Here is a 54949-nt window from a genome sequence, read left to right as displayed (position 1 = left end):
GGTGAGACCGTCACCGTCGAAGACTTCGAGAAGGCTACCGATGAGGTCGAGCGCAAGCTCGGCCTCGAAGGCCAGCCGCGCGCGATTGTGTTTCACGAGAAAGACGGACGGCGGCACGCCCATGTCGTCTGGTCGCGCATCGATGCCGAACACATGCGGGCGATTAATCTGCCGCATTACAAGATGCGCTTGCGGGACGTCTCACGCGAACTGTTCCAGTCGCATGGCTGGGAAATGCCGAAGGGGCTGCGCGATTGGCGGGAGCGCGATCCGCTCGGTTACACGCGCGAGGAATGGAAGCAAGCGCGGCGCGTCGGCCTCGATCCGAAGCAGCTCAAAGCGCTGTTTCAGGAATGCTGGAACCGCTCGGATACTGGCACAGCCCTCGCCCAAGCGCTCAAGGAACGCGGCTTCATGCTCGCGCGTGGAGACCGGCGCGGTTTTGTCGCCGTCGATTATCGCGGTGAAGTCTATGCGGTCGCGCGGCAAGCGGGCGTGAAGACCAAAGAGATTACCGCACGCCTCGGCGATCCCGAAGCCTATCCCTCGGTTGACAAAGTCCGCACCTATATCGCCGCCTGCATGTCCGAGCGGATCGAGGGTTTCATCCGGCAAGCGGAGCGCGAAGCCGGATCGGGCCGTAAGGCGCTGGACGCCGAGCGCGCCGAACTTGCCGCGCGCCACCGGCAGGAACGGCAGGCGCTCAAAACCGGACAAGAAAAGCGCTGGATCGCCGAAACCAAGGCGCGGGCCGCAAGGCTACCGCACGGGTTCGCCGGTATCTGGCACCGCCTGACCGGCAAATACAGCAAGATCAAGCAACGAAACGAGCGCGAAGCGTGGGATGCGCTCAAGCGTGACCGCGCCGAACGCGATGGCCTGATCGCCAGCCAGCTCGACCAGCGCCGCGCGCTGCAAGAACGGATTCGGGAACAGCGCGAGCGGCAGCAAGCCGATCTGCTCCTGCTGCGGGAGGATATCGCCCGCTATCAGGACATGGCTTCGCCGGAGCGACAGAACGAGCGGCGCAACTCCGACACAGAACGCGAAACCCGCAAGCGGCAGCACCGCCGCGACCGTGAGCAGGATCGCGGATTTGAACGATAGAGAAAGGAGGCTCCTGATGAGCAACCCCGACTGGATCACCTATGTCCCGCGCCGCGTCTATGATGCGGCGCGGCGGCTCGAAGCCGCGTGTGAGCGTACCGGATATCCGTCACCGATAGGCGTGGCCGAATATCGTTGGGACGTCCGGCAAACACAGGACGCGAGAATACTATGGCATCAGGTCTGGCGCTTTCTGATGGAAGAGCACAACGTTTCGGACCTTTATGACATCGTGTTCGTTGTCGTCGATGATCCGGCCTTCGACCGCATCTACTCCACCACGCCGAAGCAGTTGCATTGATGGTGCTGCGTGCGCGGTTTGATCCGTCGCGCGCGCAGTTCGCCAATGCTGATTAAATTTTATCACGCGATCCTCTTCCTCCTGCACCCGCCCATCGGTGCTTCCGAAAATCATGAATGGCAGAAAGGGCTGCGCATGCGGCCAAGGCGGTGTGCCTGCTTCACTGCCTTGCGCCCGAAGGTGTCCGATAGCAGCCGCGTCCTGCGCCTCCTGATCCCGAGAAGGCCCGAATTGGTCGGGTCGCAAACGGAAAAGGAGGATCACATGATCACGCTTCTCACCATGCATGAACTGCGCGGCCTGATGGTTCAGGAACTCGGCGAACTGCATCAGCTCTTTTCGATGCTGCTGATCGCAACCGAACCCGATACGCCGGATCGCCGCAACATTCTGGCGAGCCTCGAAAACATCGAACGCGCCATGGGCTATCATGCCAGACTTGCGGTTCAACCTACCCATAGCCGCTGAAAATTATGTCGGGCGCAACGAAAGATGCGCCCGAGCTAACTTCGAAGTTCTAAAACTCTTTTTACACATCTGAACGATGCACAGCATCAAGGCCGGTTTCGCGTAACTTGAAGAAATGATACGTTATTTTCCGAATTTCCAGACACGGGGTTGCTGTATGACAGAGAGATATTATTCAGAAATTGAGGCATTTGGAGTCGCGCGAATACTGGGAACGTCCGCGCTAAAAATGCTTGCCGAATCTCATTGTGTGGAAAAGCAACGATGTGATCTAGTCGCGCACCTTGAGCAAGAAAGCTCAGAGGAAACCTTTGCCAATGCAGGTGCCAACATATCACGGGTTAAAATGACCGAGGAGGAGCTTCGCCGAAAGCTCTTTCCTGCCGCAATGCTTTTTCAGTCAAGTATGGAAGCAAAGTTAAAACTTGCCGCAGACACTGATCCTGATTTGCACTTGGCGATAATGGGAGAGCGGTATTTTTCGCCACGTTGGCTAGCGGCCCTTGTGCACGTCAACCAGACCGCTGATGAATTCGAAAAGTATGCAGACGTTCTTTATCGAGAAATTCGAAATCCTGTAGTTCATTTATATGACGACCGGAGGGCCGACCAGAACCTTGAAAAGATCAACAAGGTCAGTTTCGAAGCCGTATATACCGGAGTTCGATACGGATGGTGGGCTTACATGCGCTTGCTGTTTGGGCTAGGCATGAGCAACGCTGATCTGGCCGGAAGTTGGGTGGCTATTTGCAGGGGAGCTGGATTGCCTTGTGATCTTTTCCCAGAGAGTGAACCCCCAGCAAGAGCGTGATTATTTCAGCCTCTACAGGCACGGTACGAATAACAGAGATCACAATTGTTTTGGTATAGATGCGGCTGGCCGAGAGGTCAGCCGAAAATTTTGAGGCTGAAGCCGCCGCTTACGCGGCGACTCCTTCCTGCTGTTGGGGTGCCTCGGCCACGGGCTGCAAGCCGTGCAGGTAATCTGCTGCCCGCTGCGCGTGGGCGGCGGCGCTGAATATCGTGCGCTTGTCGTCGCGCAGCACCTTAAGCCAGCTCTGGATATAGGCGGCATGATCGGTGCCAGGCTCCGGCGTCAGGGTTAGATCGGCGCAAAGGAACGCCGCGCCCAGCTCGGCGACCAGCTCTTCGCGGGCATAGCCTTCATCGCCCCACCGCTTGCGCCCGAATTCACGGTCAAGGCGGCTCTTGTGCTTCGTCCAGTGGGTCAGTTCGTGCGCCAAGGTCGCATAGTAGGCTTCGGGGCTGCGGAAACTCTCGAAGTGCGGCATTTGCACATGATCGCTGCCGCCGCTGTAATAAGCCCTGTTCCCGCCGCTGCGGATATCTGCGCCCGTGGCGGCGAAGAATTCCTCCGCATGGTCGATCCGCAGCGCGGGGTCGATGACGGGCTCGGGCTTGCTGTAGAAATGTTCGGGCAGCCCTTCGATCTGCTCGACATTGAACACGCTATAGCCCTTCATGAACGGGATTTTGCGCTCTTCCTCGCTCCCGTCGTCTTGCTCTTCAGTCTTGGTGATGGTGTTTGCATAGACAACAAGGTTGCCGCGCTCGCCCTTTCGGACGTGTGCGCCGTAATCCTTGGCTTGGCGGTAGGTCATCCAGAACGGCGAGAGATAGCCGCCTTCCAACGCCGCGCCCCACAGCATCAGCACGTTGATCCCGCTGTAGGCCATGCCGTTATGGCGCAGCGGCTTGATGATCCGCCCGTCCATGTTTCCGGCTGACCATGGCTTGTGCCATGTCAGTTCGCCTTGCTCCAGATCGGCAATGATCTTGTCGGTAACTTTCTGGTAAATGTCCTGTTTCATTGGCCCTTTCTCCTCTTAAAGCCGGTTGCACATGCAACCGGACTAGGCCCGCGCCAATGAGCGGGGGGAGACCGTCAGGACCGCAGACAGCGGAGGGGGATCACCCGTCCTGCACAAGCCGCAGGCGCGGAAGGACGGGGAGACCGCTGGCTGCGCCCGCAGCACATACGGAGGGCTTGGTCTTGACGGAGGACGGGGCCCGCAGGCCCCAAATAGGAAAAAAGCGTCAGCCCGTCAGGGATGGCCAAAGCTGCGCAAGGGATGGAAGCCGAATGGCCGAGACAAGCCAGCGGCGCAGGCTCGGTTCACGACAGCCCGGTTCTGCCGCGCAGAACGCGCCAGACCGCAAATAATCCGGATTTGATTGCGAAAGGTATCGAAAAATGATACTTTTTGCGGATGAAACAGGAATTCAGCCATGCTCGGGACTATGTAGACAGCCTCGCCTCAAGCGGGCGCTACCACTTCACGAGTGCTGACGCCAAGGCAGCGCTCAGCGCTTCGCCCGATGCTGTCAAGCTGGCGCTGAACAGGCTCGGTAAGCAAGACCTGATCGCTACACCCTCACGTGGATTCTACGTCATCGTCGCGCCGGAGTACAAATCGCTCGGCTGCCTACCGGCAGACCAGTTCATCCCGCAGTTGATGGCGCATCTAGGCCTGCCTTACTACGCAGGGCTGCTGACCGCAGCACAGTACTATGGAGCCGCCCATCAACGCCCGCAAGAATTCCAGGTCTTCACAGAAAAGTCCCGTCGCCCGATCAAGTGCGGCAAGGTCAGGGTCAACTTCATCGCCCGCAAACAGACCAAAGCGGTCGCAACCAAACCTTTTAATACGCCACGTGGCGCGCTGATGGTCTCGACACCCGAGGCCACGGCGATTGATCTTGCAGGCTATCCTGACCACACGGGCGGACTTGAGCAGAGTGCGACTGTGATCTCGGAACTGGCCGACCAGCTTGATCCCGACAAGCTGGTCTTGGCCGCAAAAACAGCACCGGTCCCGTGGGCACAGCGGCTTGGCTATTTGCTGTCGCTCGGCGAGGGCCGCGAAATCACCGGCCCGCTGGAAGAGTATGTCAGAGAGAACGCCCGCGAGTATGTGCCACTCGCACTCTATGGAGAAAAGGACGGCCCCCGCGTCAAGGCGTGGAAGCTGACCATCAACGAAGAGGTGGAACCCGAGTTTTGATCCCACGCGACTACATTACAGAATGGCGGGAGGAAGCGCCCTGGATCGAGGACGCGCAGGTCGAGCAGGACCTCGTGATCAGCAAGGCGCTCGTCGATATTTTCTCACATGGCGTCCTGAGAGACGCGCTTGCCTTTCGCGGCGGCACGGCACTCTACAAGCTTTTCCTCAAACCACCGGCCCGCTATTCCGAAGACATCGATCTTGTCCAGATCAACGCGGAACCAGCAGGCGACGTGATGACTGCGCTGCGCGATGTGCTGACACCGTGGCTGGATGACACACCGCGCTACAAGCAGAGCGAAGGCCGTGTAACCTTCAAGTTCCGGTTTCGCTCGGAAGACAACCCACCTTTGCCGCTGACCCTTAAGGTCGAGATCAATACGCGCGAACACTTCGCGGTCCACGGCCTGCAAAACGTTCCGTTCGAGGTCCGGTCACGCTGGTTCGAAGGCGAATGCGCCATCCCGAGCTACGGGCTGAACGAGCTACTCGGGACCAAATTGCGCGCCCTCTACCAACGCCGCAAAGGCCGTGACCTTTTCGATCTCGCCGTGGCCCTCGACCACGAAGACAGCGACGGCAAACAGATCATCGAAACCTTCGCCGCCTACATGGAGGATGGCGGGCACCATGTGACCAAAACCCAGTTCGAAGAAAACCTCGCCGCCAAGCTGGGGAACCGGCTATTCACAGCAGATATCGGCCCGCTACTGCGCGACGGCTTCGAATGGGACCTAAAAACTATGGCAGAAAAGGTCAGTGATGAATTGATCGCCCGCCTGCCAGAGGCTGAGTGATGCTTGGTTTCCTCGCGAACAATATCGACCAGCTCGACCTCGCTCTTGAACACATTTCCAAGGGCAATGTGAACGATGCGCGCTTCGGCCTGATGCTGACCGACAATGTGGTTGAGATCACGCTTCATCAGATCGCGACGGACAAACTGAACGACCTCAAGAGCTTCGGTTATATGCGAAAAGACTACTCGCATGAGGCCGCGCTTCGGCAAGCTCTCGGAAGGCGATTCGACCGAAAGCTGAAATTTGCGAAACTGGAGGGCAAGCTATCCGACGAGGAAGCCGAGACCATCTCGGCGCTCCATGCCTTTCGCAACGAAGTCTACCACGTTGGCATTCAGCACGAGCCAATTCTGCCCGCGCTTTCAGCGCACTACTTCAAGCTGTCCTGTGACTTTCTAGCACGGTATGAACCGCGCTTCCTCGGCTGGAGCTCAGGCCAGAGGCTGCCGGACCGGGCGGTAAAATACTTCGAAGCCGATGCTTTCATGCCCGGCAGCATCGAAGCGTACCAATCAGCATGCCGCACGCTCGGCGATGAAGCCGAATTCGATGCGGCTACCGTGATCGAGATGCTGTCGAACCACATGGACGAGATCATCGAAAACCAGGATGGGTACATCGATCTGATCGCAACCGGCGGAGTAAGACCGACGAGCCGCGACAACGTCATCCTCGAAGGACAGGCTTGGTCACTTGCCTTCTCCGAAGAAGGCAAGCGGTTCGCGAGAGAGAACGGCTGTCCGGAGATGACGGTCTTCCAGTTCGTCGAGTGGATCAAAGACAACTATCCACTACAGTATCGCAGTGATCCGATCCCCAGGTGGCAAGAGCGCGCAAGTAGTCTCAGAAGAGAAGCAAACCCCAACCAGGCGCTCAAGAAGTACCGCTCCTTCATCGATCAGACCGCGGCGATGCGAGAAAACATTGAGGAAGGGGCAGCGCAAGTCGATGCCCACATCGATGAACAAATCGATCGGATGCGCATGGAAGCAAGCAGTACGCCGTCAATTTCAACAGGGACGACGGAGCATGATTCATGACATTGCCAATCTGTTACGCTCCTTCGCGGAGAAGGAAGTCACCGCACTTGAAGAAGCCGGAATCCGGCATGCCCCCACTATTGGAGAGATGTATGAGGGACTGACTGCCGATATCCTTGAACGCACAATCCCGCCTGGCCTCGACCTGAAAGTTGTGTCGGGCTTCGCGCATGATCACGAGGGCAAACTCAGCAACCAGATTGACTGCATGCTGGTGCGCGGCGAGGGTACGCCGGTGCCATACACCGGCAAATTCATGTGGCACATCAAAGACGTGATTGCTGTCATAGAAGTCAAGAAAGACCTCTTCTCGAAGGGCCTGGATGAGGCCTACCACCAGCTTCGAGAAGTGCTGGAGACGCATTCAAGTTGGATTCAGAATGACAAAGGAGGCGGCAAGTATGACGTCACCCCTTCGCGGCGAGCGTTCAGTGAGGTCACAGGCATTGTCGCGCCGTCCTATGCAAAGCTCTCCAGCCTATCGCCAGATATTGAGCACATCTTTCATGCGATTGTAGGCGACCAGTTCGCACCGATCCGAATTGCCTTTGGATATGGTGGCTTCAATAGCGAATACGGCCTCCGAAAGGGCTTTGTGAAATTCCTTGAAGATAAGACTTTTCAGCTTGGCTATGGCCCGCAAGCCTTCCCGCAACAGATCGTGGCTGGCGGCGCGAGCCTCGTCAAGTTCAGCGGGCACCCCTATAGAGCCGCGATGAACGATGATAAGATGTTGTTACTAGCCAGTTCCGCTGCGAACCCCCTGCTAATTATGCTAGAACTTATTTGGACGCGGCTTTCATACATCCAAGTAATGCCCGAACTGTTCGGTGATGACCTGCAGATGGAAGGATTTTCACCGCTGCTTTGGGCGAAGCTTGCCGAACACCCCCAAAATCCCTGTCAATATGGCTGGATGCTTACGGCCGAAAACTACAGTAAAAAGGCGCTCGAAGAGGTGCCAACTTTCACGGATTGGGAGCCAAACGTTCTAACGCAAGAGCAATTCACAATCATGAACAAGCTCTGCAGAAATGAAACCATCGACCTTGCAGAGCCAGAGTTGCGAAAATTCATCACTGATGCAGGCCTGGAATTTGACGCATTCGTCGACTCCCTCATAGAAACCCGCCTCGTCGCGCGCAACGGCGGCACGCTGGAGCTTACGACAGTTGAATGCGCTTGCGTGACGCTGCCCGATGGCCGGCACGTTGCTGCAGACAACAATACTGGACGCCTATCACGGTGGATAGACCGCTTCATGCGGCGACGAGAAGACCATACCACGCAGCCAGAATGATCATGAACTGCCTGCTCGCTGACACGACGATCATCACAATAACATGGACCAACCGTAAAAAGAGTCGCGAAGTCGATACCTCCCTGCCCTAAAAGGCGGCAGGCACGAGTTGTGAATCTTCCGTCTTTCAAGGGCGACCCCCGAAGCTCCCTAGGCATGAAATCCCAATCCCCGAAAAAATTTCTTAAAAAAACTCTAAGCCTTTCAATTCATGGATGTTATTCTCTCCAATAGAGCAACTTGAGAGAGCAAGATTGCGGTTGATTTTATGAGGAGATGAGCACTGTCACAGCTCTTGTCAGATGACCTTTACAACATCGTTTCGGGCGATCCCGAGGAGCTAGACGTACACCTTGAACTGGTTGAACGGGACGTCCCGCTAGAGGATTGCTCCGCAACCTTGCATTGCCACTGCCTGACAGTCGACGGCAACGGACGTGTTCGGCCTGAGCGCTTGGCCGAGTTCATGCGAAACGCTCTCGTTGATTATGCCATCCCGAAATCTCGCCTCGATGCCGCTCGAGCTCGGGACTTCAAGTACAAATCAGGAAGCGCCGTCGCAGCCCTCCACCACGAGGCGCTCGGAACGTTCACCGACCTCAGCAATACCGGCGAAGGTGGAGAGATGCTGCTTTACCTGTTAGCGGAGCGCTTTCTTCAAATTCCACAGGTTCTATGCAAGATGGACCTGAAGACGGATTCACACATGCACTATCACGGGGCGGATGGTGTGTATGCGTCAGTCAATGATGATGGAATAATAAAGCTATTTTGGGGTGAGTCTAAGGTCTACAGTGATCCTACGTCTGCGATCCGCGACTGCTTGTCCTCCTTGGCACCTTTCCTGGTCGAAACCGATCACGAAGGTGCAGATCGAGAACGCGACCTCGTTCTCTTGAGCGATAAGGCTGATCTTAGTGACCCCGATTTGACAGCGGCCTTCAGAAAGTATTTTGACCGAACGTCACCTTTGTCGAATAGAGTCCAATACTGCGGAATCGCCCTGATTGCCTTCGATGCCGAGTTCTACCCTCAGGATCAAGCGAAGGCTGTCGCCGCAGACATCGCGGCTGCGGCTAAGGCGGAGATGAAAAACTGGGGTAAAAATGTAAAGAACAGGATAGGTATTGAAAAGTTAGACAGTTTCGACATTCAGTTTTTTTGCGTACCTGTCCCATCCGCCGATGGGTTCCGTAGCGCGTTTTTAAAGGCGTTGGGGCTCGACAAATGAAGGACACTGAACTCTTCGACTGGTTGACCAACGAAGCCCTGCAAGACGACATAACAAGGCTGACCCAGCTTACTGTAGCAGCAGAATTAACGAACCTTGAGCAAAGCTACACATGCGAAGATCCGAACAAGGCGTTTGAGTGGCAAGAATTGCTATTGGCAGGAAGTTTACTGGCCAGATCGTCCCTTCGCGAGCATCAAGAAGCTGCGCTGAGGATCGCCACAGCGGCAGTAACCCTGGAGACCGAGCAAAAGCTGCGCGACGCCGGAGCAATCTTGATGGAGCAGCTCTCAAATCATCGGTCGGTTGAGTTAGCCTATGAAAGAAAACGCGTAGCCCCGGAACTCGATGCCCGCCTCGGCGTATCGATGAGGCTTGAAGCTAACCGGAGGCGGTTTGAAGATTCGGTTCTTCTCAAATCAAGCGGGAAGTGGATCAGCGTGAATGATTTTCAGAGAGAGCTCTGGGAGGGAGCGACATCAGACGCATCTTGGCTTTCTGCATCCGCCCCGACAGCATCCGGAAAAACTTTTCTCGTTCTCCAATGGCTACTGGACCACTTGCGAACCAGCGACACAGTTGTGGCTGTTTATCTAGCACCCACCCGCGCTCTGGTCAGTGAAATAGAACAAAACCTGAAAGCGTTGTGTGGCGCGGATTCAGAAATTCAGGTAAGCTCCTTACCTTTGATCGACACCTACTTCGCCGCGAGATCAGGGAAAGACAAAGCTGTTTTTGTGTTTACGCAAGAACGCCTTCATCTCTTGGCTAACCTTCTTTCGGATGACCTCAAGATCGATCTCCTGATCGTTGATGAAGCGCACAAGATTGGCGATCATCAACGCGGTGTTATTCTGCAAGATGCCATCGAGCGTACAGTCAGGGCCAACCCGACGATTAAGGCCGTCTTCGTGAGCCCATCAACGCAGAACCCAGGTGAATTGTTAGAAGATGCCCCTGAGAACGCAAAGAGATCAGCCGTTGATAGCGACATGCCAACGGTTCTACAGAATGTCGTTGTCGCCCAACAAGTGCCGCGAAAGCCGAAAGAATGGCAGCTAGACCTTATTAAGGGTGACTCACATGTATCTATCGGCATATTGCAGCTCGACAATAAGCCTGCCGGACTCAGGAAAAGGCTGGCCTTCATAGCTGCCGCTGCAGGCGGGCGCGGCGGCACTCTCGTGTATTGCAATGGAGCGGCTGAGGCGGAAGAGGTCGCGCTGCTGATCAGTCAACTAGGCGACACGGCAAAGACGGATGACGATGAGCTTCTAGCCCTTGCAGATTTAGCACGGAAAGGCGTTCACCGAAAATATCAACTTGCTCCCCTAGTTGAGCGCGGCGTCGCTTTTCATTACGGCAATATGCCCTCTTTGATTCGGACAGAGATTGAACGCCTGTTCCGTAAAGGAAAGATCAAATTCTTAGCCTGCACCTCCACACTAATTGAGGGCGTTAATCTCTCATGCAGGACAATTGTCGTTCGCGGCCCACGCAAGGGTAAGGGAAATCCGATGGAGCCTCACGACTTCTGGAATCTGGCTGGGCGTGCTGGACGATGGGGTAACGAATTCCAAGGCAATATCATCTGTATCGACCCTCACGATTCGAAGGCTTGGCCAGTGGGCGTGCCAAAGCGGGCCCGTTACCCAATTAAGCGCGAAACCGACGCCGTCTTAACCTCGGGAGAGGAGCTCGCTACTTATCTAGAGGCGCGAGACATTGAAAGCCTGAAAGAACTGCAAAAAAGTGAAGAGTTTGAGCAAGTCGGCGCATATCTTCTCAACACTTACATTCGTTTAGGGAGTCTGAAAGAAGCACCGTTCGCGAAACGTCATTCGAGGGAAACACTTCAGCGGTTAGACGACAGCCTTAAAGGTATTTCGGGTCTGGTCAGCATCGGTGAGGAGCTGCTTGTCAGACATCCAGGAGTGAGCGCGGTTGGCCTTCAGCGATTGCTTGATGACTTTCGCAATTACGAGCGTGACTTAGAAAACCTTCTCTTGGCACCTTCTGAAAGTGTCGATGCCTACGACAGGTATGTAACCGTTATGCGTCGGATCAACGAAAATATCTTTCCCGTGTTCCTTCCAGACGGGCTGATCCCGTTGCATGCGCTTGTTGTGGTCGAATGGATGAAAGGCCTTTCACTTTCGGCGATAATTCGGAAGCGAATTGAATACCATCAAAGACATGACAAGCCCTACCAGCTGCCGAAGCTAATCCGCGACACGATGAGCCTTGTAGAAGAGACTGCGAGGTTCAAAGCTCCAAAGTATATTTCGGCTTATGTAGATATCTTGAAATACTTTCTAGTCGAAGCAGGTCGCGAAGACCTGATCGACGAAGACTTTGATGTTGGCGTTGCCTTGGAGTTCGGCGTGTCCAGTACTACGCTTCTTTCGTTGATGGAGCTTGGCCTTTCACGAATGACAGCTGTAGCATTATATGAAAAGATCGCGCGAGATGATTTGGACCGCGATGGCTGCATATCCTGGATTTCAGAGTACGGACCAAATTTTGCGGGGATGGACCTGCCCGCACTGATCGTACGAGAAACATTGCAAATTACCGGCGTCTTTAGCGCAGGTGATAGTGAGTAGTATTTTAGATCAAGAAAAAGCATGGTGAGTTATGGTTGCCAAACCGGTTCAGATAGGCGATTTGCACTTTTCAAAAAAGGGCGATGCAGATGCATTTTTCAAAAGGATGCTCTACAAGTATGATCTCGGCGACAAGGTTTCGGTCGAGGATGCCGCAATTCTAACAGAACTTATTGCGAAGCACCCAGAAGCTAACGAGAAGATCGGCGGCGGAATTGAAAGTTTTAGTGTAAGGTCGGCTGATTACGACACGCGGTGTTTCTGGGTGAACCGCACGGATGGCACCACTGTCAAGTTCTCCTCAAAGGCGTGCTATTAGTCCGGTGGCGTTACAAGCCACGGCTCGATGGGATGGGTCCAGGGCAAGGGAGCGCGAAAGCTTCCTTCCATGGTCTCGATGAAGTCGTCTCCATGAAATGGTCAGGGGTCTTGGGGGCAGGAACGCCCGCCAAGTCGATGGGGTGCAGGGGAGCGCCGAAGGCTCCCTTGCGAGTGGGTTTCAAGGGGCGGCGATACGCCCTTTGATCCATGGTTCGGTGCAGGTGGAGAGGGATGTCTCCAAGGCCTGCGAGTGGTTGACCGGCGATACGGTCTGCTGGCTCAGGAACGGGTTCAATGCCTTGACGGAGCCACGGCCTGGGGGATGCAACGGGGGCGCGCAGCGGCCCCCTTGCCAAGATGTGTTGTAGTACAACACACATCTTGCGGTCAGTCTTAACGGCAAAATGTAGTACATTCAGACACTTGTATTACACCGGCAGTAGCGGGCCGGATTTTTTCGTGATGCAGCGCAGCAACTTCGATAGCGCCAGCGTCGAGTGTTTCCTCGGTCATAGAGGACAGCACTCCCATGAAGAAACACAACGACCCGAACCCTGTCGGCAAGATGCTGGCCGGTGGCATAATAGCCGCCGTCACATGGAAGCTTGTCGTCCCGCTGAACTCGCACAGCGATCCGGTGAGCGCGCTCGCGCTTGGCGCTCTGTTTCTGGCGGGCGTCTGGGTGATCGGGGTTGGCGTGCTCGATCTGTTCGGCGTGATCCTGCTGCGGATCGCCCGCTGGAGGGCAGAAACCCCCACCGGAATCTTCGGCGAGGCGAAGTTCGCTGATCTGCGCGACTGCGCCGATTTCGGCCTCACCGATCCCGCTGGCCTGTTCCTCGGTGCGCTGAAAGGCGTCCCGCTCTTCTTCAAGGGCAAGGCTCACCTGTTGACCGTTGCGCCCGCCCGTCAGGGCAAGGGCATCGCGGTCGTCATCGCGAACCTGCTGCATTTCTGGGGCTCGATCTTTGTCACCGATCCCAAGGGGGAGCTGGCAGCGATCACGGCGCGCGTCCGGCAGGTGATCTTCCGTCAAACGACGATATTCCTGAACCCTGGCCGTCTGCACGATCTTCCGTCGCACAGGTATAATCCGCTCCAGCCGCTTATCGACATCTTCGCCGATCCGCGCCGTCATCATGAGCTCGGCGATGCAGTGCGCGGCATTGTTCTGCAACTAATCCCCGAGCCCGCTGGTGGGGACAAGAACCAGTACTTCCGCGATGGCGCGCGCAATCTGCTCGAAGGGTTGATCCTTTTTCTGGTCACGCGCGATAGGCCGGAAAAATGCACGCTGCCAGAACTATGGCGCATCGTCAAAAACACCCGCCGTCTCGAACTGACATTCGAGGTAATGGCGGACTCTGACGCGCTGGACGGCATGGTCGCGGATTACGGCGAAGAGTTTCTCTTCCAGATGGAGGATGGCGCAAAACAGTTCGCAGACTTCCGCACGGGCGTCTCAAACGCCCTCCAGATTTTCCGCCCAGGCGGCCCGCTCGCCAAATCTGTTTCCGCGTCTGACTTTCGCTTTGAGGACCTCAAGGCCAAAGGCACGACCATCTACGTCATGATCCCCGCCGAGCACATTGCCACTTACGCGCCATGGCTGGGGCTGATCACGCAACAGGCCATCAAGGCCGTCGCCAGGAACAAAGGCGACCAGCAGGTGCTCTGCCTGCTCGACGAGTTCGCCAATCTCGGGCGGCTTGCTGGGCTCGCGGAAGCGCTGACGCTCTTGCCAGGCTATGGCGTCCGTGTCTGGGCCATCGTGCAGGACCTCTCGCAACTCGTGCAGGTCTACGGGCGCGAGACCGCGAACATCATCTTGAGCCAGGCCGAAGTGAAGCAGTTCTTCGCCGTTCAGGACTTCGACCTTGCGCAGCGGCTCTCGAAGCTGCTCGGCGAGCGCTCGATCATCACGCGCAACTACAATCTCGGCCAGCGCCCCGAGGACGAGATCGGCGTCAGCGCGTCAGAACGCGGCGTGCCGCTCATGCTACCGCAGGAGATCATGACGCTGCCGCCTGAGCAGCAGCTCCTGTTCGTGAAGTCCGCGCCGCCCGTCCTCGCCGAGAAGGTGGCCTATTGGGATGTCGCGCCGTGGCGCGACTGGGCCGATCCGAACCCGATGGAAGGCGACCACCCGCGCAGCGGCAAGCCCGTCTTCCGCCTTCGCTACTCCGGCACAGGGAGCAAGTCATGAGCAGGATCAAGGTCGAAGTCACGAGCCGCAGGGGGCCGCGTCCGCGCAAGCGTCCGGTGGAGCCGACGAAGCGTCAGAAGGTTCTCGCTGCGCGACGCGCGCGGGCGGACCGGATCATCGCCGTGCTGCGCTGGCTGCTCAAGCCGCGCGTGGCGACTTGGGTGTGCGCTGCCGCGCTCGGTGTCTCCGTCACCTATGGCACGCCGCACGTACTGGTCACGTATCGCTGCATCAAGGACGGGCGCTGCTTCGAGTGCCGATACATCGGTATTCAGGGGATGCGCGAGCAGCTGGGCGCGCAATGGAATTGCCCCGTCTTTGTGATGATGCCCGTGAATTGGGCACCGCTAATCAGAAAACTCACCAATCAATAATAAGGAGAAGGCAATGAACCTGTTTCAGTTGTACCGACATTGGATTGATGGCGAGCCCCGTCTCGAAAGACGGGGGAATAGCGCGCGGATCAAGGCGGCGCATCGACTGCCCTCCAGTCGTGACATGGGCACCAGCCTATATTTCCTGGCTGTCGTTGCGACCGCCGCCTTGCTGATCTCGTACTACGCACCGGACATGGTATCGAATCCGGACGAGAACTATCTGCTCGCATTTGCGGCCTATGTGGTGATCGGTATCTCGAACGCTTTCGAGGCTCTGGCGGAGGTCGCACGCGCGGAACCGCGGGATGTACCGCTCGAAAACCTGCGCGGCTGGATGTTCGCGCTTTACTGGATCGGCGGCACGGTCCTCGTGATGGAGTTCGGCCCGTTCCAGCTTTTCACTTGGCTGGCCAATCGCGAGCACGTCACCGTCACCATCGATGATGAGACAGTGAGCGTCCGGCACAGGGTCCTGAGCTTCCCTAAGCGGATCGCGCGGGAGACCGTCGAAGACGTGCTGATCCTGCCCAATCATCGCTCAGGTCATGACGTGATGCTCCAGCATGAAGGCGGCCTGACGCGGCTTGCCAGCGTCCATGGCGATCTGACGCGACCCACACTCATCAAGTGCAGCGTGGAGCGCGCTCTTGCCGAACATACCACTGTTTCGGTCCAGCCCTGCAACTGAGGTGATCCATGAAGAAACCGTCGAACGATTTCAACCGCGTGTCTGACGCTCAAAGAGCGGCGCTCGAAGGTCTGCGGACCTATGCCGAAAGGCTGGCAGAGAAACAGGACGCCGCCCTCACCAACCATGACCTGGCCTGGGAAGCCGAGAAGCGCCGCTTTCAGCCAAAGCTCCAGAACGAATTCCACCTGGGCCGGATCACTCCGCGCCTCACGCAACGGGAATACCGGAGGCTGCGGGCGGAATTCTCGGAACGCCGCAAGACCATCGTCGATCACTACGCGACCAAACAAAAGGAAATCGCACGCATGAAGGAGGTCATACTGGATCGCTTCAACGAGCGGGCGCGTGAGCCGAGAAGAATCAGAACTTCCGAGCATACCAAACGCGACCATGACTCGGGACGAGAACGCTAGGCCAGAAAGCCGCCGTCAATGCGGCTTTGCAGCATAGAAAAAACCCCTCTGTTTTTGCGGAATTACCGCCAAACGCGGTAGAATAAAAATAGAGGCTTTAGTGTAGCAATACGAAAGATCGGAGCGACCGATGAAGCACTACAATAATGCCGACAACCCCAAAGAAATCCTGGAAGCCTTTTCGGCTTCGGCGCGTCCGACGCTCACAATCGATGTAGCACGGTATGAAGCGTTTCTTGAAAGCTCCGGTCTGACGCCAGAGCAGAAGGAGGAGTTTCTGGGGGCGATTTGGAGCATCATCGTCCCCTTCGTCGAACTCGGCTACGGCGTCCATCCGCTGCAAGAAGCCTGTGGAAAAGATCGTGAAAGTGGCAGTCCGCCTCCCGAACACGCCGCTGATGCGGTATCATCGGAGGATCACAACACAGTCAAAACCGTTGAGAAGCCTGCACCACCAGGCAAGCCGGAGGTCAAATGACAAACAAGAACAACGAGAAAGCCGACCTGCGCGCTGTCATCTACTGCCGCGTGTCCAGCACGCGGCAGAAAACCGAAGGCGGCGGGCTCGACAGTCAGGAGCACCGCTGCCGCCAGTATGCGGCGGCGCAAGGCTACGATGTCGAAGCCGTGTTCCCTGATGACGCCTCGGGCGGCGGGGACTTCATCAAGCGGCCTGGCATGGTCGCGCTGCTCGCTTACCTCGATGCGCAGGCTGACAAGAATTACGTGGTCATCTTCGATGATCTCAAGCGCTTCGCACGGGACACAGAGTTCCACATCAAGCTCCGGCGGGAGTTCCAGACGCGCGGCGCGCGGATCGAATGCCTCAACTTCAAGCTTGACGACACGCCCGAGGGCAAGTTCGTCGAGACCATCTTTGCCGCACAGGGCGAGCTAGAGCGCGAACAGAACCGGCGGCAGGTCGTCCAGAAGATGAAGGCGCGTGTGGAGAAAGGCTACTATGTCTTTTGCCCGCCTGTAGGCTACCGCTTCGCCAAGGATCGTATCCATGGCAAGCTTCTCGTTCGCGATGAACCCGTCGCTTCCATCGTCGCCGAAGCGCTAGAGGGCTATGCCGCAGGACGGTTCTCTTCCCAAAGCGAAGTCGTGCGGTTCTTCGAGTCAAAGCCGGAGTTTCCGAAATCGTCCAGCGATGGCTCGGTGAGGATCACCAAGGTTCGGGAGATACTCGAACGACCGACTTACGCCGGTTATGTGGAAGCGCCAAGCTGGGGCGTGGGGCTGCGCAAGGGGCATCATGAGCCGCTGATCAGTTTTGCCACGCATGAGCGCATTCAGGTGCTTCTCAAAGGAACTGCGCAGGCTCCAGCGCGCAAGGATATCAACGAAGACTTTCCGCTGCGGGGGTTCGTGCTCTGCGACGACTGCGGCGAGCCGATGACGTCTTGCTGGTCGAAGGGCCGGAACAAGCATTATCCCTATTACCTGTGTGACACGCCGTCCTGCGCCTCGAAGCGTAAGTCAATCCCGCGCGCCGATATCGAAGGCGGCGCAGAAGCGCTGCTGCGGTCGCTACAGCCCGCTAAACAGCTCTATGAGCTGGTACGAGCGATGTTCATCGACGCATGGAACATGAAGCTCACGCAAGCGCGGCAGGAGCAGAGCACGCTCGCAGCGCAGATCAATGACATTGAAGGCCAGATCGAGGCACTACTCGACCGGATCGTCGATGCGACCAGTCCGTCGGTGATTCAGGCGTATGAGAAGCGGATCGACAAGCTGGAGCGTGAGAAGATCAAGCTGGGCGAACAAGCGGCCATGAAGGTGCCGCCGAAGGGACGCCTGGAGGAATTTATCGAACACGCCCTGACGTTCCTCGGAAATCCTTGGAAACTATACGAAAACGGCGGCTTTGCGTTCAAGCGCACGGTGCTGAAACTGGCTTTCGCAGAGCCTCTGCGATACAGCCGCGATAATGGTTATCGAACCGCTAAAACCACCTTTCCATTCAAGGTGTTAGCGGACATTTCAACCCAAAAGTGCGGGATGGTGGAGCCAAGGGGAGTCGAACCCCTGACCTCTTGCATGCCATGCAAGCGCTCTCCCAACTGAGCTATGGCCCCGTGCCGGTTCGCGGGTGACCGCGTCAGGCTCCGTCCTATTAAGTGTGTGGCTTCGGCAGTTCAAGCGAAAAATTGTCGTGCCGGGGCGCGCGCAAGGACGGCTGCGCGCTGAGGAAGCCGAGGGGTGCGTTTTGGGACGCACCCCCCTTTCAATCAGTCGTCGTCGTCGTCCGAGGCGACGTCCGCGATCTCTTCCAGATCGACGGTTTCATCCTCGTCGTCGTCGAGCAGTTCGTCGCCGAGATCGGAATCATCGCTGTCATCATCATCATCGATCACGACGGCATCGACGTCATCGTCGGTTTTCGCCGTGGGTGCGGAATCCGCATCGCGCTTGTCCGGGCGCGTGCTGGATTTCTTGTTCAGGAGGCTCTCCAGGTCGAATTCCGCCCCGCAGTTCGGACAAGTCATCGGGTTCTGCTGCAAGTCGTAGAACCGCGTTTCGCAGCTTGGGCAAAGCCGTTTTACGCCCCACTCGTCTTTGGGCATGGTGTTCTCCTGCCTCAACCAAATCGAAAGCCGTCCCCTGCCATAGTGCATTGAGCTTGTCAAAGGCTTATCGCCGAAATGCCCCGCCCTCGCTGCGCCTGCGAAAAGCCTTGATGCAGTGCAAAAGCAGGCCTAAGTATTCAAGGGTAAAACATAAACGGAAGGCACCGCATGCTCTACCACGCCTATGAAATGACCCACGCTGCGATTTCCCCGATGCGCAGCTCGGTCCGAATGGCGCGGGACATGCTGACCTCGCCGCTCAACCCCTTTGCCGAGAGCTATCCCGCGCGCACCACCGCCGCGATGTTCGAGATGTTCATTTCCGCGACCCGCCGCTACGGCAAACCGGATTGGGATATCGAGACGGTGGAAGTCGATGGCGCCACCCTGCCTGTCGAAATCGACGAGGTTTACGAGTTGCCGTTCTGCAACCTGCTGCATTTCAACCGTGTGGGGGCAGAGGGGCGCAACGATCCCAAGGTGCTGATCATCGCGCCGATGTCGGGGCACTACGCCACGCTGCTGCTCGGCACGGTCAAGGCGATGCTGCCCGAGCATGACGTCTATGTCACCGACTGGATCGACGCGCGTGACGTGCCGGTTGTCGATGGCGAATTCGACCTGGACGACTACACCGACTACCTGATCGAGTTCTGCCAGTTCCTGGGCGAGGATGGGACGCGCCCGGCGGTCATGGCCGTGTGCCAGCCCGGCGTGCCGATGATGGTCGCGGCAACGCTGATGGCGATGGACGAGGACCCGGCGCGGCCCTCTTCGATGACGCTCATGGGCTCTCCGATCGATACGGCGTGCAACCCGAAGCAGCCCAACGAACTGGCGATGCAGCATCCGCTCAGCTGGTTCGAGCGGAACGTGATCGTGAGCGTCCCTTGGCCTAACAAGGGCGTGCTGCGGCGCGTCTACCCGGGGTTCCTGCAGTTGTCCGGCTTCATGGCGATGAACTTGGACCGGCACCGCGACGCCCATGTGCAGCATTTCCGCAACCTGGTGAAGGGGGACGGGGACAGCGCCGCCGCGCACCGGCGGTTCTATGACGAGTACATGGCCGTGATGGACCTGACGGCGGAATTCTACCTGCAAACCATCGAGCGTGTGTTCCAGAAGCGGCTGCTGGCCACCGGCATGTACCGCCACCGGGACCAGCTGATCGACCCCTCCGCGATCACCGACATCGCGTTGCTGACGGTCGAGGGCGAGAAGGACGACATCACCGGGCTTGGCCAGACCGAGGCGGCGCATCGCCTGGTCACAAATCTGCCCGAGTCCATGCGCGCGCATCATACCCAGGCCAAGGTCGGTCACTACGGCGTCTTCAACGGCTCGCGCTGGCGTGGTGAGATCCAGCCGAAGGTGCGGGATTTCATCCGCGCACATTATGATACGGTCGGCAAGCGCCCCGTGCTGAAGTCCGTGGACGCCGCCTGACAGGGTTGTGGTCAACCGGCCCTGAGCGGCGTGCAGTGCCCGGCTTTCCCGAGCTGACGGTACTGCTGCGCCGCTCGGCCCGGGCGCGGCGGCTGACGCTGCGCGTCTCGGCGAGCGACCATGCGATCACCCTGACGGTGCCCACGCGCCTGCCGCGCAGGCAGATCGACCGATTCCTGCAGGATCATGCCGGGTGGATCCGGGACCGCCAGGCCGCGCTGCCCGACCTGGTGGACCCCGCGCCGGGTGTCCGCATGCCGCTGGAGGGCAGGGAGGTCACGCTCGTCCGGGCGGCGGCGGGGCGGCGGGTGATCGAAACCGCTGAAACGCTGGAAGTGCCCGGCGATGGCGCGCAGTTCCAGTCCCGGCTGCGCGGATGGGTCCGCGAAACCGCCCGCGCCCGGGCGTCGGCCTATTGCACGGAATACACCGGACGCCTCGGGCAGGACATGCAGCGCCTGACCCTGCGCGATCCGCGCAGCCGCTGGGGGTCCTGCACGAGTACGGGCAACATCATGCTGTCCTGGCGGTTGCTGCTCGCCCCGCGCGAGGTCTTCGCCTATGTCGCCGCCCATGAAGTCGCCCACCTGGCAGAGATGAACCACAGCCGCGCCTTCTGGGACGTGGTCGAGCGTCTGTATCCCGATCACGCCCCTCTGCGGCACTGGCTCAGGGAAAACGGGGCGACGTTGCATCGCTTCCGGTTGTAGGACGAGCGCGTTAGCTGCGTGTAAGTGTGTTTGTTACGCCGGGGGTTCGGGGGCGCTGAAGTAGCTGCCGTGGATCCATGCCGGGTCATCCGTCCCGAAGGGCAGCACGATCTCGATCCAGGAGCCGTCGCGCTGTCCGGTCACCTGAAGCCGGTCGTCGCGGACGGCGCGGGCCACGACCGCGAAGGAGGTTCCGGGGCCGCTGCGGATATTGACGCTTTCGCCTGTCACAAGACCGCTGTTCCCCGGTTCGGCGCCCGCAGCGCCTGTCGGCATGGCAAAGACGGGGGCGCCGGTCGCGGTGAATTCCACGGCTTGAAGCTCGGCCTCGGTGATCAGGGGGGTGACGGGCGACAGCTCCGCGGTATCGGCGGCGGCCATGTCGAGTTCACGGATATCGATCGGCTCGGGCAGTGGATCGCTGGTTGCACGCGCGATGGTTTCGCCGGATTCCCCGGAAAGGGGCCCGCCGGGCGCGCTGCCCAGAAGGGCCGCGCCGCCAATGAGCCCGAATGCCGTCCAGGTTAGCAGCTCGGAATAAAATTGTGACATATCGTTCTCAGTTGCTCATTACTGTCTATCAGACCCACCGCCCCGATTCAGTGATTCTTGTTGGCCAACTTTAAGCAAAAGTACGTTGAATTTGTGCCGGATGCCGCAGCTTCCGTAACGGAACGCGGCCAATCCGAGCGGCGTACGCCCAATCATGAGCAGCTCTACCGCCGTCTTCGGACGCGGATCATGCATGGCGCGGTCGAGCCGGGGCAGGCGATGACCCTGCGCGGCATCGCCGCGGAATTCGGCGTGTCGATGACGCCAGCGCGCGAGGCGGCGCGCAGGCTGGTGGCGGAGGGGGCGTTGCAGAGCTCGTCCTCGGGGCGGATCACGACGCCGGTGCTGAGCAACGAGCGGATCGAGGAGCTGGCGGCGCTGCGGGCCTTGCTGGAGCCGGAGCTCGCCTCGCGCGCGCTGCCCCGTGCCCACGGCGCGTTGATCGATCGCATGACCGACATCAACGACCAGATCGAACGGGTCCTCGGCCATGGGGATGCGATTGCCTATGTCCGGCTGAACCTGGATTTTCACCGCAACCTGTATCTTCGCGCGCAGGCCCCGGCGATGCTGGCGCTGGCGGAGACGGTCTGGCTTCAGCTCGGGCCGTCCATGCGCTCGCTCTACTCGGAAAGCCGCCGCGCCGTGGTGACGGAAAGCCACTCAAAGATCCTGAGCGCGCTGCGGGCCGGTGATGAGCCGGGGTTGCGGGTGGCGGTGCGCGCGGACGTTACCTCGGGCTTGCGGATGCTGTTGAGCTGAGGGCGGGGGCCCTCGCCCTGCGGGCATCGGGGGGCGCCGCTGGTGCGGCGGTTCGGGGCGCTGCCCCGGACCCCGGAGTATTTTGGGAGAAAAGTGGGGGGCGGCCGCAATGGCGCGCCCCCTTTCGGTCAGGCGTGAATGGCGCCGTCGCCGCAGGCCAGCGCGGCTTCGCGCACCGCTTCGGAGAAGGTGGGATGCGCGTGGCACGTGCGGGCGATATCCTCGGCCGCGGCGCCGAATTCCATGCCGACGCAGATCTCGTGGATGAGGTCGCCTGCCATGGGGCCGATGATATGGGCGCCGAGGATACGGTCGGTGTCCTTGTCCGCCAGCAGCTTGACGAAACCGTCGCCTGCGAAGTGGCTTTTGGCGCGGGCGTTGCCCATGAAGGGGAATTTACCGACCTTGTAGGCGCGGCCTTCTTCCTTGAGCTGTTCCTCGGTCTTGCCGACGGTGGCCACTTCTGGCGCGGTGTAGATGACGCTGGGGATCACACCGTAGTTCACGTGACCGGCCTGGCCCGCGATGCGTTCGGCCACGGCCATGCCCTCATCCTCGGCCTTGTGGGCGAGCATGGGGCCGGTGACGACATCGCCGATGGCCCAGATGCCTTTGACATTGGTGGCGAGGTGGGCGTCAGTTTTCACTTGGCCCCGGTCGGTCATTTCCACGCCCGCCTCGGCAAGGCCCAGGCCTTCGGTATAGGGGGTGCGCCCGGTGGCGAGCAGGACGACGTCGGCGTCGATCGTCGCCTCGCTGTCGTCCTTGCGCTTCTTGTAGGTGACCTTCAGCTTGGTTTTCAGCTTCTCCACGCCCTGGACGGCGGAGCCCATGAGGAAATTGAAACCCTGTTTCTTCAGCATGCGCTGGAAGGTTTTCTGGATCTCGCCGTCCATGCCGGGGGTGATCTGGTCGAGGAATTCGATCACCGTCACCTCGGCGCCGAGGCGCTGGTAGACGGAGCCCATTTCAAGGCCGATCACGCCCGCGCCGATGACGACCATGCGCTTGGGCACCTCTTTCAGTTCCAGCGCGCCGGTGGAGGTGACGACGCGCTCCTCGTCGACCTCGACGCCCTTGAGTGTGGCGGAGGCGGAGCCAGTGGCGATTACGATGTTCTTCGCCGTGTGGGTTTCGTCGCCCACCTGGACCTGGCCGTTGCCGGCGATCTTGCCCCAGCCTTGCAGCCAGTCGACCTTGTTCTTCTTGAACAGGAACTCGATGCCCTTGGTGTTGCTGTCCACCGAGGACTGCTTGTAGGTCAGCATCTGGGGCAGGTCGACGGTGGGTTTCGCGCCTTTCAGGCCCATTTCGTCGAAATGGGCGTGCGCTTCGTGGTACATCTCCGAGGCGTGGAGCATCGCCTTGGAGGGGATGCAGCCGACGTTCAGGCAGGTGCCGCCCAGGGTGCCGCGCCCTTCGACGCAGGCGGTTTTGAGGCCGAGTTGGGCGCAGCGGATGGCGCAGACATATCCGCCGGGGCCGCCGCCGATCACGATCACATCATAGTCTGCCATGGATCAGGCTCCTGTCAGTTGCATGGCCGCGCGCAAACCCGCGGGCCGGATTGTGGTGAGTAGGTCTGGCAGCGCAACGCGGCGCCGCCTGCCTTGGTTTGATCTTTTTCTGCCTTAAGCCTGCCCAACGCGGCCCATATTCTGGCCTGCGTTAACCAAGTTGGAGGGCGTTGTAATGGCTGTAGATCTCTTTGTACCTGGTTCGGTCGCGTTTCTGGCCATTCTTGCCGTGGCGGCATTTTCGTTTCATTCCCGCCGGTTGCGGGCTGCGCAGTTGGAAGCCCAGCAGGCGCGCCAGCGCGGTCGCGAGCCGATTCTGTGTGCGGCCTCTGCCGACTGAGGTCGCAGCGTCCTGATAGCGCGCGTGCCGCGATCATGGGGCATCCCCGGCACGGGCTGTGCGATCCGCGGCGGCTTCGGCGGCGGCAACCCGTTTGCGCATCGCCGACCAGTTAAGGGCGATCACTCCGAGCGAGATCAGTGCCACAAGCCCCGCGGCCAGCGGTAGCCAGTGGTGCTGCCCCGTCCACAGGACGATGCCGATCGCCCCCGCAAGCGCCACCGCCCAGAAGATCAGCGCGCGCCGGGTGGTCTCCTGCATCTGGCTCCGAAGGATGGCGGGATCGTGCTGAGTCAAATCTTGGCCCTGTTTTTCCTGCGTCGCGGTCTCAATGCCGCCGGATTCCTTTACAAAGGTTAACGCTCCTATTCATTGAAGGAGAGACCTTTGAGACATTTTTTTACCACTGCCCTGGTTTTCGCCGTTTTCGTCATTGCCCCCCAGATGGCCGCCGCGCATGGCGGCGGCCTTAACAGTCAGGGGTGCCACAACAAGACCAGCGACGGCACGTATCACTGCCATCGCTGATCTCATGGATGGGGTTCGCCCCATCCATCACAGGTCCATCAGCAGCCGGCGCGGATCCTCGAGCGCTTCCTTGACGCGGACGAGGAAGGTCACCGCGCCCTTGCCGTCCACGATGCGGTGATCGTAGCTGAGCGCGAGGTACATCATCGGGCGGATCACCACCTGGCCATTGATCGCCATGGGCCGTTCCTGGATCTTGTGCATGCCCAGGATACCGGACTGCGGCGGGTTCAGGATCGGCGAGGACATGAGCGAGCCGTAGACACCACCGTTGGAGATGGTGAACGACCCGCCCTGCATCTCGGCCATGGACAGCTTGCCGTCACGGGCGCGTGCGCCCTTCTCGGCGATTTCCTTCTCGATCTGGGCGAAGGACATCAGGTGCGCGTCCCGGATCACCGGCACGACAAGGCCCGTGGGCGTGCCCGCGGCGATACCCATGTGGACGTAGTTCTTGTACACCACGTCGGTGCCGTCGATTTCGGCGTTCACCTCGGGCACTTCGTGCAGTGCGTGGATACAGGCCTTGGTGAAGAAGGACATGAAGCCCAGCTTCACGCCGTGTTTCTTCAGGAAAAGGTCCTTGTACTCGTTGCGCAGGCCCATCACCTCGGTCATGTCCACCTCGTTGTAGGTGGTCAGCATGGCGGCGGTGTTCTGGCTGTCCTTCAGACGGCGCGCGATGGTTTGGCGCAGGCGGGTCATCTTGACCCGTTCCTCGCGCGCGGCATCGTCGGCCGATACCGGGCCGCGGGGCACGGCGGCGGGCTGCGGCGTGGGCGCGGGCGCAGCGGCGGCGGGCTTGGCGGTGGGGCCGCGCTGGACGTCTTCCTTCATGATCCGCCCGTCCTTTCCGGTGCCGGTCAGTTGATCGGGGCTCAGGCCCTTTTCCTGCATCAGCTTCTTGGCCGAGGGGGCGTGCTCGATATCCTTGCCGCCGGTGCTCTCGGCCATGGGAGCCTCGGCGCTTTCGGCCGGCTTGCCCACAGCAGCGCCCGATTCCGCGATCACGGCCAGTTCGCCGCCGGCCTGAACCGTGGCGCCATCGGGGGCCAGGATTTCGCTGAGCACGCCGGAGGAGGGGGCTGGCACCTCGACGGAGACCTTGTCGGTTTCCAATTCGCACAGCATCTCGTCTGCGGTGACGGCGTCGCCCACCTTCTTGAACCAGGTGGAAACGGTCGCTTCGCTGACGCTTTCCCCAAGGGCAGGCACCATGACTTTGAGGGTGGACGCTTCGCCCTTGGCTTCGGCTTGACTCGGAGCGGCCTCCTTCGGAGCGCTGGCCTGCTCGGTGGCGGCAGCGGCCGAAGCGCCTTCCTTGACGTTGGCGAGCAGGGCGTCGACGCCCACGGTTTCGCCTTCGGGGGCGACGATTTCCTCAAGCACGCCGGCCACGGAGGAGGGGACCTCCACCGTTACCTTGTCGGTTTCCAGCTCGCAGAGCATTTCGTCCACCGCCACGGCGTCGCCCGGTTTCTTGAACCAGGTCGCGACGGTTGCCTCGGTTACGCTTTCGCCCAGCGTCGGTACGCGGATCTCGGCCATATTGTCAGTCCTTCCCACCGGTCAGCGCTTCATTCACCAGCGCGTCCTGTTGTGCCTTGTGGCTTTTTGCGAGTCCCGTGGCGGGCGAGGCCGCCGCGGCGCGTCCGGCATAGACCGGGCGCTTGGTCTTGGCCTTGATACGGCCAAGGACCCATTCGATGTTCGGTTCCACGAAGCTCCAGCCGCCCTGGTTCTTCGGCTCTTCCTGGCACCAGACGACCTCCGCCTTCAGGAAGCGCTTCAGCTCCTTCACCAGGCTTTGCGCCGGGAAGGGATAGAACTGCTCAAGCCGCAGAAGATAGACGTCGTCCAGCCCCTGTTCATCGCGGGCGGCCAGCAGGTCGTAGTAGACCTTGCCCGAGCAGATGACGACACGCTTGATCTTGTCGTCCGCCTTCAGAACCGTGTCCGAGTTGCCGTGCTGCGCGTCGTCCCACAGCACGCGGTGGAAGCTGGACCCGTTGGACATCTCGTCCAGCTTGCTGACCGCCAGCTTGTGGCGCAGCAGCGACTTCGGGGTCATCATCACCAGCGGCTTACGGAAAGAGCGGTGCAATTGTCGGCGCAGGATGTGGAAGTAGTTCGCCGGGGTCGTGCAGTTCGCGACGATCCAGTTGTCCTCGGCACACATCTGCAAGAAGCGTTCCAGCCGGGCAGAGGAATGCTCGGGGCCCTGGCCTTCGTAGCCGTGGGGCAGCAACATGACGAGGCCGGACATCCGCAGCCACTTCTTCTCGCCCGAGCTGATGAACTGGTCGATCATGATTTGCGCACCGTTGGCGAAATCCCCGAACTGCGCTTCCCACAGGGTCAGCGCGTTCGGCTCGGCCAGCGAATAGCCGTACTCGAACCCGAGCACTGCGTATTCCGACAGCATGGAGTCGACGACTTCATACTGCGCCTGCCCGGTGCGGATATGGTTGAGCGGCAGGTAACGCTCCTCCGTTTCCTGGTCGATGATCCCGGAATGGCGCTGAGAGAAGGTGCCGCGGGTCACATCCTGGCCCGATAGGCGGACCGGGTACCCTTCGAGCGCCAGCGTGCCGAAGGCCAGCGCCTCGGCCGTGGCCCAGTCGATCCCGGTTCCGCTGTCGATCATTTCCTTCTTGGTGCCGAGCATCCGTTCCACCGTGCGATGGGGCTTGTAGCCCTCCGGCAGGCGGGTCAGCGCGGCGCCGACCTCCTTCAGGGTCTTCAGCGGTACAGCTGTCTTGCCGCGCTGGTACTTCTCGCCCTCCTTGTCGAGGTGCGACCAGCGGCCGTCCAGCCAGTCCGCCTTGTTGGGGCGGTAATCCTTGCCGGCCTCGAACTCCTCGTTCAGGTGGGCTTGGAAGGCGGCCTTCATGTCCTCGATCTCGCCCTCGGGGATCAGCCCGTCGCGGATCAGACGCTCGGTGTAGATCTGGAGCGAGGTCTTCTGCTTCTTGATCGCCTTGTACATGAGGGGCTGGGTGAACATCGGTTCATCCCCCTCGTTGTGACCGAAGCGGCGATAGCAGAAGATGTCGATGACCACGTCCTTGTGGAACATCTGGCGGAACTCGGTCGCTACCTTCGCTGCGTGGACCACGGCTTCGGGATCGTCGCCGTTCACGTGGAAGATCGGCGCCTCGACCATCAGCGCGATGTCCGTCGGATAGGGCGACGAGCGCGAGTTGTGCGGGCTGGTGGTGAAGCCGATCTGGTTGTTGACGATGATATGCATGGTGCCGCCGGTGCGGTGCCCGCGCAGCCCGGACAGGCCGAAACACTCGGCCACGACGCCCTGACCGGCGAAAGCCGCGTCGCCGTGCAGCAGCACGGGCAGCACGGCGGTACGCTCGTCATCGTTCAGCTGTTCCTGCTTGGCGCGCGCCTTGCCCAAAACGACGGGGTTCACCGCCTCCAGGTGGGAGGGGTTGGCCGTCAGGCTGAGGTGAACGGAATTGCCGTCGAATTCCCGGTCCGAGGACGCGCCGAGGTGGTACTTCACGTCCCCCGAGCCTTCCACTTCGTCCGGCTTGAAGCTGCCGCCCTGGAATTCGTTGAAGATCGCGCGATAGGGCTTGCCCATGACGTTGGCCAGCACCGACAGGCGGCCACGGTGGGGCATGCCGACGATGATCTCGCGCACGCCGAGGTTGCCGCCGCGCTTGATGATCTGCTCCATCGCGGGGATCAGCGCCTCGCCCCCGTCCAGGCCGAAGCGCTTGGTGCCGGTGTACTTGACGTGCAGGAACTTCTCGAAGCCCTCGGCCTCGACCATCTTGTTCAGGATCGCCTTGCGCCCTTCGCGGGTGAAGGCGATTTCCTTGCCGTAGCCTTCGATCCGCTCTTTCAGCCAGGCCGCTTCCGTCGGGTTGGAGATGTGCATGTACTGCAACGCGAAGGTGCCGCAGTAGGTGCGCTTCAGGATCGCGATGATCTCGCGCAGCGAGGCGGTTTCCAGGCCCAGGACGTTGTCGATGAAGATCGGGCGGTCCATGTCGGATTCGGTGAAACCGTAGGACTTCGGGTCAAGCTCCGGGTGTTCCACCGGGTCCTTCAGGTTCAGCGGGTCCAGGTCGGCGGCCAGGTGGCCCCGGATCCGGTAGGCGCGGATGATCATCAGGGCGCGCAGGCTGTCGGTGACGGCGCGCTGGACCTGTGCGTCCGACAGCGACACCCCGGCCGCCGCCGCCTTGGTGGAGATCTTCTTCTCAGCCGATGCCGCGGGGTCCGGGCCCCATTGCCCGTCGAGCGCGGCGGTCAGGTCGTCATTGGGCTGCATCGGCCAGTCGGCGCGGGCCCAGGACGGGCCTGCGGCTTCGCGTCTGACATCGCCGCTGTCCTCGGCCAGGCTTTCAAAGAAACGCTGCCAGCTTTCGTCGACCGATGCGGGATCTTCCGCGTATCGGGCGTGCAGCTGCTCCATGTATTCCGCGTTGTGTCCTTGCAGGAAGGACGAGGAATGGAAAGCGTCATTGGGCGATTGGTCTGTCATCACGCTACTCCTGTGATGTCATGGGAAAGGTCGGGAATCGGGTCGGCTGGATCGGGCGCATAACCGAAGCGCTCGAAGATCCAGGCATAGCGGTCGCGGACGATGTCGATCGCGCGGGGGTCGTAGTACGCGGCAAGCGGGCGGGCGCCCGTATCGCGGGTGCGTTTGGTATGGGGCAAAGCGCGACCATGGGTCTCAAGGTCGAGTGTCTGGCACACTTTGGCAAGGTCATCTTGCAGATACTCGTAACGGATTGTCATGGTCGCCGCGTAACTGCCGTCGATGTGCAGGGTGTCGTGATCGGCCAGCCCGCGGTAGGATGCAAGGTGCTCCAGGAAGGCTGCGCGGAAATCGGCCAGCTCTTCGGGCGTCTGCGGCGTCGGGCTGCGGGTCTTCCACAGGTACTGCGACAAGGCCTTGTCGAACGGGTTGCGGATCGTGGTGATCCGCGCATAGCGATCCCAGCGCCGCTTGCCGAGGCGGGCGCGGATATCCGCAGCACTCATGTGGTTGCGCCACGGGAACAGCGCCCGCGTCAGGGCGTTTCCGTGCCCGGTCATGCGCGCGCCGACGATCCCGTACCGGCTTTTGTGCTGGCGGGTCCTTTCGGTGATGCGCGCGCCGGGCGGGCGGCAGAAGGGTTCGAGGTACATCTCGACCGAGGTGCCGGCGGTCTTGCCGGTCTTGATGAAAAGGAACTCGTGGGAATGGCTAACCAGCACCATGGCGCACCCCCTCTGGCTCGAATCGATAGCCGTAGCGTGCGATCTCGGGGGCGTAGGCCTTGGCCACCAGCGCGCGGGTCGCGTCGGAGTAATAGGCCTGGTAGGGCTCTTTCGGGCTGTTGCCGCCGGATTTGAAGCGCGGCACGGCACGCCCCTCGGCCCCAAGATGCAGGTGCTTGGCGACGCGGGCGATATCCGCCGACAGGCGCTCGAAACGGATCACGTCCTGCACCACGGGCTTGCCGGCGATGGCGTAGATGTAGCGATCGGTCAGGGGCCGTTTCGTGCGGAGCCAGGTCTCGAACGCCGCGCGCCTTGTGTCCAGCGGGCTGGAGAGCAGGCCGGTGTCCTTGCGGTGGACGTAATGGAACTCGGAAACCGCCTTTTCGAAGGGGTTCCGGATCGTCGTGAACTTGAAATAGGAAAACCAGCGCCGCGGCCCGAGGGCGCGGAAGGCGTCCCAGGCCGACATATGCGCGTGCCACGTCGCCTCGGCGCGCTTGGCGCGGCCCCGGCGGGCGCCGACGATGCCGGCCGTGCCGATGTGCTCGTCGCGGTACTCGGCCACCTCCGCCAGCGGCTCATCGAGGCAGTATGGTTCGAAGAACGCCTCGACAGAGGTCGAGGCGGTTTTCTTCGTCTTCAGGTAGATGAACTTGTGCCGGTGCGAAACGAGGACCATGGCCGTCACCCTTTCCGCTGGACTGGCAGGCAGGTCATTGGAAGACCTCGCCATAGTCCTGCGGCTCGCTGGGGTGCGGGCCATAGCGGTTCGGGCCCGGATCCGACGGTTTGACCAGCCAGTAGATATAGACCACGAAACCCGCGATCCCGATCAACCCGGCCAGCAGCATGAGAAGCACGCTTTGCAGCATGGCCAGTGCGACCAGGCTTCCCGAAATGGAGCCGCACACGATTGGGACCAATACGTAGAAGCCGGGGCGACCAGTGTCGTGCAGCCGCCGTACCGCTGCCGACAGCATGGGCAGGAAAACGCCAAAGCTGACAACCATCTCCACCGGGCCCATCGCCTCGGGATTGGTGATCCCCATGAAGCCGTCGATAAGGGATGCCGCGATGTTCATCAGCATCACGGCGACAAAAAACCACCAATACTCCGAGCGGGTGGCCCGCCCGGAGAAGGTGATGTACTTGCGAAAGCAAGTCTTTGTCGCCGTGATGATGTTCATCTGGCTTACCCGATCGCCTTCAGCACAGCCTCGCCCAGACCGGCGGGGCTTTCGGCCACCACGATCCCGGCGGATTTCATCGCCTCGATCTTGTCCTCGGCGCCGCCCTTGCCACCGGCGACGATGGCGCCGGCATGGCCCATGCGGCGGCCCGGAGGTGCGGTGCGCCCGGCGATGAAGCCGGCGATGGGCTTGGCCCGGCCCGCCTTGCGCTCATCGGCGATGAACTGCGCGGCGTCTTCCTCGGCGCTGCCGCCGATTTCGCCGATCATGATGATGCTTTCGGTTTCCGGATCGCCCAACAGCAGCTCAAGCGCGTCGATATGCTCCATGCCCTTGATCGGGTCCCCGCCGATGCCGATGCAGGTCGACTGGCCGAGGCCCGCCGCCGTCGTCTGGCCCACGGCTTCATAGGTCAGCGTGCCCGAACGCGATACGACGCCAACGGAACCGCGCTTGTGGATGTGGCCGGGCATGATGCCGATCTTGCACGCATCCGGCGTGATGACGCCCGGGCAGTTCGGGCCGATCAGGATCGACTTCGACCCTTCCAGCGCGCGCTTCACCTTCATCATGTCGAGCACGGGAATGCCCTCGGTGATGCAGACGATCAGCTCCATCTCGGCGTCGATCGCTTCGAGGATCGCGTCCGCCGCGAAGGGGGGCGGAACGTAGATCGCCGTGGCATTGGCAGAGGTGGAGTGCTTCGCCTCATGCACGGTATCGAAGATGGGCAGCCCGATGTGGCTGGTGCCGCCCTTGCCGGGGGTCACGCCGCCGACCATCTTGGTGCCGTAGGCGATTGCCTGTTCAGAGTGGAACGTGCCCTGCGAGCCGGTCAGGCCCTGGCAGATCACGCGGGTTTTTTCGTTTACGAGTACGGCCATTGTGTCATTCCTTCGTAGGGTGCGTGCCCACACGCACCGAATTTCGCTGGGGGTGCGTGTGGACACGCACCCGACGGATCAGCCCTTGACGGCCTTCACGATTTTCGCGGCGGCATCGGCCAGATCGTCGGCGGCGATGACATCGACATCGGAGTTGTTCAGGATTTCCTTGCCCTTCTCCACGTTCGTGCCCTCAAGCCGGACCACCAGCGGCACCTTCAGGCCGACCTGCTTCACGGCTGTCACCACGCCCTCGGCGATGACGTCGCAGCGCATGATACCGCCGAAGATGTTAACGAGGATGCCCTTCACCTGCGGGTCCGAGGTGATGATCTTGAACGCCTCGGTCACCTTCTCGGTGGTGGCGCCGCCGCCCACGTCAAGGAAGTTGGCGGGCTCGGCGCCATAGAGCTTGATGATGTCCATCGTCGCCATCGCGAGGCCCGCGCCGTTGACCATGCAGCCGATCTCACCATCGAGAGCGATGTAGTTCAGGTCGAACTTCGACGCGGCGAGTTCCTTGGGGTCCTCTTCCGTTTCGTCGCGCAGGGCCAGGATCGCGGGCTGGCGGTAGAGCGCGTTCGAATCGAAGCCCATCTTCGCGTCCAGGCACTTCAGGTCGCCCTTGTCGGTGACGATCAGCGGGTTGATCTCCAGCATCTCCATGTCACGCTCGATGAACATCTTGTAGAGCGTGTTGATCAGCTTGACGCACTGCTTGACCTGCGCGCCCTTCAGCCCCAGGGCGAAGGCGACGCGGCGGCCGTGGAAGCCCGAGATGCCGCTGGCCGGATCGACCGAGAAGCTCAGGATCTTTTCCGGGGTGTTCGCGGCCACTTCCTCGATGTCCATGCCGCCCTCGGTCGAGCAGACGAAGGACACGCGCGAGGTGACGCGATCCACCAGCAGGGCGAGGTAGAGTTCCGTCTCGATGCCCGAGCCGTCCTCGATGTAGATGCGGTTGACCTGCTTGCCGGCGGGGCCGGTCTGATGCGTGACCAGCGTGCGGCCGAGCATCTTCTGGGCTTCCTCGGCGGCTTCCTCGACCGATTTGGTCAGGCGCACGCCGCCCTTTTCGCCGGCTTCGGCTTCCTTGAAGTGGCCCTTGCCGCGGCCGCCCGCGTGGATCTGCGCCTTGACCACCCAGAGCGGGCCGTCGAGTTCGCTGGCCTGCGACTTGGCTTCCTCCGCACGGTACACCGCGCGGCCGTCCGAAACGGGGGCGCCGTATTCCTTCAGAAGTTGCTTGGCCTGGTACTCGTGGATGTTCATTGCGTCCCTCGTTTTCTGTGGTGCGTCAGTCCGGCGCAAAGCCCGGCCTGCCGCGGTCGGGGGAAACGCTAGGCAGTTCAGCGCGGGACCGCAAAGGAAAACAGCCGGAAAGTCGGGGAATGTGGGGTTTTTGGCGCGGCTGTGATCACAAAAAAAATTAGTGTGATCACAAAATGCCGGGATGCACCGAAAGCCTGTGAATATTTCAGGATTCTTAGGCTTTGCCGGGTCATCTGCCAGCGGCGGCAGGGCGATTCGCCGCTGCCGCCGCCGGGGTGAAGCGTATCAGCTCAGGCTGTCATCGATGCCCTTGCAGGCGTCGACCAGGCCTTTGACGGCGCTGACCGACTTGTCGAACATCGCCTTCTCGTCCTTGGTCATCTTGATCTCGACGATGCGCTCGATGCCGCCGGCACCGATGATCGTCGGCACGCCGACATACATGTCCTTCACGCCGAAGGCGCCGTCCAGGTAGGCCGCGCAGGGCAGCAGGCGCTTCTGGTCCTTGAGGTAGGCTTCCGCCATCTCGATCGCGCTTGCGGCCGGGGCGTAGAAGGCCGAGCCGGTCTTCAGCAGGCCGACGATTTCCGCACCGCCGTCACGGGTCCGCTGGATGATCGCGTCCAGCTTGTCCTGGCTCGTCCAGCCCATGTCCACCAGGTCGGGCAGGGGGATGCCCGCAACGGTGGAGTAGCGCGCCAGCGGCACCATCGTGTCGCCATGCCCGCCCAGAACGAAGGCGCTCACGTCCTTGACGGAGACTTCGAACTCATCGGCGAGAAAGTGGCGGAAGCGCGCGCTGTCCAGCACGCCGGCCATGCCGCAGACCTTCTCATGCGGCAGGCCTGAGAATTCGCGCAGCGCCCAGACCATTGCGTCCAGCGGGTTGGTGATGCAGATCACGAAGGCGTTCGGGGCGTGCTTGGCGATGCCCTCGCCCACCGATTTCATGACCTTCAAGTTGATCCCGAGCAGGTCGTCGCGGCTCATCCCCGGCTTGCGGGCGACACCGGCGGTGACGATGCAGACATCTGCGCCGGCGATATCCGCGTAGTCGTTGGTGCCCGACATTTCGGCATCGAACTTGTCGACGGGGCTGCTTTCCGCGATGTCTAGCGCCTTGCCCTGCGGGATGCCCTCGGCGATGTCGAACAGAACGACATCCCCCAGTTCCTTCAGTGCTGCAAGGTGGGCGAGCGTGCCGCCGATTTGTCCAGACCCGATGAGGGCTATTTTCGCGCGTGCCATGGTTGTCCCTTTTCCGAAACACGTTGCTTTCGGGGGCTTGGGGTACCGGCAAACGCGGGTGGTCGCAAGAGACAAGCCATCGGGCCAAGGGCGTTGCGCCCGTCAAACGGGGAATCCTGTAACAATGTCATGCGCTTCACTCTGGCCCCCGGAACGGCCCGGGCGGCGGCGTTTGGCGCAAGATCAGCCCGGCTGCCCCGAACGGGCCATCAGACCGGGCCCCGGAACCGGCCCCTGCATCCAGCTTTCGCCGGCAGCCAGCAGGCAGCTTTGCCCGTTTGGCCGGGTCAGCAGGATCGTCCAGGTACCGCTTTCTTCCGAGGCAAAGACCTCGATCACGCCGTCGGCGCCGCTCAGTCCGGCGCCGGTGCGGGTCTCGCCGTAGTCGGTGCGCAGCCGGTCCACGACCTCGGCCCGAGTGCCGCAGGTGGCGGCGGGGCTGGCGGATGCGCCCGCAAGCAGGGCGGCAGCGAACAGGGGGGCGGCGATGCGATGTTTCATCTGATTTCCCTTGTGCATGGGGCGGTCGGGCCTGCCCGTTTGTTTCCGGAAACCCGGCCCTGAGAGCCGTTCCGGGCGGGGTCCGGTCTGACGACAAGCCTGGGCGCAAACGGCGAAAATCGCGTTAAACCCCCGTCCGGCGGGCTGGCGGGTCGCGCAACGGGCGTAACAAAATGTCTCAAAGGGTCGTAGCTGCGTTAGAATATTCCGCAAACGGGGTTGTGAAGCCGCATGAGGCGCTCTATGCTGCGCCGCGTCATTCCGCTTCGGAGGCCCCATGAATCCCTATCGATCAGTGCTTTACATGCCCGGCTCGAACGCGCGGGCGCTGGAAAAGGCGCGCAGCCTTGCTGCGGATGCGCTGATCCTCGACCTCGAGGATGCCGTCGCGCCCGACGCCAAGGATGCCGCGCGGGACCTGGTCTGCGCTGCGATTGCCGAGGGGTTCGGCGCGCGTAAGGTGCTGCTCAGGGTCAACGGGGCGGACACGCCCTGGGGCTCGGCCGATCTGGAGGCGGCGATTGCCGCGCGCCCGGACGGTATCCTGCTTCCCAAGGTGAACGGCCCCGCCGACATCGCCCGCGTGGCGGCGGCTATGGGGGCGGATCATCCCAGCACGCTCTGGGCGATGATCGAGACACCGCGCGGCGTGCTGAACGCCCTTGCCATCGCCGAAGCGCCGGGGATGGAGGGGGTCGTTCTGGGTACCAACGACCTGGTCAAGGACCTCGGCGCGCGGCCGGGGCCGGACCGGGCCGCCCTGGTCCCCGCGCTGGCGCAGACGCTTCTGGCGGCGCGGGCCTGCGGGCTGGTCTGCCTCGACGGGGTTTACAACGCTTTCAAGGACGAGGCGGGCCTCAGGGCGGAAGCCGAGCAGGGCCGGAGCCTCGGCTTTGACGGCAAGACGCTGATCCATCCCGCCCAGATCGCCATCGCGAACGAAGTTTTCGGCCCGACCGAGGCTGAAATCGCCGAATCAAAGGAAATCGCCGATGCCTATGAGGCGGCGCGCGAGCAAGGCAAGGGGGTGGCGGTGCTGAACGGGCGCATCGTCGAGAACCTGCACGTCGAAACCGCACGCGCGACCCTTGCAAAAGCGGATGCAATCGCGCGACTGTCCGCCCAGAGCAAGGGATGAGGGAACCGATCCTATGACAATGCTGATCCTCGGCGTCTTCCTGTGGTGGGATGCGCATCTATTCAAGCGGGCAATGCCCGGCGTGCGGGCAGGTATGACCCGAACCATGGGCCCCGCGTCGAAGGGCGTTTTCGCGGCGCTGATCCTCGGCTCGGTTGTGCTGATGGTGCTTGGCTACCGCTCCGCCGCATTCGAGCCGATCTGGTGGCCGCCCGCATACATGGTGCATGTGAACAACCTGCTGATGCTGCTGTCGGTCATCTTCTTCGGCATGGGCAGTTCCAAGGGCCGGGCGCGCAGCTGGTTCCGCCATCCGATGCAGATCGGCTTCCTGCTGTGGTGCATCGCGCATCTGCTGGTGAACGGGGGCCTCGCGTCCATCGTGCTTTGGGGTGGGCTTGCGCTGTGGGTTCCCGTGTCGATCACCCTCATCAACCGGGCCGAGGGGGCGTGGACGCCGCCCGCTCCGGGCCCGGCGAAGGGGGATGTGCGGCTGCTCATCATCTCCGTCGTGGTTTACCTGGTGATCGGCGGGCTTCACGCCCTGCTCGGGCCATGGCCGTTCCCGTCATGATCGCCTATCGCCTGCTGACCGGGGACGACAGCTCCGCCTTTTGTCACAAGGTGACGGAGGCGCTCGACAAGGGGTGGTCGCTATACGGTTCGCCGTCCTACGCGTACGACGCAACCAGCGGCGTGATGCGCTGCGCACAGGCGGTTACGAAGGAAGTCCCGGGCGATTACGACCCGGAAAAGCGGCTGGGGACGCTCTGAGCAGATGAGCAAGACGAATGCCGGGTATTTCTTCGAGGACTACCGCATCGGGCAGCGCTTCGCCCATGCGACGCCGCGCACGGTAACCTCGGGCGAGCGGGCGCTTTACCATGCGCTCTATCCCAGCCGCTTCGCGCTGTATTGCGCGGACAGTTTCGCGCAGTCCTGCGGGTTGCCCGCCAGCCCGATCGAGGATCTGGCCGCGTTCCACGTGATCTTTGGCAAGACGGTGCCCGATATCTCGCTCAACGCGGTGGCCAACCTTGGCTACGCCGAGGTACGCTTCCTCGCCCCGGTGATGCCCGGCGACACCCTTGCCGCGGAGTCCGAGGTGATCGGCCTGAAGCAGACCTCCAGCGGCAAGACCGGGATCGTCTGGGTGCGCACGACGGGGCGGCGGTCGGACGGTACGACGGTGCTCAGCTATTGCCGCTGGGTGATGGTGCGCAAACGAGACGTCGATGCGCCCGCGCCCGAAACGGTCGTGCCGCAGTTGGCGCAGGCCGTGTCGGCCAGCGACCTGGTGCTGCCCGAGGGGCTGAACTTCACCGGCTACGACCGGAAAGCGGCGGGCGCGCCCCACCTGTGGGACGACTACGAGATCGGGGAGGTGATCGACCACGTCGACGGGTCCACCGTCGAGGAGGCCGAGCACATGCTCGCCACGCGCATGTGGCAGAACACCGCCAAGGTGCATTTCAACGCCGCCGCGCGGCCCGACGGGCGGCGGCTGATCTATGGCGGGCATGTCATCAGCATGGCGCGCGCCCTCAGCTTCAACGGGCTGGCCAATGCGCAGATGATCGCGGCGATCAACGCGGGCGCGCATGTGAACCCCTGTTTCGCGGGCGACACCGTCCATGCCTGGTCCGAGGTGCTGGACAAGGCGGGCACCGCGCGCGACGATATAGGCGCGCTGCGCTTGCGGCTGGTCGCGGCAAAGGCCCCGGGAACCGCCGGTGCGCTGCGCGACGCGGATGGCGCCTATGGTGAGGATATCCTGCTGGACCTCGATCTCTGGGCGCTGATTCCGCGCAACACCGCCTGAAGGTGGCAGCGCCCAGTTGGCGCGGTGTCCTCGTGTGGCGGTATTTGTGATCACGTAAATTTGGACTGTGATCACAAATGTCGAAATTGGTGCCGAATTGCGGTTGCAGGTCGCAGTCATATACCCCGTTTGGGGTGTGACAGCCTGTCAAAAACCGTTAGTCTTTGCGCAAATGGCCGCTCTGCAGGGGTGGCGAAGAACAAGGGAAACTGGCCATGGCCGATGTAAACCGCGGGGATCGCCCGCTTTCGCCCCACCTGACAGTCTACAAGCCGCAATGGACGTCGATGACCTCCATCCTGACGCGGATCACCGGAAACGCCCTGCTCATCGCGGCGCTGATGATCGTGTGGTGGCTGCTGGCGGCGGCGACGTCCGAGGAAGCCTTCGCAACGGCGGACGGGTTCGTGCGCTCGTGGTTCGGCAACCTGGTGATGTTCCTGTCGCTCTGGGCGATCTGGTACCACTTCCTTGCGGGCCTGCGTCACCTTTACTGGGATACCGGCCGCGGCCTTGAAATCGAAACGGCCGAGAAGCTCGGCAAGGCCTGCGTCATCGGATCGGTCGTGCTGACCATCCTGACCGCCTTGATCCTGCGCTGAAAGGGAAGCCGATGTCCTATATGACCGACCGCAAACGCGCCTCCGGACTTGGGTCTGCCAAGGACGGGACAGAGCATTTCTGGAACATGACAGTCAGTTCCTACGCGCTGGCGATCCTGACACCGCTGTTCATCTTCACCTTCGGCTCGATCCTCGGCGCGCCCTATGCCGAGGTGGTCGCCTATTACCAGCAGCCGTTCCCCGCCGTGGTGGCCGGGCTGATGCTGGCTGTCGGCTTCATGCACTTCAAGAACGGTGCCCGGGTCCTGATCGAGGATTACACCGGCGGCAACATGCGCCACTGGCTGATCATTGGTGTGACCTGCATTTCCTACGCGGCAGCGGGCACGGGGCTTTACGCCATCGTCCGCCTCGCCCTCTGATCGACGACGGAGAGACCGAATGTCTGACTACCAATTCATCGACCACAACTACGACGTCGTCGTCGTGGGCGCCGGCGGGGCAGGCTTGCGCGCCACGCTGGGCATGGCGGAACAGGGCCTGCGCACGGCCTGCGTGACGAAGGTGTTCCCGACCCGCTCGCACACCGTGGCGGCGCAGGGGGGCATCGCTGCCTCGCTCGGCAACATGGGGCCGGACAGCTGGCAGTGGCACATGTACGACACCGTGAAGGGGTCTGACTGGCTGGGCGACTCGGACGCGATGGAATACCTCGCCCGTGAAGCGCCCAAGGCCGTTTACGAGCTTGAGCACTACGGCGTGCCCTTTTCCCGCACGGAAGAGGGCAAAATCTACCAGCGGCCCTTCGGCGGGCACACGACCGAATACGGCGAAGGCCCCCCGGTGCAGCGCACCTGTGCCGCCGCCGACCGGACCGGCCACGCGATCCTGCACACGCTGTATGGCCAAAGCCTGAAGAACAACGCGGAATTCTTCATCGAATATTTCGCGATCGACCTGATCATGTCCGAAGACGGCGTCTGCCAGGGCCTGCTGGCCTGGAAGCTGGACGACGGCACGATCCACCGTTTCAACGCCAAGATGGTGGTGCTGGCGACGGGCGGCTATGGCCGCGCCTATTTCAGCGCCACCTCGGCCCATACCTGCACCGGTGACGGTGGCGGCATGGTCGCGCGCCAGAACCTGCCCCTGCAGGACATGGAGTTCGTGCAGTTCCACCCCACCGGCATCTATGGCGCGGGTTGCCTGATCACCGAGGGCGCGCGGGGCGAGGGCGGCTACCTGACCAACTCGGAAGGCGAGCGTTTCATGGAGCGCTACGCCCCCACCTACAAGGACCTGGCCAGCCGGGACGTGGTCAGCCGCTGCATGACGATCGAGATCCGCGAAGGCCGCGGCGTCGGCGCGGATGGCGATCACATCCACCTGCACCTCGACCACCTGCCGAAAGAGGCGCTGCAGCTGCGTCTGCCCGGTATTTCCGAGTCGGCCCGCATCTTCGCGGGTGTGGACGTCACGAAGGAACCGATCCCGGTTCTGCCGACTGTCCACTACAACATGGGCGGCGTACCGACCAACTACTGGGGTGAGGTGCTGAACCCCACAGCCGACGATCATGACGCGATCCAGCCCGGCCTGATGGCCGTGGGCGAGGCGGGCTGCGCCAGCGTGCACGGGGCGAACCGCCTCGGCTCGAACTCGCTGATCGACCTGGTGGTGTTCGGCCGGGCCGCGGCGATCCGCGCGGGCAAGATCATCGATCCTGAATCCCCGAACGCCCCGCTGAACCAGAAGTCCGTCGATCAGGCCATGGCGCGCTTTGACAAGCTGCGCCACGCCTCCGGCTCCACCGACACGGCGGAACTGCGGCTGACCATGCAGAAGACGATGCAGGCGGACGCGGCGGTGTTCCGCACCTCCAAGACCCTGAAAGAGGGCGCGGAGAAGATGGAGAAGGTCGCCGCGGGGATGGAGGACATCCGCGTTCACGACCGCTCGCTGATCTGGAACACCGACCTGATGGAAACGCTGGAACTGGCCAACCTGATGCCGAACGCCCTGACCACCGTGGTCAGCGCCGAGGCACGTCAGGAAAGCCGTGGCGCCCACGCGCACGAGGATTTCCCCGATCGCGACGACGCGAAATGGCGCGTGCACACGCTGGCGCGTATGGATGGCGAGACTAAGGTCAAGCTGAGCTATCGCAGCGTCCATACCGAGCCGCTGACAAGCGAAAGCGAAGGTGGCATCGACCAGAAGAAGATCGCGCCCAAGGCGCGGGTGTATTGAGCCCCCCATGGGCGGGTTGAAGACATCCTTCATCAACCGCGCGCAGGAAATCCTGCGCCGGTCGCCTGTGGACCGGGTCCTGGCCAGCGCGCCGGGCCCGGGCATCTGCCGGATGAAGGCCGTCGACGGGTCCGCCCATGACTGCGCGCAGAGCCTTCGGAGCGATGTGGCAAAACTTACGGCGTTTCCCCATGCGGGCGCTTATCTGTACCAGGCGGGCATCGGCCCCCGTGGCATCGATAGCGCCGCGCGTCGGAAGACGCCGTTGCAATGTGGCGCGATCCATGCGGTGATCGCGCGCCCGCCGCCCCCGCCAGAGGGGGCGATGCCGAAGACACTGAAACCAACGCGATGCGCCCTGCCATCAGCGCCTGAATAGAGAAGGACATTCCAATGCTCAGACCGATCCTTGCCGCCCTGGCCCTGCCTCTCGGCCTTGCCGCATGTGACATGCCCGCCGAAAGCGGCAGCACGACCGGCGGCGCGACGGCGACGACCTCTGCCCAGACCTCGGCCAGCGCGGATGTGGCGATGCCCGCCGGACTGACCTCGGAAGAGCGGTTCCTGTGGTCCACGCTGACGCCCGCCGCGAAGGCGCAGGCGGTGACCTATATCGAAAACGGCGGCACACTCACCCAGTTCATGGCGCTCTGAGCAGCGCCGCAGAAGGAGGATACCGATGAAAACCGGCGCGATCATCCTTACAGCCAGCGCGGCGCTCGTGGCCGCATGCGGCCCGGTGGCGGAAACACAGACCTTCAAGTCGCAGCAGGAACAGGCCTGCTACGAGCGGGTCAGCGCCGAGTTGCCCGAGGGGCGAGAGTTGCGCCGCGACAGCGCCGGGGTCTTCGTCGAAGTCGCAACGGTCGACCGGTTCATGCGGGATATCGACGATTCCGAGGCGTTCAACGCCTGCATGGCGGCAAACCGCCCGGCGGGCAGCGGCGGCGATATCCCGACCATCACCTTCACCGCTGAAGAACTGGCGATCTGGCGGGGCCTGACAGACGCCGCCCGCAAGGATGCCCTGGAGTTCATCCGCAACGGCGGCACGCTCAAGGAATTCGTGGCGCAGTAAGGGGCCAGCCCCTTACGCCTCACAGACGCAAAAGAGAGACTGACATGGTAGAACTTACCCTTCCCAAGAACTCCCGCATCACGGTGGGCAAGACGTGGCCCAAGCCTGAAGGGGCGACGCGGCTGAAGACCTTCAAGATCTACCGTTACGACCCGGACGCCGGGGCGAACCCGCGTGTGGACACCTATTTCGTCGATCTCGATACCTGCGGGCCGATGATGCTGGACGCACTGATCAAGATCAAAAGCGAGATCGATCCGACGCTGACGTTCCGCCGCTCGTGCCGGGAAGGGATCTGCGGTTCCTGTGCGATGAACATCGGCGGGATCAACACGCTGGCCTGTATCTACGGCATCGACGAGGTGTCGGGCGATGTCGCGATCTACCCGCTGCCGCATATGCCGGTCATCAAGGACCTGGTGCCGGACCTGACGCATTTCTATGCGCAGCACGCCTCCATCATGCCGTGGCTGGAAACGAAGACGAACCGCCCTGCGACGGAGTGGCGCCAGTCGATCGAGGATCGCAAGAAGCTCGACGGGCTGTATGAATGCGTGATGTGCGCCTCCTGCTCCACTGCCTGCCCAAGCTACTGGTGGAACGGCGACCGCTACCTTGGCCCGGCGGCGCTGCTGCATGCCTATCGGTGGATCATCGACAGCCGTGACGAGGCGACGGGTGAGCGGCTGGACCAGCTTGAAGACCCGTTCAAGCTGTACCGCTGCCACACGATCATGAACTGCACCAAGACCTGCCCCAAGGGCCTGAACCCGGCGAAATCCATTGCCGAGATCAAGAAGATGATGGTCGAACGCCGGGTCTGAACGCCGCTCTGCCTTGGCGCCGCCCGCAACAGGACCCTAGCGCGGGCGGCCGCCCTTGACCGGCCGCCCGCGATCCCTCACACCGGGGGCGCAATTCCTGACAGGCCGGACGCTGTGCCATGCTCGACTACCGCGGATTCTGCTACCTCGACGTTGAGAAGACCGGGTCCACCTTCGTCCGGGGCTTTCTGACCGCGCACGCCCACGGCGAGCCGCTGGATGACACCAAGCACCGCGTCCCGCGCTGGGCCTTTCGGCGGCGCAAGTTCTATTTCGCCTCGGCGCGGGACCCGTTCGACGCCTATGCTTCGCTCTACTCCTTCGGTTGTGACGGAAAAGGCGCGCTGCGATCGCACCTGTGGCGCAGCGAGGCCGAAATCCTGGCGGCCTATGACTACACTGAAGCCGGGTTCCACCACTGGCTCGAGGCGATGCTGTCGCCGGAGCGTAGGGCGCTGTTGCCCCCCTCAACCCTGCCGTTCCAGAACCCGCATATCGGGCTGATGGGGACCCGTTTCCTGCGTCAGACCCTGCCGCTGGCGCGCTGGATCATACCGCGCGCAAAAAGCGCGGAGGAGCTGCGCCGCGCCTATGCGCGCCTCGGCCTGCCGCGCGCGGTGCTGCGGCAGGAACAGCTGAACGCGGATCTCGCCGCACTTGTGAGCGGGCCGCTCGCGCGTTTCATGCGCGACCCCCACGCCGCCGCCGAGGCCCTCCGCACGGCTGCGGACGCGGGCCCCGCCGTCAACGCCTCGGACCGGTCGCTGGTGCTTGATCCGGGGCGGATGCCGTCAGGTCTGGCGCAACGGTTGCGGGATGTGGAGTGGTTCCATTACGACGTTCTGGGCTACCCGCCCGTGGCCTGAGAGGGACGCGCGGTCTTCATAGGATATCCGAACCGCTCGAAATCCTCGGCGTAGACATCGTTGCAAAAGCTGATGTGGCGCGGATCGTCCTGCAGCCGGGCGGCGTGTTCGCGTTTCGCCGGTCCACGATCCAGCGCGTGGGGAATGTCGCTGACCGGGATGCCGAGCGTCGGCAGGACGGCGCGCAGGTCCTCCTCGTAGGTTTCGAAGCGGATCAGGCTGAGTTGCCCTTCGGGAATGCCCTCGACGAAGCTCGACTGGGTGCCGAGGCCGATGTCATGGTTATAACCGGGCATGAAGGCGGGCACGAAGGCGTGGAAATCCGATAGCCGCCGCTGCGGGTACACCTGGCCGAACAGGAAGTTGGTCCCCTTGATGGCGCCATTGTCGCTTGAGAAGAACTCGCGATAGACGCTGAGGCTCCAGGAATAGGGGTCCCGGACCACGGTCAGGAAGCGCCAGTCGGACAGGTCCGGCTTCAGGGACTCGGGAAAGCCGGCGAGCTTGGCGGAAAATTTCGCGTGTTGATTGCCCTTGTAGTGCCAGGTGCCCTGGAAACCGTTGCCGCTGCTGCGCGGGTGACTGCTGCGAAAGTCACGGGTCGTGTAGGGCGCAAGGATCTGCGTCAGGGATGTCCCGCCGGTCTTGTAGATGTGGATGAATACTACCTTCAGGCCGGGCAGGATCATCATGGCGATTTACCCCTGAAAACGTTTACCTGTAGCGTGCAATGGGCTCATTATGTCAGGTGGCGAGCTGTTTGAACAGTCGGCTCAGGCGGCGATCCTCTGTCCCGCAGCAAGGGCCGCGATATCCTCCATGATCCGGTTCAAGTCGAAATCCTTGGGCGTATAGACCCGCGCAATACCCGCAGCGCGAAGGCGCGCGGCGTCCTCGTCGGGAATGATGCCGCCGACGATCACCGGAAGGTCGCTCCGCCCGAGCGTGTGCAACCGCGCCAGCACCTCCTCCACCAAGGGCATGTGCGAGCCGGACAGGACGGACAGGCCGAGCACGTGCACGCCCTCGTCCAGCGCCTCGCGCACGATGGCTTCGGGGGTGACGCGGATCCCTTCGTAGAAGACCTTGATGCCGCAATCTCGCGCGCGCACGGCGATCTGTTCCGCGCCGTTGGAATGCCCGTCGAGCCCCGGCTTGCCGATCAGCAGGCGGATCGGCGCCCCCAGCCGTTCGGCATGGGCGGCGATGATGGCGCGGATATCCTCCAGCCCCTCGGTCGCGTTCGAGGGGGCGGTGCTGACCCCGGTGGGGGCGCGATACTCGCCGAAAGCCGCCCGCATCGCGGCGCCCCATTCGCCGGTGGTCACCCCGGCCTTCGCCGCGGCGATGGAGGCGGGCAGGATGTTGTGCCCCTGCGCCGCCGCGTCCCGCAGGCCCGCCAGCGCCGCCTTGACGGCGGCCGGGTCGCGCCCTTCGCGCCAGGCGTTGAGGGCGGCGACCTGTTCCGCCTCGACACCGGGATCGACGGTCAGGATACCGGAAACGCCGGAGGTCAGCGGGCTTTGCTCACCCCCGGTGTAGCGGTTGACCCCGACGACGACGGTCTCTCCCTGCTCGATGCGTTGCAGGCGGGCGGCGTTCGCGGTGACGAGTTGTGTCTTCATGTACTCGATGGCGGCCACGGCCCCGCCCATGACCTCGATCTGGGCCAGCTCCTCGCGCGCGGCGGCTTTCAGGGCCTCGACCTTTGCATCGACGACGGGGTTGCCGTCGAACAGGTCGTCATACTCCAGCAGGTCGCTTTCCAGCGCCAGGATCTGCTGCATCCTCAGTGACCATTGCTGGTCCCAGGGGCGGGGCAGGCCGAGCGCCTCGTTCCAGGCGGGCAGCTGGACGGCGCGGGCGCGCGCCTTTTTCGACAGGGTGACGGCCAGCATCTCGATCAGGATGCGGTGAACGTTGTTTTCCGGCTGCTGCTCGGTCAGCCCGAGCGAGTTCACCTGCACGCCATAGCGGAAACGGCGGTACTTCGGGTCGTCCACGCCGTAGCGCTCGGCGCAGATCTCGTCCCACAGGTCCACGAAGGCGCGCATCTTGCACATCTCCGTCACGAAGCGGATCCCGGCGTTCACGAAGAACGAGATTCGGCCCACGAGCTGCGGGAAGTCCGCGCGTGGCACCTGGTCCCGCACCTGGTCCAGCACCGCCTGCGCGGTGGCCAGGGCGTAGGCCAGTTCCTGTTCGGGCGTCGCCCCCGCTTCCTGCAGGTGGTAGGAGCAGACGTTCATCGGGTTCCACTTCGGCACGTGGGTGTAGCAGTATTCCGCCACGTCGCCGATCAGCCTGAGCGAGGGTTCGGGCGGGAAGATATACGTTCCCCGGCTGAGGTATTCCTTGATGATGTCGTTCTGCACCGTCCCCTGAAGCTCGGCGATATCCGCGCCCTGTTCCTCGGCCACGGCGATATAAAGCGCCAACAGCCATGGCGCGGTCGCGTTGATCGTCATGGAGGTGTTCATCCGCTCCAGCGGGATCGCGTCGAACAGCGTGCGCATGTCCCCGAGGTGGCTGATCGGTACGCCGACCTTGCCCACCTCGCCCCGGGCGAGGATGTGATCGCTGTCATAGCCCGTCTGCGTCGGCAGATCGAACGCCACCGAAAGCCCCGTCTGCCCCTTCTCCAGGTTGCCGCGATACAGCGCGTTGGATGCCGCGGCGGTGGAATGACCGGCATAGGTGCGAAAGATCCAGGGGCGGTCCTTGGTCTGGGACATGGCGGAAACTCCTATTGCGGCGCAGCACGGGCGTGCTGCATTGCAAGGAAAAATAACCGCAAAAGAATATTACGCAAGGGGCAAAAAAGGCAGAACAAAATTACGCACCGATTCGTGGGCGGTGCCATCCACGCGCCGCGGCGTTCCGCCTAGCTCAGCTCTGTTCGTAGAGCGTGACCACCTCGTCCAGCCGGGCCAGCATCGGGTCGGCCTGCGTCGCGATCGCGGTCAGATCGAAACCGCTGGCGAACCCGGCCTGCGCCACCGTGCGGATCGCCCGGCCATAGGCGGCCCAGATCTCCTCCGCCTCCAGCAACTTCGCGCGGACATTCCCGGGCGCCGGGGGGAGGGAGACCGCAGGCAGCCCTTCGATCAGCGCGCCGAGGCTCGCCTCGAACAGGGCGGCCGTCTTTTCCAGCGTGGAGCGCGTTTTCTCCGCCTCGACGCCGAGGGCGAGCAGCGCGGCGTCTTTCGCCATCTGCTGGCTTAGCATCCGCTGACGCCCGGCGATACTGAGTGAGACCGCCACCCCCAGTTCGATGTCCTTGTGCGCGTATTCGGAAACCAGCGCCGTGACCGTCGCGTCACAACGCTCCAGCGCCTTCAGGTTCAGTTGCGCGATCATGGCGATATCCGTGTCCGAAACGCGTCCCGCGGCCTCGATCGCATCAAGGATTGGGCTGAAGATGGTCCAGACCTCCTCCACCGCGGCGATGCTTTCCAGGACGGCCGGGTTTCCCTCCACCGGTAGGCCCAGTTCCGCGTCGCCCGATTTCAGGCCGCGAAGGGTGCGCGAGAACAGGCCGGCGCTCGTAACCATCATGCGGAAATGCCGCGCCGCATCGACATCGACAGCCGCGAAAAGCGCGCCACGGGTCATGCGCTGGGTCAGCATCGCCTGGCCCCCGGCCAGGTTGATCTTGCGCCGCGCATCGGCATCGGCCGCGCGGGCCAGCGCGGGCAGGGGGGCCAGCAGGGCGAACGGCATGGCGGCGACGAGTTTCAGCGCGGCGCGGCGGCGCAAGGGGGTGAAACCGGGCATTCGGGGGGATCCTCCGCGGAGTCTCTGGGGATTTGCTTCGGCGAGTACGTCGCGGAATGTTCAACGATTTCGGACCACGAACACAGTCCCCGGTACGATCATGGTCCGACAGTTTCACGATGCAAACGGCAAAATTGTGGTGAGGCACGGGCCGGCGGCCTTCCGCAGCCGACGCCGTGGTCCGGGGGCGGAATTGTGCGCCGCAAAAATTACCCCTTGAATCCTGCGCGCAATAATATTACGCCAGTAATGCACAATATGAACGATTATGGCGTACCCGTGACTGCCTGATTCGAGGACCCGATGATGCTGGATACCGACACGACAGAGATGACCCACGGCCAGGACCTTTATCCCCTTGGCGTTTTGCCCCCGCTCGGCCATGTGCCCGCGCAGATGCACGCCTGGGCGATCCGGCGCGAGCGTCATGGAGAGCCCGACCAGGCTTTCCAGCTTGAAGTCGTCGATACGCCCAAGCCCGACAGCAACGAGGTGCTGGTCCTCGTCATGGCGGCGGGCGTCAACTACAACGGCGTCTGGGCGGGGCTCGGGGTGCCGATCAGCCCCTTCGATGTTCACAAGGCGCCCTACCATATCGCCGGGTCCGACGCCTCTGGCATCGTCTGGGCGGTCGGGGACAAGGTCAGCCGCTGGAAGGTCGGCGACGAGGTGGTCATCCACTGCAACCAGGACGATGGCGACGATGAGCACTGCAACGGCGGCGATCCGATGTTCAGCCCCTCGCAGCGGATCTGGGGCTACGAGACGCCCGACGGCTCCTTCGCGCAGTTCACCTGCGTCCAGTCCCAGCAGCTGATGCCCCGCCCGCGGCATCTGACCTGGGAGGAAAGTGCGTGCTACACGCTGACCCTGGCAACCGCCTACCGCATGCTGTTCGGCCACGCCCCGCATGAGCTGCGCCCCGGCCAGAACGTGCTGATCTGGGGCGCGTCCGGGGGCCTCGGCTCCTACGCGATCCAGCTTGCGGCAACGGCGGGGGCGAACGCCATCGCCGTGATCTCGGACGAGGAGAAGCGCGACTTCGTCACCTCGCTCGGCGCGAAGGGGGTGATCAACCGCAAGGATTTCAACTGCTGGGGCCAGATGCCCAAGGTGAACAGCCCCGAATACAAGGCCTGGTTCGCCGAGGTGCGCAAATTCGGCAAGGCGATCTGGGACATCACCGGCAAGGGTGTGAACGTCGACATGGTGTTTGAGCATCCGGGCGAGGCGACGTTCCCCGTCTCGACCTTCGTGGTCAAGAAGGGCGGCATGGTCGTCATCTGCGCCGGCACAACGGGCTACAACCTGACGCTGGATGCTCGCTACCTGTGGATGCACCAGAAGCGCGTTCAGGGCAGTCATTTCGCCAACCTCATGCAGGCGTCGGCGGCGAACAAGCTGATGGTCGAGCGCCGCCTCGATCCCTGCATGTCCGAGGTCTTCCCCTGGGCGGAGATCCCGGCCGCACACATGAAGATGCTGCGCAATGAGCACAAGCCCGGCAACATGGCCGTGCTGGTCGGCGCGCCGACCACTGGTTTGCGCACAGTTGACGACGCGAGAGAGCTTGCGCCGGGCAATCAGCCGGACTAACGCTTGGGATGACAGGCCAGTGAAGCGGGGCGCCCGAGTCGCGCCCCGAATCACCCCCGCAGGCCAGTTCCGCACCCTCAATCCTTGAAAATCAATCACTTGCAGAATCCGCCCCCACCATATCGGGGGTGGCGGAAAACGTAGGTTTCCAAAAGGTCAATACTCGTGCTAAGGTTGTATTAACCTGTCGTTAACCACTTTTACCGAGAGTGATGATGTCGCAAGAATGGATGCTGGATATTCTGTCTGATCTGCGCTGCGTCGCAGAAAAGAACGCCATGCTGGACCTGACTGAGCATCTTGATGATGCCTTGCTCATCGCCGCACGGGAAATCCACGCCGCCGAGGCTTGCCTGACTGGTGTGGGTGATAACGATGACATGGGTGAAGGACTTCCTGGAGCGGCTCGATTCAACGACATCTCTTGATGGCGTTCAGAACCTTGTCGTCGAATTGCGCAACCGGCTGGGTGTCGAACACGCGATCTATCATATCGTTGGCGGGACAGGGCGCGAATACGGCGCGCTGACGTATGACCCGGACTGGGTACAGCACTATATCGACAGCCAGTACTTCCGCATCGATCCCGTCGTGAACGCGGCGTTTCATTCTCACCGGCCCATCGACTGGAAGACGCTGAACTGGCGGCAGCCCGCCGCGCGCCGCCTGATCCGGGAAGCCGTTGACGAAGGGGTGGGCAAACAGGGCTACACCGTTCCGATCCGTGGCGTGGACGGGCAGTTCGCGCTGTTCTCGGTGACCAGTTATGACAGCGAAAGCGCCTGGGACCGGTTCGGGGCCGAGCATCTGCACCACCTGGTCCTCTGCGGTCACTACATCCACCAGCGCGCCGCGGAAATCATGGCCCCCGATCCCGCGCACCGTGCGGCTGACCTGAGCGCGCGGGAAAGGGATGTGCTGACATTGCTGTCCCTTGGTCATTCGCGCGGCGAAGCGGCCCAGCGGCTGCGCATTTCCGAGCATACGTTCCGCGCCTATCTCGACACCGCGCGGCTGAAGCTGAATGCGGCCAACACGGTTCAGGCGGTGGCAAGCGCGGTGACGCGGGGCCTGATTCTGCCCTGAGGGGGGCGTTGCCTGAACCTTATGGCAGCGAACGCTCGGACAGGGTTAACCATGAAGGCGATACGCCGGACACTCCTTTTCGCAATCGGAGTGCCGGACATGATCCGCTACCTTTACGCCAACCAGCTTTCCCAGTACCCGCGGCTCGCGGAAACGATGTTCCGCGACCGGGCCAGCCAGTTCATCGACCGGCTGAAGTGGGACCTGCAAACCAGCGCCGAGGGCTGGGAGCTGGACGAATACGACCGCATGAACCCGCTCTACGTCATCCTGGAGGGGGCGGACGGGGCCCATGCCGCCTCCATGCGGTGCCTGCCGAGCATCGGGCGCACCATGGTGAATGACCACTTCCGCCACCTGAACCACGGGATCGCGATCCGCGCACCGTTCATCTGGGAATGCACCCGCTTCTGCATCGCCCCCGGCGCGTGCTCCGCGGCGGTGAACCGGGCGGGGGCGCTGATGCTGGCGGGGCAGGAACTGGGCTTGCGCTTCAAGCTGACACGCGCGCTCGGGGTGTACGATGCGAGTATGATCCGCATCTATCACAACATCGGCTGGGTGCCGGAATTCATCGGCGCGGAAGGCGAGGGACACGACAGGATCTGCCTCGGCCTGTGGGCATTTTCGCCCGAGTTGCGTGACAGGGTCGCAGAAAAGGCGGGCCTCGACCCGGCGATCGCCGCCGGCTGGTTCGATGCCGCGTTCCCCGAACGGCAATCGGTTGCGGTTGCCTGACAAACCGCTCTGGGCAGGGCTGACGGGGCAGGCTATGACAGGCGCATGGCGGAACCCCTTCAGCTTTCCAACGACCAGGCAGAAGCCTTCGATACCCTGACCGAGGTGCTCGCCTCCGCCGGGGTCGACCTGGTGGACGAAAGCGCAACACCGCGTGTTGAAGGCCTGCAAAGTACGCTGGCGGTGCTGGGCAAGGCGGGCTCGGGCAAGACCATGCTGCTGGCCCGCCTGACAGAGGCGCTCGCCGCCGCCGGGGTCGACCTGATCTCCGGCGACTGGGAGGGGCGGCGCCGGAAGGACCGGCGCACCGTCGCGATCCTTGCGCCGACCAACAAGGCGGCCAGCGTGTTGCGCCAGCGCGGCGTGCAGGCCACCACGATTCACCGCATCCTCTACACCCCCGTCTATGACCCGGAATACGAGAAGATCGCGATCTGGCTGGCCGAGGGCGGCCAGAAGCCCGAGGTCGAGGGCCTGACAGACGAGGCGCTGGAACGTGCCCGGACATTCTATGCCAACATCCCCTCGATACCCGGCGCGCTGGCGGCGGCGGGGTTGCGCGGTTCGGACTTCATCAGGGGCTGGTCCCGCCGTGAGGATCCGCTGGACATCGGCTTGATCGACGAGGCGTCGATGCTGGACGACAAGCAGTTCAACGACCTGAAGGAAATCTTCGGCACGCTGATCCTGTTCGGCGATCCCGCGCAGCTGGCCCCCGTGGGCCAGTCCGGCGCGATGTGCTTCGACAGCCTGCCCGAAAAGCGCCGCCTGACGCTGGACCGGGTGCATAGGCAGGCGGCGGACAACCCGATCCTCGACCTTGCGCATATGCTCGGCGATGACAGCGTCGACTTTCACACCTTCGAGCGCGCGGTGGAGGCGGCGGCGCGACGGGACGACCGCGTCCTCGTCACGCCCCGCGTCGATGCCGCGATGATGGCCCGCGCGCCGGTGCTAGTCTGGCGCAACGCCACGCGGATCCGGCTGATCAACGCCTTCCGCGCCGCCTATCACGCCCCCGAGGCCGAGTTGCTGCCGGGCGAGCCGCTGATCTGCGACGGGATTGAACTGCCGCTGAAGCACCGCAAGAAACGGCTGGACCTCGAGGCGCGCGGTCTGATCAAGGGCGCGCAGGTCGTCTTCCTTGGCGAGGGTCGGCGGCCCGGATTCTCGCGCCTGCATGTGGTGGGCGCTGAGGATCCGCAGGTGAACGCCGCGACCATCATCAAGATCGAGAAGCCGGACGAGGAAGAGCCCTTCATCCCCTCGGCCGCCACGATGGGGGCGACGTTTCTGCACGGCGCGGCCTGTACGATCCACAAGGCGCAAGGCTCTCAATGGCCCGAGGTGCAGGTCTTCGCGCCGGACCTCTACGCCGCCTCCCGCGCCGGGCGGATGGAGGCGGGGCTGCCGCTGTGGAAGCGGTTGGCCTATGTCGCGATCACCCGCGCCGAGGGGCGGCTGCGCTGGGTCACGCAGTACCGGCTTGGCCGGCCCGAAGACCCGCTGGGGATCGAGGACCTGCGCGCCACCCCGCCCGCGGAACTGACGCTGACCGCTGAATAACGCGGCGGCCGCGCGCACTGGGTTGTGATCCTGAGTCAGCGACAGGACGGCTCGCGCGTGGTAATCTTCCCCTGATGCAGCGCAGACGCATGACATTTCGAACCCTCGCGGTCCTGGCCGGGCTGCTGCCCCTTGCGGGCCCGCCCGCCCTGTCGCAATCCGGAGGCTCCGGTGTACCTGTCGACCTAGAACTGGCGCTTGCGGTGGACACCTCCCGCTCCATGGACCTGGACGAATTGCACTTGCAGCGCGAGGGATATGCCGCGGCGCTGGAACACCCGGCGGTGACCTCGGCACTGGTGATGGGGCGTCTTGGGCGGACGGCGCTGACCTACTACGAATGGGGCGGGCCAGGGAACATTCGCGTGATCGTGGACTGGACCCTGATCGAGTCGCCCGAAGATGCGCGCGCCGCCGCCAGGCGTTTGCGCGAAGCCCCGATCACCAACCTTCGCGGCACGTCCATTTCCGGCGCGATGGAACATGCGGCTGCCGAAATGGCGTTGAACGGTTTCGACGGCACGCGGAGGGTCGTGGATATCTCGGGCGATGGGCCAAACAACCGCGGCACCCCGGTCGCCGAGGCCCGCGACCGGCTGGCGGCGCTCGGGATCGAGGTGAACGGCCTTCCGTTCATGGTCAAGGACCCATATGGGTCTTACGCGATCCCCGATCTGGACTTCTATTACGAGGATTGCGTGATCACCGGCGAAAGCGCCTTCGTGATCCCGATCCAGGAAATGGACCGGTTGATCGGCAGCATCCGCCAGAAACTGGTGTTGGAGATTTCGGGCCTGGCGCCGCCGGCCCGCGCGCGCCTGCGCCGGGTTTCCACCACCGACTGCATGATCGGAGAGCGCCTGCGCCGGCGCTGGGACCAGGACTTGCCCTGAGCGCTCAGCGGCGCAGCAGGCGGAAGGCTTCCGAGGCGATATACCCCGCCGCCAGCGCCACGGCTATGGACAGAATCCCGTAAAGCAGCGCCTGTTCGTGGGCCATGGTGTAGATCCAGCGCTCGAACCCGTCCTTCTGGACGGTGATGGCGGTTTCGGTCGTGCCGACGACGGCGCGTTCGCGCACCAGGTACATCCGCGTGGTGTAGGAGCCTTCGACCAGGTTGGCCGGCAGCGCGACGGAGGTGGCGAACAGCGTATCCTCACGCAGGTTGATCGCGCTGTCGGCTTCCGTGTAGAGCCCGTTCTTCTGGCGAATCCGCACCACCGCCTCGGTGAAGCTTTCCGGGTCCTCGACATCGGCGCGTGCCCCAACGGTGCGGATCGCCTTGTCAAAGCCGATGCCGTGGCGCAGGCGCTCGGTCTCGGACAGGATCTTGGTCAGGGGGCCGGTGGTGGCGATGGCGTAATAGGCGGGCGCTTCGTCAACTGTCACGCTGTCGGTGTTCACCCAGATCCCCAGGACGCGTTCCTTGCGGCGGACGGTAACTTCCTGCCGGGGGCCCTGCACGGTGATGACCACATGCAGCGGCCCGATATCCTCGGGGATGGGGGCGGTGCGTTTGACGGCGCCGAAGATGAAGATCTCCGAGCCGTCGAAGTTCGCGGTGATCGACACCTTGTTCTGGCTGAGCGCGCCGACGACTTCCTCTGTCGCGGCAAAGGCGACAGGCGCGACGAAGGCCAGTAGGATCGCGAGAACCCGGATCAATGTCCCGCGCTCCCGATGCTGTAGAGTTCGGAGGGCTGCACGATCAGGTCGAACGCCAGCTTCCCGCAGACGCCGAGGACCATGATCGCCAGGAGGATGCGCAACTGCTCCGCCTTCAGGCGCACGCCGAGGCGCGCGCCGATCTGTGCCCCGATGACGCCGCCGATCAGCAGCAGCAGCGCGAGGACCGCGTCGACGGTGAAGTTCTGCGTCGCGTGCATCAGCGTGGTGAAGCCGGTCACGAAGATGATCTGGAACAGCGAGGTGCCCACGACCACCTTCGTCGGCATGCCGAGGATGTAGATCATCGCCGGCACCATGATAAAGCCGCCGCCCACGCCCATGATCGCGGCAAGGATGCCCACGGCCGCGCCGATCAGCAGCACGGGGATCGAGGAAATGTAAAGCTGGCTCTGGCGGAAGCGCATCTTGAACGGCAGGCCCTGTACCCAGGAATGGTGCTTGCGCGGCTTGACCGGCGCCCCTGGCTTGCGCGACCGGCGGATTGCGCCAAGGGATTCGACGAACATCAGCGCCCCGATGATCCCGAGGAACACGACGTAGCAAAGCTTGACCAGCAGATCGACCTGGCCCAGCTCGGTCAGGATGCGGAACACCTGCACCCCGATGGCCGAGCCTATGAGGCCGCCGACAAGCAGCACGGTGCCCATCTTCAGATCCACCGTCTTGCGCCTGAGATGTGCGAGCACGCCCGAGAAGGACGAGGCTACGATCTGATTCGCCTCGGTCGCCACGGCGACGGCAGGCGGGATGCCGATGAAGAACAGCAGCGGCGTCATCAGGAAGCCGCCCCCCACGCCGAACATGCCCGATAAGATACCAACCAGCCCCCCCAGGCCGAGAAGCAGGAACGCATTCACGGATACCTCGGCAATGGGCAGATATATTTGCATGTGGGAACGCCAGGTTGCAGGGGGTCTTTTCCCCTCCATAGCCCTAAGCCCACAGGCTTGACTAGGGGCAGGGCCAGCTTTTTAGCGGTATAAGGCCAGAAGTCGGGAAATTTTCCGCTCTCCGTACAATTGCGTGGCTTGCCCGGCGGGCCTCGATCAGCTGTAGCGCTCCGGTCCCACCGATTGGCTTTCGGAATACCGGTCCCCGGCGGCCCAGCCGACGGGCAGAAGCGACTCGATCCGCGCAAGGTCGTCGTCCGTCAGGTCCAGCGCCGCGCCCGCGGCAAGTTCTTCCAGGTGCTCGACAGAGCGGGTGCCGGGGATCGCGATCACATGCGGCCCCTGCGCCAGCACCCAGGCAATGGCGAGGGACGCGGCGGCGGTCTGCATTTCCGCCGCAAGGGCGCGGAAG

The 54949-nt window shown here is 62.4% G+C and carries 59 protein-coding genes, 1 tRNA gene and 1 pseudogene (2 of these 61 cut by a window edge); 40 read left to right on the top strand and 21 right to left on the bottom strand.

Annotated features, from left to right (window positions below; all coding sequences use genetic code 11):
* The 4 genes from DJ029_RS08445 to DJ029_RS21705 form a co-directional block, all read left to right on the top strand.
* Positions 1-1107: the 3' portion of a relaxase/mobilization nuclease domain-containing protein gene (locus tag DJ029_RS08445; protein WP_112321944.1), read on the top strand. Its footprint begins 207 nt before the window's first position; only the last 1107 of its 1314 coding nucleotides appear in the window; its start codon lies beyond the left edge, outside the window; its stop codon occupies positions 1105-1107.
* A gap of 16 nt (positions 1108-1123) precedes the next feature.
* Positions 1124-1408 carry a hypothetical protein gene (locus tag DJ029_RS08440; protein ID WP_112321942.1) on the top strand — a complete coding sequence of 95 codons (285 nt, stop codon included), beginning with the start codon at positions 1124-1126 and terminating at the stop codon, positions 1406-1408.
* Positions 1409-1453: 45 nt separating this feature from the next.
* The gene (locus tag DJ029_RS21710; RefSeq protein WP_157966311.1) at positions 1454-1876 is read left to right on the top strand and encodes a hypothetical protein; all 423 of its coding nucleotides are present in this window, start codon (positions 1454-1456) and stop codon (positions 1874-1876) included.
* 157 nt (positions 1877-2033) lie between these two features.
* Entirely contained in the window at positions 2034-2687 is a 654-nt protein-coding gene (locus tag DJ029_RS21705; protein ID WP_157966310.1) for a hypothetical protein, read from the top strand.
* 109 nt (positions 2688-2796) lie between these two features.
* Here the strand turns inward: DJ029_RS21705 and DJ029_RS08430 are convergent, their stop codons facing one another.
* Positions 2797-3708: an ArdC family protein gene (locus tag DJ029_RS08430; RefSeq protein ID WP_112321938.1), complete on the bottom strand. Its 912-nt coding sequence runs from the start codon at positions 3706-3708 to the stop codon at positions 2797-2799.
* A gap of 399 nt (positions 3709-4107) precedes the next feature.
* Between DJ029_RS08430 and DJ029_RS08425 the strand changes: the two genes are divergently transcribed.
* From DJ029_RS08425 to DJ029_RS22090, 13 genes and pseudogenes are all read left to right on the top strand, one after another.
* Positions 4108-4902: a type IV toxin-antitoxin system AbiEi family antitoxin gene (locus DJ029_RS08425; RefSeq protein ID WP_112321936.1), complete on the top strand. Its 795-nt coding sequence runs from the start codon at positions 4108-4110 to the stop codon at positions 4900-4902.
* Entirely contained in the window at positions 4899-5702 is an 804-nt protein-coding gene (locus DJ029_RS08420) for a nucleotidyl transferase AbiEii/AbiGii toxin family protein (RefSeq protein ID WP_112321935.1), read from the top strand. The genes DJ029_RS08425 and DJ029_RS08420 overlap by 4 nt, the downstream gene beginning before the upstream one ends.
* Positions 5702-6745 (top strand): hypothetical protein, encoded by a 1044-nt coding sequence (locus tag DJ029_RS08415; RefSeq protein WP_112321933.1) that lies wholly within the window; start codon positions 5702-5704, stop codon positions 6743-6745. Before DJ029_RS08420 ends, DJ029_RS08415 begins: the two co-directional genes overlap by 1 nt.
* On the top strand, positions 6735-8045 hold the full coding sequence (locus DJ029_RS08410) for a DUF6602 domain-containing protein (protein ID WP_112321931.1): 1311 nt from the start codon (positions 6735-6737) through the stop codon (positions 8043-8045). The genes DJ029_RS08415 and DJ029_RS08410 overlap by 11 nt, the downstream gene beginning before the upstream one ends.
* Before the next feature lie 295 nt (positions 8046-8340).
* Complete coding sequence (locus tag DJ029_RS08405) at positions 8341-9276, top strand: HamA C-terminal domain-containing protein (protein ID WP_232823014.1); 936 nt, start codon at positions 8341-8343, stop codon at positions 9274-9276.
* Positions 9273-11882 (top strand): DEAD/DEAH box helicase, encoded by a 2610-nt coding sequence (locus DJ029_RS08400; RefSeq protein WP_112321928.1) that lies wholly within the window; start codon positions 9273-9275, stop codon positions 11880-11882. Before DJ029_RS08405 ends, DJ029_RS08400 begins: the two co-directional genes overlap by 4 nt.
* A 31-nt stretch (positions 11883-11913) precedes the next feature.
* Complete coding sequence (locus DJ029_RS08395) at positions 11914-12201, top strand: DCL family protein (RefSeq protein WP_112321927.1); 288 nt, start codon at positions 11914-11916, stop codon at positions 12199-12201.
* Between the two features lie 531 nt (positions 12202-12732).
* Positions 12733-14409 (top strand): type IV secretory system conjugative DNA transfer family protein, encoded by a 1677-nt coding sequence (locus tag DJ029_RS08385; RefSeq protein ID WP_112321923.1) that lies wholly within the window; start codon positions 12733-12735, stop codon positions 14407-14409.
* Positions 14406-14783, top strand: coding sequence for a hypothetical protein (locus DJ029_RS08380; RefSeq protein WP_112321921.1), 378 nt, complete (start codon positions 14406-14408; stop codon positions 14781-14783). The genes DJ029_RS08385 and DJ029_RS08380 overlap by 4 nt, the downstream gene beginning before the upstream one ends.
* 13 nt (positions 14784-14796) lie before the next feature.
* Positions 14797-15474, top strand: a complete 678-nt coding sequence (locus DJ029_RS08375; protein ID WP_157966309.1) for a hypothetical protein — start codon at positions 14797-14799, stop codon at positions 15472-15474.
* 8 nt (positions 15475-15482) lie between these two features.
* The gene (locus DJ029_RS08370) at positions 15483-15890 is read left to right on the top strand and encodes a hypothetical protein (RefSeq protein WP_112321918.1); all 408 of its coding nucleotides are present in this window, start codon (positions 15483-15485) and stop codon (positions 15888-15890) included.
* Positions 15891-16020: 130 nt separating this feature from the next.
* On the top strand, positions 16021-16368 hold the full coding sequence (locus DJ029_RS21700; RefSeq protein WP_157966308.1) for a hypothetical protein: 348 nt from the start codon (positions 16021-16023) through the stop codon (positions 16366-16368).
* A pseudogene (locus DJ029_RS22090) lies at positions 16365-17384 on the top strand (recombinase family protein); the annotation flags it as partial. The gene DJ029_RS21700 and the pseudogene DJ029_RS22090, both read left to right, overlap by 4 nt.
* A gap of 514 nt (positions 17385-17898) precedes the next feature.
* Here DJ029_RS22090 and DJ029_RS08355 read toward each other — a convergent pair.
* Both DJ029_RS08355 and DJ029_RS08350 read right to left on the bottom strand, forming a co-directional pair.
* Positions 17899-17974: transfer RNA gene (locus DJ029_RS08355), tRNA-Ala, on the bottom strand.
* Between the two features lie 153 nt (positions 17975-18127).
* Positions 18128-18463, bottom strand: a complete 336-nt coding sequence (locus DJ029_RS08350) for a TIGR02300 family protein (RefSeq protein WP_112321915.1) — start codon at positions 18461-18463, stop codon at positions 18128-18130.
* Positions 18464-18634: 171 nt separating this feature from the next.
* Here DJ029_RS08350 and DJ029_RS08345 point away from each other — a divergent pair, with 171 nt between their 5' ends.
* Both DJ029_RS08345 and DJ029_RS08340 read left to right on the top strand, forming a co-directional pair.
* On the top strand, positions 18635-19912 hold the full coding sequence (locus DJ029_RS08345; protein WP_112321914.1) for a polyhydroxyalkanoate depolymerase: 1278 nt from the start codon (positions 18635-18637) through the stop codon (positions 19910-19912).
* 35 nt (positions 19913-19947) lie between these two features.
* Complete coding sequence (locus DJ029_RS08340) at positions 19948-20622, top strand: M48 family metallopeptidase (RefSeq protein ID WP_232823013.1); 675 nt, start codon at positions 19948-19950, stop codon at positions 20620-20622.
* Between the two features lie 33 nt (positions 20623-20655).
* Here DJ029_RS08340 and DJ029_RS08335 read toward each other — a convergent pair whose 3' ends face one another.
* Entirely contained in the window at positions 20656-21174 is a 519-nt protein-coding gene (locus tag DJ029_RS08335) for an SH3 domain-containing protein (protein WP_112321910.1), read from the bottom strand.
* Between the two features lie 93 nt (positions 21175-21267).
* On the opposite strand from DJ029_RS08335, the gene DJ029_RS08330 reads away from it, so the two are divergent.
* Complete coding sequence (locus DJ029_RS08330; protein ID WP_232823012.1) at positions 21268-21936, top strand: GntR family transcriptional regulator; 669 nt, start codon at positions 21268-21270, stop codon at positions 21934-21936.
* Positions 21937-22064: 128 nt separating this feature from the next.
* Here the strand turns inward: DJ029_RS08330 and lpdA are convergent, their stop codons facing one another.
* Positions 22065-23453: a dihydrolipoyl dehydrogenase gene (lpdA, locus tag DJ029_RS08325; RefSeq protein ID WP_112321906.1), complete on the bottom strand. Its 1389-nt coding sequence runs from the start codon at positions 23451-23453 to the stop codon at positions 22065-22067.
* Positions 23454-23628: 175 nt separating this feature from the next.
* Here lpdA and DJ029_RS21695 point away from each other — a divergent pair, with 175 nt between their 5' ends.
* Positions 23629-23793: a hypothetical protein gene (locus DJ029_RS21695; RefSeq protein WP_157966307.1), complete on the top strand. Its 165-nt coding sequence runs from the start codon at positions 23629-23631 to the stop codon at positions 23791-23793.
* A gap of 33 nt (positions 23794-23826) precedes the next feature.
* Here the strand turns inward: DJ029_RS21695 and DJ029_RS08320 are convergent, their stop codons facing one another.
* A complete protein-coding gene (locus DJ029_RS08320; RefSeq protein ID WP_157966306.1) occupies positions 23827-24054 on the bottom strand; it encodes a hypothetical protein in 228 nt (75 codons plus the stop codon).
* Positions 24055-24237: 183 nt separating this feature from the next.
* Between DJ029_RS08320 and DJ029_RS22515 the strand changes: the two genes are divergently transcribed.
* Positions 24238-24321 carry a YHYH domain-containing protein gene (locus tag DJ029_RS22515; RefSeq protein WP_112322022.1) on the top strand — a complete coding sequence of 28 codons (84 nt, stop codon included), beginning with the start codon at positions 24238-24240 and terminating at the stop codon, positions 24319-24321.
* A 27-nt stretch (positions 24322-24348) separates the two neighbouring features.
* On the opposite strand, the gene odhB is transcribed toward DJ029_RS22515, so the two are convergent.
* The 9 genes from odhB to DJ029_RS08270 form a co-directional block, all read right to left on the bottom strand.
* Positions 24349-25869: a 2-oxoglutarate dehydrogenase complex dihydrolipoyllysine-residue succinyltransferase gene (gene odhB, locus DJ029_RS08310; RefSeq protein WP_112321903.1), complete on the bottom strand. Its 1521-nt coding sequence runs from the start codon at positions 25867-25869 to the stop codon at positions 24349-24351.
* A 4-nt stretch (positions 25870-25873) separates the two neighbouring features.
* Positions 25874-28831 (bottom strand): 2-oxoglutarate dehydrogenase E1 component, encoded by a 2958-nt coding sequence (locus DJ029_RS08305; RefSeq protein ID WP_112321901.1) that lies wholly within the window; start codon positions 28829-28831, stop codon positions 25874-25876.
* Positions 28831-29556: a sulfotransferase family protein gene (locus DJ029_RS08300; protein WP_112321899.1), complete on the bottom strand. Its 726-nt coding sequence runs from the start codon at positions 29554-29556 to the stop codon at positions 28831-28833. Before DJ029_RS08300 ends, DJ029_RS08305 begins: the two co-directional genes overlap by 1 nt.
* Positions 29543-30238: a sulfotransferase family 2 domain-containing protein gene (locus DJ029_RS08295; RefSeq protein WP_157966305.1), complete on the bottom strand. Its 696-nt coding sequence runs from the start codon at positions 30236-30238 to the stop codon at positions 29543-29545. Before DJ029_RS08295 ends, DJ029_RS08300 begins: the two co-directional genes overlap by 14 nt.
* Before the next feature lie 34 nt (positions 30239-30272).
* Positions 30273-30746 carry a DUF805 domain-containing protein gene (locus DJ029_RS08290; RefSeq protein ID WP_112321896.1) on the bottom strand — a complete coding sequence of 158 codons (474 nt, stop codon included), beginning with the start codon at positions 30744-30746 and terminating at the stop codon, positions 30273-30275.
* Between the two features lie 5 nt (positions 30747-30751).
* On the bottom strand, positions 30752-31633 hold the full coding sequence (sucD, locus tag DJ029_RS08285; RefSeq protein ID WP_112321894.1) for a succinate--CoA ligase subunit alpha: 882 nt from the start codon (positions 31631-31633) through the stop codon (positions 30752-30754).
* A gap of 78 nt (positions 31634-31711) precedes the next feature.
* Complete coding sequence (gene sucC / locus DJ029_RS08280) at positions 31712-32905, bottom strand: ADP-forming succinate--CoA ligase subunit beta (protein WP_112321892.1); 1194 nt, start codon at positions 32903-32905, stop codon at positions 31712-31714.
* Between the two features lie 285 nt (positions 32906-33190).
* Entirely contained in the window at positions 33191-34153 is a 963-nt protein-coding gene (mdh, locus tag DJ029_RS08275) for a malate dehydrogenase (RefSeq protein ID WP_112321891.1), read from the bottom strand.
* Between the two features lie 183 nt (positions 34154-34336).
* The gene (locus tag DJ029_RS08270; RefSeq protein WP_232823011.1) at positions 34337-34654 is read right to left on the bottom strand and encodes a hypothetical protein; all 318 of its coding nucleotides are present in this window, start codon (positions 34652-34654) and stop codon (positions 34337-34339) included.
* A 277-nt stretch (positions 34655-34931) separates the two neighbouring features.
* Between DJ029_RS08270 and DJ029_RS08265 the strand changes: the two genes are divergently transcribed.
* The 12 genes from DJ029_RS08265 to DJ029_RS08210 all read left to right on the top strand — a co-directional run bounded on the left by DJ029_RS08265 (position 34932) and on the right by DJ029_RS08210 (position 43195).
* Positions 34932-35792: an HpcH/HpaI aldolase/citrate lyase family protein gene (locus DJ029_RS08265; RefSeq protein ID WP_112321888.1), complete on the top strand. Its 861-nt coding sequence runs from the start codon at positions 34932-34934 to the stop codon at positions 35790-35792.
* Between the two features lie 13 nt (positions 35793-35805).
* Positions 35806-36366 carry an NnrU family protein gene (locus DJ029_RS08260; protein WP_112321886.1) on the top strand — a complete coding sequence of 187 codons (561 nt, stop codon included), beginning with the start codon at positions 35806-35808 and terminating at the stop codon, positions 36364-36366.
* Positions 36363-36566, top strand: a complete 204-nt coding sequence (locus DJ029_RS08255) for a DUF1737 domain-containing protein (protein ID WP_112321885.1) — start codon at positions 36363-36365, stop codon at positions 36564-36566. The genes DJ029_RS08260 and DJ029_RS08255 overlap by 4 nt, the downstream gene beginning before the upstream one ends.
* A 4-nt stretch (positions 36567-36570) precedes the next feature.
* Positions 36571-37614, top strand: coding sequence for a MaoC family dehydratase (locus DJ029_RS08250; RefSeq protein ID WP_112321883.1), 1044 nt, complete (start codon positions 36571-36573; stop codon positions 37612-37614).
* 215 nt (positions 37615-37829) lie between these two features.
* Positions 37830-38216, top strand: coding sequence for a succinate dehydrogenase, cytochrome b556 subunit (gene sdhC / locus DJ029_RS08245; RefSeq protein WP_112321881.1), 387 nt, complete (start codon positions 37830-37832; stop codon positions 38214-38216).
* Positions 38217-38227: 11 nt separating this feature from the next.
* Complete coding sequence (gene sdhD, locus DJ029_RS08240; protein WP_112321880.1) at positions 38228-38599, top strand: succinate dehydrogenase, hydrophobic membrane anchor protein; 372 nt, start codon at positions 38228-38230, stop codon at positions 38597-38599.
* 19 nt (positions 38600-38618) lie between these two features.
* Entirely contained in the window at positions 38619-40427 is a 1809-nt protein-coding gene (gene sdhA, locus DJ029_RS08235; protein WP_112321878.1) for a succinate dehydrogenase flavoprotein subunit, read from the top strand.
* 7 nt (positions 40428-40434) lie between these two features.
* Positions 40435-40806, top strand: coding sequence for a hypothetical protein (locus DJ029_RS08230; protein ID WP_112321876.1), 372 nt, complete (start codon positions 40435-40437; stop codon positions 40804-40806).
* Between the two features lie 14 nt (positions 40807-40820).
* On the top strand, positions 40821-41081 hold the full coding sequence (locus DJ029_RS08225; protein ID WP_112321875.1) for a hypothetical protein: 261 nt from the start codon (positions 40821-40823) through the stop codon (positions 41079-41081).
* A 25-nt stretch (positions 41082-41106) separates the two neighbouring features.
* Positions 41107-41505 carry a hypothetical protein gene (locus DJ029_RS08220; protein WP_112321873.1) on the top strand — a complete coding sequence of 133 codons (399 nt, stop codon included), beginning with the start codon at positions 41107-41109 and terminating at the stop codon, positions 41503-41505.
* 44 nt (positions 41506-41549) lie between these two features.
* Positions 41550-42329: a succinate dehydrogenase iron-sulfur subunit gene (locus DJ029_RS08215; protein WP_112321872.1), complete on the top strand. Its 780-nt coding sequence runs from the start codon at positions 41550-41552 to the stop codon at positions 42327-42329.
* 119 nt (positions 42330-42448) lie between these two features.
* The gene (locus DJ029_RS08210; RefSeq protein ID WP_112321870.1) at positions 42449-43195 is read left to right on the top strand and encodes a hypothetical protein; all 747 of its coding nucleotides are present in this window, start codon (positions 42449-42451) and stop codon (positions 43193-43195) included.
* Here DJ029_RS08210 and DJ029_RS08205 read toward each other — a convergent pair.
* The 3 genes from DJ029_RS08205 to DJ029_RS08195 all read right to left on the bottom strand — a co-directional run bounded on the left by DJ029_RS08205 (position 43177) and on the right by DJ029_RS08195 (position 46972).
* Positions 43177-43887: a sulfotransferase family protein gene (locus tag DJ029_RS08205; protein WP_112321868.1), complete on the bottom strand. Its 711-nt coding sequence runs from the start codon at positions 43885-43887 to the stop codon at positions 43177-43179. The genes DJ029_RS08210 and DJ029_RS08205 overlap by 19 nt on opposite strands.
* A gap of 81 nt (positions 43888-43968) precedes the next feature.
* Entirely contained in the window at positions 43969-45930 is a 1962-nt protein-coding gene (locus tag DJ029_RS08200) for a protein meaA (protein WP_112321867.1), read from the bottom strand.
* Between the two features lie 154 nt (positions 45931-46084).
* Positions 46085-46972: a type IV pili methyl-accepting chemotaxis transducer N-terminal domain-containing protein gene (locus tag DJ029_RS08195; protein WP_112321865.1), complete on the bottom strand. Its 888-nt coding sequence runs from the start codon at positions 46970-46972 to the stop codon at positions 46085-46087.
* A gap of 303 nt (positions 46973-47275) precedes the next feature.
* On the opposite strand from DJ029_RS08195, the gene ccrA reads away from it, so the two are divergent.
* The 6 genes from ccrA (at position 47276) to DJ029_RS08170 (ending at position 52851) form a co-directional block, all read left to right on the top strand.
* Positions 47276-48568: a crotonyl-CoA carboxylase/reductase gene (ccrA, locus tag DJ029_RS08190; protein WP_112321863.1), complete on the top strand. Its 1293-nt coding sequence runs from the start codon at positions 47276-47278 to the stop codon at positions 48566-48568.
* 212 nt (positions 48569-48780) lie between these two features.
* Complete coding sequence (locus DJ029_RS21690; protein WP_198671085.1) at positions 48781-48996, top strand: hypothetical protein; 216 nt, start codon at positions 48781-48783, stop codon at positions 48994-48996.
* Positions 48944-49654, top strand: coding sequence for a helix-turn-helix transcriptional regulator (locus DJ029_RS08185; RefSeq protein WP_112321861.1), 711 nt, complete (start codon positions 48944-48946; stop codon positions 49652-49654). Before DJ029_RS21690 ends, DJ029_RS08185 begins: the two co-directional genes overlap by 53 nt.
* A 99-nt stretch (positions 49655-49753) precedes the next feature.
* Positions 49754-50392: an acyl-homoserine-lactone synthase gene (locus DJ029_RS08180; RefSeq protein WP_112322021.1), complete on the top strand. Its 639-nt coding sequence runs from the start codon at positions 49754-49756 to the stop codon at positions 50390-50392.
* Between the two features lie 45 nt (positions 50393-50437).
* A complete protein-coding gene (locus DJ029_RS08175; protein ID WP_112321860.1) occupies positions 50438-51958 on the top strand; it encodes an ATP-dependent DNA helicase in 1521 nt (506 codons plus the stop codon).
* Between the two features lie 89 nt (positions 51959-52047).
* Entirely contained in the window at positions 52048-52851 is an 804-nt protein-coding gene (locus DJ029_RS08170) for a DUF1194 domain-containing protein (protein WP_112322020.1), read from the top strand.
* Positions 52852-52855: 4 nt separating this feature from the next.
* On the opposite strand, the gene DJ029_RS08165 is transcribed toward DJ029_RS08170, so the two are convergent.
* The 3 genes from DJ029_RS08165 to DJ029_RS08155 all read right to left on the bottom strand — a co-directional run.
* Positions 52856-53623 carry a TIGR02186 family protein gene (locus tag DJ029_RS08165; RefSeq protein WP_112321858.1) on the bottom strand — a complete coding sequence of 256 codons (768 nt, stop codon included), beginning with the start codon at positions 53621-53623 and terminating at the stop codon, positions 52856-52858.
* The gene (locus tag DJ029_RS08160; RefSeq protein WP_112321856.1) at positions 53620-54537 is read right to left on the bottom strand and encodes a sulfite exporter TauE/SafE family protein; all 918 of its coding nucleotides are present in this window, start codon (positions 54535-54537) and stop codon (positions 53620-53622) included. The genes DJ029_RS08165 and DJ029_RS08160 overlap by 4 nt, the downstream gene beginning before the upstream one ends.
* Positions 54538-54693: 156 nt before the next feature.
* Positions 54694-54949, bottom strand: partial view of an aldo/keto reductase gene (locus DJ029_RS08155; protein ID WP_112321855.1) — the 3' portion only. Its footprint extends 749 nt past the window's final position; 256 of the gene's 1005 nt are visible here — the last part of the coding sequence; its start codon lies off the right edge, out of view — the gene reads right to left on this strand; its stop codon occupies positions 54694-54696.

The sequence above is a fragment of the Oceanibium sediminis genome (assembly GCF_003265325.1).
GTDB lineage: Bacteria > Pseudomonadota > Alphaproteobacteria > Rhodobacterales > Rhodobacteraceae > Halovulum > Halovulum sediminis.
The sequence above is the reverse complement of the archived record's forward strand: the minus strand, read 5'-3'. Positions and strand labels throughout refer to the sequence as shown.

Coding starts and splice junctions, on each gene's coding strand:
- DJ029_RS08440 (WP_112321942.1), top strand. CDS start 1,124: ATGAGCAACCCCGACTGGATCACCTATGTCCCGCGCCGCGTCTATGAT.
- DJ029_RS21710 (WP_157966311.1), top strand. CDS start 1,454: ATGCTGATTAAATTTTATCACGCGATCCTCTTCCTCCTGCACCCGCCC.
- DJ029_RS21705 (WP_157966310.1), top strand. CDS start 2,034: ATGACAGAGAGATATTATTCAGAAATTGAGGCATTTGGAGTCGCGCGA.
- DJ029_RS08430 (WP_112321938.1), bottom strand. CDS start 3,708: ATGAAACAGGACATTTACCAGAAAGTTACCGACAAGATCATTGCCGAT.
- DJ029_RS08425 (WP_112321936.1), top strand. CDS start 4,108: ATGAAACAGGAATTCAGCCATGCTCGGGACTATGTAGACAGCCTCGCC.
- DJ029_RS08415 (WP_112321933.1), top strand. CDS start 5,702: ATGCTTGGTTTCCTCGCGAACAATATCGACCAGCTCGACCTCGCTCTT.
- DJ029_RS08410 (WP_112321931.1), top strand. CDS start 6,735: ATGATTCATGACATTGCCAATCTGTTACGCTCCTTCGCGGAGAAGGAA.
- DJ029_RS08400 (WP_112321928.1), top strand. CDS start 9,273: ATGAAGGACACTGAACTCTTCGACTGGTTGACCAACGAAGCCCTGCAA.
- DJ029_RS08395 (WP_112321927.1), top strand. CDS start 11,914: ATGGTTGCCAAACCGGTTCAGATAGGCGATTTGCACTTTTCAAAAAAG.
- DJ029_RS08385 (WP_112321923.1), top strand. CDS start 12,733: ATGAAGAAACACAACGACCCGAACCCTGTCGGCAAGATGCTGGCCGGT.
- DJ029_RS08380 (WP_112321921.1), top strand. CDS start 14,406: ATGAGCAGGATCAAGGTCGAAGTCACGAGCCGCAGGGGGCCGCGTCCG.
- DJ029_RS08375 (WP_157966309.1), top strand. CDS start 14,797: ATGAACCTGTTTCAGTTGTACCGACATTGGATTGATGGCGAGCCCCGT.
- DJ029_RS08370 (WP_112321918.1), top strand. CDS start 15,483: ATGAAGAAACCGTCGAACGATTTCAACCGCGTGTCTGACGCTCAAAGA.
- DJ029_RS21700 (WP_157966308.1), top strand. CDS start 16,021: ATGAAGCACTACAATAATGCCGACAACCCCAAAGAAATCCTGGAAGCC.
- DJ029_RS08350 (WP_112321915.1), bottom strand. CDS start 18,463: ATGCCCAAAGACGAGTGGGGCGTAAAACGGCTTTGCCCAAGCTGCGAA.
- DJ029_RS08345 (WP_112321914.1), top strand. CDS start 18,635: ATGCTCTACCACGCCTATGAAATGACCCACGCTGCGATTTCCCCGATG.
- DJ029_RS08335 (WP_112321910.1), bottom strand. CDS start 21,174: ATGTCACAATTTTATTCCGAGCTGCTAACCTGGACGGCATTCGGGCTC.
- lpdA (WP_112321906.1), bottom strand. CDS start 23,453: ATGGCAGACTATGATGTGATCGTGATCGGCGGCGGCCCCGGCGGATAT.
- DJ029_RS21695 (WP_157966307.1), top strand. CDS start 23,629: ATGGCTGTAGATCTCTTTGTACCTGGTTCGGTCGCGTTTCTGGCCATT.
- DJ029_RS08320 (WP_157966306.1), bottom strand. CDS start 24,054: ATGCAGGAGACCACCCGGCGCGCGCTGATCTTCTGGGCGGTGGCGCTT.
- DJ029_RS22515 (WP_112322022.1), top strand. CDS start 24,238: ATGGCCGCCGCGCATGGCGGCGGCCTTAACAGTCAGGGGTGCCACAAC.
- odhB (WP_112321903.1), bottom strand. CDS start 25,869: ATGGCCGAGATCCGCGTACCGACGCTGGGCGAAAGCGTAACCGAGGCA.
- DJ029_RS08305 (WP_112321901.1), bottom strand. CDS start 28,831: ATGACAGACCAATCGCCCAATGACGCTTTCCATTCCTCGTCCTTCCTG.
- DJ029_RS08300 (WP_112321899.1), bottom strand. CDS start 29,556: ATGGTGCTGGTTAGCCATTCCCACGAGTTCCTTTTCATCAAGACCGGC.
- DJ029_RS08295 (WP_157966305.1), bottom strand. CDS start 30,238: ATGGTCCTCGTTTCGCACCGGCACAAGTTCATCTACCTGAAGACGAAG.
- DJ029_RS08290 (WP_112321896.1), bottom strand. CDS start 30,746: ATGAACATCATCACGGCGACAAAGACTTGCTTTCGCAAGTACATCACC.
- sucD (WP_112321894.1), bottom strand. CDS start 31,633: ATGGCCGTACTCGTAAACGAAAAAACCCGCGTGATCTGCCAGGGCCTG.
- sucC (WP_112321892.1), bottom strand. CDS start 32,905: ATGAACATCCACGAGTACCAGGCCAAGCAACTTCTGAAGGAATACGGC.
- mdh (WP_112321891.1), bottom strand. CDS start 34,153: ATGGCACGCGCGAAAATAGCCCTCATCGGGTCTGGACAAATCGGCGGC.
- DJ029_RS08270 (WP_232823011.1), bottom strand. CDS start 34,654: ATGAAACATCGCATCGCCGCCCCCCTGTTCGCTGCCGCCCTGCTTGCG.
- DJ029_RS08265 (WP_112321888.1), top strand. CDS start 34,932: ATGAATCCCTATCGATCAGTGCTTTACATGCCCGGCTCGAACGCGCGG.
- DJ029_RS08260 (WP_112321886.1), top strand. CDS start 35,806: ATGACAATGCTGATCCTCGGCGTCTTCCTGTGGTGGGATGCGCATCTA.
- DJ029_RS08255 (WP_112321885.1), top strand. CDS start 36,363: ATGATCGCCTATCGCCTGCTGACCGGGGACGACAGCTCCGCCTTTTGT.
- DJ029_RS08250 (WP_112321883.1), top strand. CDS start 36,571: ATGAGCAAGACGAATGCCGGGTATTTCTTCGAGGACTACCGCATCGGG.
- sdhC (WP_112321881.1), top strand. CDS start 37,830: ATGGCCGATGTAAACCGCGGGGATCGCCCGCTTTCGCCCCACCTGACA.
- sdhD (WP_112321880.1), top strand. CDS start 38,228: ATGTCCTATATGACCGACCGCAAACGCGCCTCCGGACTTGGGTCTGCC.
- sdhA (WP_112321878.1), top strand. CDS start 38,619: ATGTCTGACTACCAATTCATCGACCACAACTACGACGTCGTCGTCGTG.
- DJ029_RS08230 (WP_112321876.1), top strand. CDS start 40,435: ATGGGCGGGTTGAAGACATCCTTCATCAACCGCGCGCAGGAAATCCTG.
- DJ029_RS08225 (WP_112321875.1), top strand. CDS start 40,821: ATGCTCAGACCGATCCTTGCCGCCCTGGCCCTGCCTCTCGGCCTTGCC.
- DJ029_RS08220 (WP_112321873.1), top strand. CDS start 41,107: ATGAAAACCGGCGCGATCATCCTTACAGCCAGCGCGGCGCTCGTGGCC.
- DJ029_RS08215 (WP_112321872.1), top strand. CDS start 41,550: ATGGTAGAACTTACCCTTCCCAAGAACTCCCGCATCACGGTGGGCAAG.
- DJ029_RS08210 (WP_112321870.1), top strand. CDS start 42,449: ATGCTCGACTACCGCGGATTCTGCTACCTCGACGTTGAGAAGACCGGG.
- DJ029_RS08205 (WP_112321868.1), bottom strand. CDS start 43,887: ATGATGATCCTGCCCGGCCTGAAGGTAGTATTCATCCACATCTACAAG.
- DJ029_RS08200 (WP_112321867.1), bottom strand. CDS start 45,930: ATGTCCCAGACCAAGGACCGCCCCTGGATCTTTCGCACCTATGCCGGT.
- DJ029_RS08195 (WP_112321865.1), bottom strand. CDS start 46,972: ATGCCCGGTTTCACCCCCTTGCGCCGCCGCGCCGCGCTGAAACTCGTC.
- ccrA (WP_112321863.1), top strand. CDS start 47,276: ATGATGCTGGATACCGACACGACAGAGATGACCCACGGCCAGGACCTT.
- DJ029_RS21690 (WP_198671085.1), top strand. CDS start 48,781: ATGATGTCGCAAGAATGGATGCTGGATATTCTGTCTGATCTGCGCTGC.
- DJ029_RS08185 (WP_112321861.1), top strand. CDS start 48,944: ATGACATGGGTGAAGGACTTCCTGGAGCGGCTCGATTCAACGACATCT.
- DJ029_RS08180 (WP_112322021.1), top strand. CDS start 49,754: ATGATCCGCTACCTTTACGCCAACCAGCTTTCCCAGTACCCGCGGCTC.
- DJ029_RS08175 (WP_112321860.1), top strand. CDS start 50,438: ATGGCGGAACCCCTTCAGCTTTCCAACGACCAGGCAGAAGCCTTCGAT.
- DJ029_RS08170 (WP_112322020.1), top strand. CDS start 52,048: ATGACATTTCGAACCCTCGCGGTCCTGGCCGGGCTGCTGCCCCTTGCG.
- DJ029_RS08160 (WP_112321856.1), bottom strand. CDS start 54,537: ATGCAAATATATCTGCCCATTGCCGAGGTATCCGTGAATGCGTTCCTG.